Source organism: Yinghuangia sp. YIM S09857, from assembly GCF_051388915.1.
In the GTDB taxonomy this organism is placed as follows: Bacteria; Actinomycetota; Actinomycetes; order Streptomycetales; family Streptomycetaceae; genus Yinghuangia.
Genome location: NZ_JBPKBH010000020.1, coordinates 102,743 through 151,665, shown reverse-complemented (window position 1 = coordinate 151,665; position 48,923 = coordinate 102,743). Strand labels below are relative to the sequence as shown.

Here is a 48,923-nt window from a genome sequence, read left to right as displayed (position 1 = left end):
CCCCCCCCCCCCCCCCCCCCCCCCCCCCCGGCCCGTGACTCCGACGTCAGGCCACGTTCGTGGCACACGCCGTCGGACAGGAGCTACCGCAGTTGTCGTCGGTGACGTTGACCAGGCCTGCCGGATCGACCACCTCGATCAGCCTGATATCTAGCGGGGCGAACTCGCCCTCGGCGTCTTCGGTCTGAACGGGCGCATGCACGGCGCGCTCGACGATCTCGGTTGGGGGCATGGCAGTCCTCTTCACTTTCGACTCGGCCCGGCCTCGCAGAAGGGAGAGCCACCTGTACTCGGCGACAGGTCCGACCGGACGACACCGCATCGGGCGTGCATCAACGGTGGCGAATCTGAGGAGCTGAACTCCACGTTTTTCCAAGGGTTTCCACGACTTCAACCGTTCGGCGAGGTCTCGGCATGCTCCAAGGCCGCGAGAGCCTGCGCGATCAGTCGACGGGCCGTGGTGCCATACACGGCGGCGCGGCTGAACATGTCGAACGCGCGTACGTAGTCACGGACTTCGGACGGTGCCGTGACCCGCACCTGAGCCGTCAGCAGTTCGACCAGCACTACGGCGTCATCGAACAACTCGAAGGTCGTATCCATGGGGTATTCGCGTTCGACGTCGGTTGCCGGAATGACGCCGACCGATACAGCGGGCAGCGCGGCGACGTCGACGAGGCGACGCAGTTGCTCCCGCAACACTCCCACGCCACCGACACGGTGGTAGAGGGCAGCCTCCTCGATCACGAAGCCGAACGTCTTTCCGCGCCGACAAATGATCTTGGAGCGCTCCACGCGGGCCGCCGCGGACGCATCCGCATCATCAGGAGCGCCGTGGAATCGGCCATAGGCCACCATGAGGGCGTGTGCATAGTTGTACGTCTGGACGAAGCCGGGCAGGACGTCCGAGGAGTAGACCTTGAAGACCCGGGTGCGCCCGTAGAGCCGCTGAGGCTCGGTCTGGAGTCGCAGCATGCCGGAGCGCGTTTGCGTTCTCCACAGCGCGTACATCGACTCGACCTCGGTGGCCTGGGCGATCAGGTCGCGGGCCAGCTCCGGGACCCCGCACACTCGGCACCAGGCGTTGATGTCAGCCGGGCTTGGCGGAGTCTGTGCGTTGAGCAGGCGGGAGGACTTCGAGGGGTACCAGCCCGCCTGCTCGGCAACGCGCGAGGCGTTGAGGCCGGCCTCGGTCATGATCTGCCGTAGGCGCCCCGCAAGAGCCTCGCGGGCCTGTTGGGCGCTGCTGGACGGTGATTGGGCCATGTCGGGAGTTAGATCCGGAACTCCCCGTGCGGGGTGGCCCTGGCCCATGCGGTATCGAAAGCCATGAGCACCTGACGGACCACGGAGGGGTCTTCGACCGTGACGTCCTCGTCTTCGAGATACGTGCCGTTGCCGTCGAACATGAGGAACACCACCGCGCGCTCGTCGAACACCCACAGGTCGTTCGCCGGCACGACCAGATCGAGTGCATCGCGTCGCCCGAGCCAGCGAACGTCTTCCCCAGACCTGATTGTTGCCGCCGTGCCGGCATGCTCGAAGCGGATGTACTCGCTCGCCGGTGTCGACACCAGGCGCAGCCTGCGCACTTGGGTGCCTCGCGCGACCACAGCTGCCATCTCGTCATGGAAGGGCAGCCACCGCTGGCCGCACTCTTCAGGGGTCAACTTCCCGGCCTGCCATGCCGCGAATGTGTCGTCCTCGCCGCCGCCGGCGTAGTGGTCCCGCATCTCCAAGTGGGCGGCCCTGCGGCAGGACGACAGCAGCTCATCCCAATCCGGCACGCTGTTCGGCAAGCTCGCACGCCTCCCTGATCAGACCCGCCATCCTGGCGGGCACCTTCACGACAGTTTCCGATCCCGGTATCGGGCCGGTCGCCAGGCACGCGGCGATCTCCTCCGGGCTTGGGTTCCAGCCCTGCACCAGGATGTCGCCGGCTTCGTCCACCCAAGCGCTTGGGCAGCTCTTGGTGCCTGAATCCGGATCCTTGCCGATGAATGTAAGCGACATGACTCCCCCGATCTGCTTCGCGTTCCAAACATTTCCATGCTCGGCGCCAGCCGTTGGCGCCGTGTGCCACAGTCAATCCCGATGCGGCGTCTGCCGGAACAGTCGTCGCTGCCCTGATTCGTTTAACTCGTATACGGGGGCGGCCCGTGGCGCAGCAGGGGCGCAACGACCGACTGTTCGACGCGATTGCCTCGGCCGGTTTGACCTATGACCAGGTCGCCCGCGCCGTCCGCGAGGTCGCGGCGGAGAATGGCCAGGTGCTGCGGACGAACAGGTCCGCGGTGCATCACTGGGTCCGCGGGGTGACGCCTTCGCCTTCGGTGATCGCCTATCTGGTGGAAGCCCTCACGCGAAGCTTGCGCCGCCCCGTCAGCCGTGATGACCTCGGACTGCCGGGCGAACACGACGATCTCGGCCTCGCGGTCGGTCCCGACCCGATCGAGACCATCGTCCAGTTGGGGAGTTCGGACTTGAATCGCCGTCGTTTCCTCACCACGGCCGTCTTCTCCGCCGCCGCGTCCGCACTGCCCCTCGATCAGGCCCACGCCATCGGCGAACGGACCGCCACCGCCACGAGCGGGGGCATCGTCGGGCGCGGGGACGTGCAAGCCGTCCGGGACATAACGCGCATGTTCATGGACATCGACGAACGCCACGGCGGCCAGCACGGGCGCGCCGCGCTGGTGCAGTACCTGGTCTCGGACGTGTCCGCCCTGTGCCGGGGACGATTCAGCACCGACGAGGACCGCCGCCAGATGCTGTCGACCGCGGCCGTCGCCGTGCACCTCGCGGGCTGGAAGGCGTACGACGCGGGCGAACAAGGACTTGCGCAGCGCTACTACCACCAGGCGTACACCCTGGCCGCCGAGTCCGAAGTCGTCGGGCACGACGGGTTCGTCCTGCGAACCCTAAGCCAGCAGGGCATGAAGCTGGACGCGCCCACCCAATCCCTTGCACTCGCCGAGTCCGCGCTCGACCGTGCCCGCGGACGCGTCGACCCCATGACCGAGGCACTGTTCACCGTCACCCGAGCCCACGCACTTGCCGTCACCGGTCAGCGCAGCGACGCGGCACGCGAACTGAGCCGTGCCCACGCCTTGGCCGACAAGGTGCCCGAGACCGAACCGCCGTTCTGGGCAACCTCCTGGGGGCCGGCACACGCCCTGATCCACTCCCGGACCGCGAAGATCCTCGCCCACCTGCGAGACCACGCCAACGCCGCCGACTCCTACGTCCGCGCCGCCGCGCTCCGCCCAGCCGGGTACACCCGCATTTTCGCAATCGACCTCGACGGCCAAGCCCGCATGCAGCTCGCCGTCGGCCAGATCGACGACGCATGCCTCACCTGGGAGCGGTCCTTCGACGCGATGGCTGGCGTGACCTCCGCGCGGCTACAGGATGCGGTTACCGACGCTGGCAGGGCGGTACGGCCCTACACAGCACGCAGCCAGGCGGCGTGCCGACTCGAAGAACGGGTCGCTGCTTTCGCGTCAGCGTGAGTCGGGCCCGTCGCCCTTTCGCTCGTCCGAGACCGGCCTGGCCTGCATCGCGGGTACCGCGCCGCGGCCCCACCGTCCGCGTGGGTTGGCGAGAGGCACAGGCGACACGGTGCCGAGCGTAGTCGACTGCGCGCAGCGAACCCCCGCCACGGCGGACATCGGAACGGTGGCAGCCACGCGCATCCACTTGAGTCTGGAGCAGGGCCGCATGGCGGCGAGTGCGACATTGCCGTCGTACACGATGCAGGCGAGTTGATCGCGGCGGTTGCGACTGCGCCGAACGCTTTCAGACGGGTGACGATGTGCCCGGCCTCGTTGTGGCAGCGGCCGTGGGCGAGTTCCTACAGCTCGGGTAGATGTAGCAGTTCACGAAGGCGCCGAGCCGCGGACGGCACTCGCGTGGCCTTCCTCGCGTACCGCTCAGACGACTGGGCCTTGTTCACCTTTGACCTGAAACGGCCCGGCGCCATCCCGGTCAAACTCGGCGACATGCCCTCCTTCCTCGACGCTACCCCGCACATCGTCGCCTGGGAGTAGGCGCGGCCCCGATCTCCGCCGCGCGCTTTTCCGCTCGCGATCTACCAGGGGCCGGACGGGGCACCGTCCGGTTCCAGGCCGTACCGCACGATCTCCGCTGCGGGACATGTGGCCGTGGCTATAACGCGGGCGAGGTTCTCCAGTTCTCCCACGCCGCTGTCCACGGCCTGCCGGTACCAGTGCCTGGCGCCGTTCAGGTCTCCGGCTCTTTCTCGCATACGAGCCAGATCCTCGGCGACACCAGGAGCGTCTTCACTATCGACGAGTTGCGAGTAGAGGCGTTCGGCCGCATCAAGGTCCCCGGCCTCTTCTTTGACGAGGGCTAGCAGCCTTGGCGCTTCGGGATCGCCAGCATCGACCCCGTGCTGGGCCAGTCGCTCCGCTTCTTCAAGGTCGCCGCTCTTGATACGCATTTCGGTCAGGAATCCACGCGACCTGGCATCGCCAGCGTCAATGGCCCGCTGGTATAGGCGTTCCGCCTGAACCGGGTCTCCGGTGACTTCCTTCACCCAGCCCAACCAGCCAAGTCCGTAGGGGTCGTGGTCGGCGAGGTACTGGTACAACCGTTCCGCGCCCTCGTAGTCGCCGGCCTGATTCCGCAGGTCGGCGAGCGTCCCGATGGGCTCGTAGTGCCGGGCGTCGATCGCTTGCCGGTACAGCCGTTCGGCCCCTTCGCCGTCTCCTGCCTCCTCGCGCAACCGGGCCAAGGAGACCAGGGCGCCGAGTTCCTCGGCGTCGGCTGCCTGCCGGTACAGGCGTTCGGCGCGGTCGCGGTCGCCCGCCTTCTCCCGTAGTTCGGCCAAGAGTTGGAGCGAGCGGGTGTCACCCGCGTCGGCGGCTTCCCGGGCAAGACGTTCGGCTTCCTCCGGTGCACCGGCTTCCGCACGCATCCGCGCCAAGGCCCCGAGCGCGGCTCGGGTTCCTGTGCGCGCGGCCTCGCGGCAGAGCTCCTCGGCTCCCTCGTGGTCTCCTTCCTCCTTCCGCAATAGGGCCAAGGGCTCCCAGACATCGGGGTCACCAGCCTCGTGCGCCTGGAGGTATAGGCTGATGGCCTTGTCACGGTCCTGGCGTAGTCGTGTGGCGTAGTGCCGCGTGTCGGCCAGGTCGGCGACCAGCGTGGCGTCTCCGGCCTCGAACGCCTGCTGAGCGAGGTGCTCCGCGCGCTCGGATTGCCCGGTCTGGTCCCACATGTGCATCAGGTTCATCAGCGCAAGATCGAAGCCGGCGTCGGAGGCCCGCCAAAGTAGTTGTGCTGCCAGGTGGTAGCGGCCGCGCATGCGCGCCCGGTCCAGTTCCACATCGAACGCGGCGCCGTGGCCGAGGCGGTGGTGGCCGAGCTCGTGGGCGGCGGTGTGCCGCTGGGTGACGATGTTCAGCCGCGCGTTGAGCAGCACCGAGGGCTCCTCCGCAGCCCGGCCGGGCTGATAGACCCCAAACAGGGTGGGCATCGGACGGGCCAGGACATCGACGCCGGCGCGGGTGAGCGCGGCGTGGACGTGCACGTACCCGGCGCGGTCCACGCCCAGGTCGCGATGGGCCTGGACGGACGCGATCGCGGCAACCTTGTGGGCGACGTCCCAGTTCACCGCGCCGCCCCCGGGTCAGAGGCGGGCCCGGAGTCGGGTGCGGGCGCCGGCGGGGCGTCTGTGCCGGTGCCGGTGCGGCGGAACGCCAGGTACTCGGCGTACCGGGCCAGTTCGATCCGGTCGCCCTCGGTGAGCGTGGCGAGCGCGCGCGGCAGGCCGGCGAGGACGTACTCGCCGGGGTCGGCATCCTCCTCCTCGGCGAGGAAGTACGCGACAGGGCGCCGGTACAGGCGCGCGAACTTCTTCAGCTCGAGACTGTCCACGCGCCGTGCGCCGCGCTCAATGTCACTGATAGCGGTCCGCGGGATGCCGGTGCCGTCCGCGACGAACTGCTGGGACATGCCCAGGTAGTCGCGCATCGACCTCAGCCGACCTCCGAGCCGTTCCAGTTCCGGGTCACGGGGGCGGTCCTGGTCGCGGGAGCGTTCGGCGCGGGACGGGGTCATGGTAGTGCCCTTTCGTGGATCGCCTCCAGGACGGTGCGGGCGAACGAGCGTACCGACCGGGTTGAGGAAGCTGCCTGCGCATCGGCCGGGATCGTGACGCCGTAGCGCTCCTCGACGCGGGTGAGGATCTCCACGATGAGGACCGAGTCGACGGGGAGTTCACGCCCCGCCTCCTCGAGACTCTGGCGGACCTCGCCGACAGGCCGGTCCTCGAGTTCCGCGAGGAACTCCACGACCACCGTGACGATGTCGTCTTCGTTCGGACCCTTGGTGTTCAGCAGAATCCCCGATCGCCTGAAATCCCGACAGCAGTGTCCTACTGTACTACATTGGTCGGGGATTCCGACAGGGGTGTTCTACGATCCGACAGGAGTGCGCGTGGATTTCAAACGCTTCCAGCAGGCGGCCACCAAGACGCTGCAGCCCACCGCCCCGGGTGCGGACCCGGTCCTGGTGCCGCTGCTCGGCCTCGCCGGCGAGACGGGGTCGCTGGCCACGGTGTACAAGAAGCGCCTTCGGGACGGGCCGGGGTTCGAGGTGGGCAAGCACCAACTGCGCGAGGAACTCGGCGACGTGCTGTGGTATCTGGCCGCGCTCGCCGAGACCCTGGACCTGGACCTGGAGGACATCGCCGCGGCCAGTCTCGCCAAGGCCAACGACCGGTGGCGCGCCACCCCCGACGACCAGCTCCACCCCTTCGACCGGAACTTCCCCGAACACGAGCAGCTGCCGCGACGGACCACCTTGCACTTCACCCAGATCCCCGACGATGCCGGGCGCGTGCGGGTGCGCCTGGCCCGCGACGACGGAACCCCGGCCGGCGACCCCCTCACCAGCGCGTCGCGGGTCGAGGACGGGTACCGCTTCCACGACGCCTTCCACCTCGCCTACGCCGCGGTGCTCGGCTGGTCCCCGGTCACCCGGTTCCTCCTCGGATGCAAGCGCCGCAGCCATTCCGAGGTCGACGAAGCAGAGGACGGAGGGCGCGCCATCGCCATCGAGGAGGGCATCTCGGCAATGGTGTTCGCCTATGCGGCCCGGCACAGCTACCTCGACGGAATCAACCACGTCGACCACGAACTCCTCGCCACCATCGGGCAGATGACCGCGCACCTGGAGGTCAGCGTGTGCCGCGCCGCCGACTGGGAGGCGGCCATCATCGTCGGCTACACCGCATGGCGCGGGCTGTGCGCGGCTGGCGGCGGCTCCATTCGCCTCGACCTGGACGGCCGCACGCTGACCCTGCTGCCCTAGCAGCGGCCCTGGGCCGCGGCCCGCCCCGGACCCGTCGCGCGGGCGACGAGGATCACCCATCACCCTCTGCCCGGGAGTGGGGTAGGCGCGTTCGGCCGCCCCGCAGGCCGCATGGGCGTGTGTCGGGGCGGAGCGCCGTGGGGTCGAACGTGCCGAGGCCCACACGGACGGATCCGTGTGGGCCTCGGCACGAGCGGTTCCTACGTCGCGGCGGGCGGCGCCGCGGCCGTCTTCCTCGGCCGCCCGACGCTGCGCCGGGCGATCAGGCCGAGGTCGGTGAACGTGGCGTCGCTGTCGAGCGCCGCGAGAACGGGTGCTCCTTGGCGATGTGCCGCAGGNTCCCCCCCACGAGCGGTTCCTACGTCGCGGCGGGCGGCGCCGCGGCCGTCTTCCTCGGCCGCCCGACGCTGCGCCGGGCGATCAGGCCGAGGTCGGTGAACGTGGCGTCGCTGTCGAGCGCCGCGAGAACGGGTGCTCCTTGGCGATGTGCCGCAGGACGGTCTTGATCGCGAGCTCGTAGTTCGAGCGGGTCGCGCCCGAGGCGCCGGCCCGCCAGCACAGCGCGGGCTCGTCGGGGCGTCGGCAAGAGCGTCCTAATGAACGCGACCGCATCGGCGCTGGTGCGCCAAGGCAAGGGCCCGGTTGCTGTGATCGTCGGCCAGATCCGCGAGAGCCTGAGCAACACCGAACGGATGCGGGACGCGGACGACGAACTCCTCCGGCACCAGCAGGCGGCCGAGCAGCTACGCCAGGACGACGATCTCGTGCGCCAGACCGCAGCTGAGTTGGCCGATGCCCATTCGGCTTTGAAGATCGTGCCGTTGGTGTCCGGCTACCGGTTGGCCGAACGGGCCCTGACGCAGGGACGAACCGAGGAGCGACGAAGCCCCTCAAAGTTCCGGCGCCTGTGTCGTTTCCGGGTCGGGATTCCTCCGTTAAGGGTGACGGTTTCGTTCGGCCCTGACGGGCCGCCTCACCCTCGCGGAGGCCGTGGTGCGCGACAACGCCGAGCACAGTGAACTCCCCTCCCCCGCCCACGACTCCCCCGACAGGCCCCACCCGGGTGCCGTGTTGTTGCTGACGCCGGCGCAGGCCGCGGCGCGGTTGCAGGTGCGGGAGTCGTGGCTGCGGGCGAAGGTGTCCGCGCGGGTGGTCCCGTGCACCTTCGTGGGGCGGCATCTGCGGTTCTCCGAGCAGGACCTGGCCGACATCGTCGCCGCCGGACGCACCGAACCGCGACGCGGCCGCCGCAACCGCCGCGCGCCGTAGGCCGGGCTCCGGCCGCTCCGACCGGCCGGAACTCCGGTGCCGGGTCCCGGACTTGCCAGTGGGTGCCGAGTGGAGCGTCCATCGACGGCGACCGGCCCCCACCGGCGGTGTGTTGTCGCGGTGTCGGGGCGACCCCGAGTTTCCCTGGGAGGGGATCTTTCCTATGGCTTGGTCCGAGAAGCACGGCAGCACCTGGCGGGTGCGCTACCTCAAGGACGACGGCACGCTCGGCTCGGAGAACGGCTACCCGGACAAGGACGCCGCCGACGACCGCGCGGACGAGATCAACACCGAGCAACGCCAGGGCACCTTCGCCGACCCCGCGCTCGGCCGCACTCCGGTGCGGGACTGGGTGGACACCTGGCGCGAGACCCTCGACGTCGGCGAGGAGACCCGCAGCATGTACGAGAGCATCCTGCGCAACCACCTCCTGCCCCGCTGGGGCGACACGGAGTTGGCGGCGATCACTCGCTCGGCGGTGCGGATCTGGCGGAACGGCCTCGGCGCGACGTACGCGCCGACGACGGTCACGCACATCACCAAGCTGCTGTCGATGATCCTGGCCGATGCCGTCGACGAAGGACTCATCACCGCCAACCCCGCCACCGGCAGGCGCCGGGGGCGGAGGGCGCGGGTCAAGAGGCCCGCGCCGGTGTGGGCGGAACCCCGCGAAGTCCTCGCCGTCGCCGAGCGGATCCGGGAACTGGCCGGCTCGAACGCCTACGTCATGGTGCTCACCGCCGCCTACACCGGGATGCGGTGGGGCGAGACCACCGGCCTGCGATGGACCAACATCAACGTCGTCCGCGGGACGATCACCGTTCACCCGGAGGCAGGGTCGCTGCACGAGATCAACGGACGGTGCTTCCTCGGCCCGCCGAAGACCGCGGAGTCGGCCCGGGAGATCGCGATCCCGCCGTTCCTGGTCGCGCTGCTGGAGGCCGAACGCCAGCACACCGCCAACGGGTTGACCACCACCAGCCCGGACGGAACGGAACAGGTCGTGGACGGGGTGGTGTTCACCAGCCCGGACGGAGGGTGGTGGCGGCGGTCCACGTTCTCGCGGCGGTACTGGCGGCCCTCGGTGAACGGCGACCCCCGCCGCGGCTGGGGGCCGCTCAAGCCGGGGCTGACGTTCCACGGGCTGCGGCACTCGCACAACACCTGGATGATCGACGACGGGATCGTGGACGTGGCCAGGGCCCGGCGGCTCGGCCACCACGTCCCCGACAAGCTTCAGGACGTCTACGGACACGTCAGCGAGCGGCTGGTGCGGCGGATTGTGAAGAACATGGAGAAGCGCTGGCAGCGGACCTGGGAGCACGCCCATCCCGAGACCCCCGCTATTGGCAGCGCACGCCCGGGCAAGCTGTCAGCGGACACCACGAAGACGGGCAAGACGAAGGGGAAGAAGAAGGACAGGGACAAGGCCGATCGGAAGAAGGAACCCCGGGCGGAGGCCGGCGCCGGGCGTCCGCTTGGCCCGGCGTCAAGGGGTCATCTCCGTTCGACCGGGTACGACGCGGCTTGACGCGGTAGTGGGAGGAACGCCCCTCCCATCCGGCTCCCAGAACGCCGTCAGGGGCATGATCGCGAATCGCGATCATGCCCCTGACCTGCATAAACACCGTCGGGACGACAGGATTTGAACCTGCGACCCCTTGACCCCCAGTCAAGTGCGCTACCAAGCTGCGCCACGTCCCGGTGCTCGGTGGTCGAGCACGGAAACCATACCGCATTTGTGGGGGGACTCCGCCACTTGGTTGTTGGGTGGGGCGGGCGGGGGAACGGGGCGGGAGGGCGTGCCGGGTTCGGGCCGGGGGTTGGGGGCGTTGGTAGGCTCGCGGGGCCTGGACGACGTGCCTGCGGGGAGTGTTGTGAGCGATCAGCCGAAATGGGCCTGGTGGGTCGTGGGAATCGTGATCCCTGTGGTGGGGATTGTGGTCTCCGTTCAATTGGCCACGAACTCGGATTCGGATGACAAGGCGCAGGTGACCAATACGGCGCCGCCGCCGGTCTCGTCCACGGGTGGTAACCCCGCGGCGAATCCGCCTGCCGATCCTCCGGCGTCGGCGTCCGCTTCGGTGCCGGCGGCGGGTGGGGGGCCTGCCAAGGTGTTTGCGGGGCCGGTGCGGATCACGTTGAAGGAAGGCGCCTCGAACGTCGATCTCGACACCGCTTCGCCGACGCCGCAGCCTTCGGAGAAGGGGGCGGACGCATGGGTGGGCTTCAACCTCCCCGACCTGGCGATCAGCTCGACGAGTTCGGGGGACGTCATGGCTGTCGCTTCGCCGGATGGCGCTGAGCCGAGTCGCGATGATTGCAACCAGGCGATCGCCAAGCGCGGTTCGCATACGAGCGGCGAGCTTGCCCAGGGAATGCGTATCTGCCTTCAGACGGACGAGGGTCGGACGGCGTATTTGCGTATTACGAGTGTGCCGACGCGCGATGGGGTCACGTTCGAGGCCACGGTCTGGGAGTGAGGTCGGGAGGGCGAGTAACTCTCCGCGGCGCGGCGGACCTGGCGTTCGGATTCTGTTGGAATTGGGGGCCGCGGTAGCCCCCTGTTCCCCTGCCCGCGACCCGTCGTCGTGGCGGGACGCGGGTGCGAGCGGTGGTTGGGTCGTGTCTGCCGGATCTTTGTGCCGCTCCCGGCCTGTGGTGCCGTGCGTCGCCCGCCGGGCCTGGCGGCCCTCCCAGGCGCAGGCCCGAAGCTCGTACTCGGTCGCACTCGCAAGGGCCTGCAACGCCGCGCGGCGCGATGTCCAGGGGCCGTGAGCGGTGCAAAGATCCGGCGGACACGCGGCCTAGTCGACCTCCGCCGGGGCCTGGGCGAACTGGGATTCGTAGAGGCGGGCGTAGGCGCCGTGGGCGGCCAGGAGGGTTTCGTGGTCGCCCTGTTCGACGATGCGGCCTGATTCCATGACGAGGATGGTGTCCGCGTCGCGGATGGTGGACAGGCGGTGGGCGATCACGAAGGCGGTACGGCCGTCCCGGAGCCGGGCCATGGCGCGCTGGATGAGGACCTCGGTGCGAGTGTCGACCGAGCTGGTGGCCTCGTCCAGGACCAGGATGGTGGGCTGGGAGAGGAACGCCCGGGCGATGGTGATGAGCTGCTTCTCGCCCGCGCTGATGCCGGTGCCCTCGTCGTCGACGACCGTGTCGTAGCCGTCCGGGAGCGTGCGGATGAAGCGGTCGGCGTGGGCGGCCTTGGCGGCGGCGACGATTTCGTCGCGGGACGCGGCGGTCGTGCCGTACGCGATGTTGTCCGCGATGGTGCCGCCGAACAGCCAGGTGTCCTGGAGGACCATGCCGACCGCGCCGCGCAGTTCGTCGCGGGACATGCCGGCGGTGTCGACGCCGTCGAGGGTGATGCGGCCCGAGGTGACCTCGTAGAAGCGCATCAGCAGGTTGACCAGGGTGGTCTTGCCCGCGCCGGTGGGGCCCACGATGGCGACTGTACGGCCGGGCTCGACGGCGAGGGACAGGTCGGTGATGAGCGGTTTGGCGGGGGTGTAGGAGAAGGCGACGTTCTCGAAGGCGACGCGGCCGCGGAGTTCGGCGGGGCGGGCCGGGACGGCGGGGTCGGGGGTCTGCTCGTCCGCGTCCAGGAGCTCGAAGACGCGTTCGGCGGAGGCGACGCCCGACTGGATGAGGTTGGCCATGCTGGCCGCCTGCGTGAGCGGCTGGCTGAACTGGCGGCTGTACTGGACGAACGCCTGGACGTCGCCGATCGACAGCGCCCCGGACGAGACGCGCAGCCCGCCGATGACCGCGACCAGCACGTAGTTCAGGTTGCCGATGAACATCATCGCGGGCTGCATCAGCCCGGAGACGAACTGGGCGCGGTACGAGGCGTTGTAGAGCTTGTCGTTCTCGGTACGGAAGATCTCCGCCGACTCCTCCTGGCGACCGAAGACCTTGACCAGGCTGTGGCCGGTGTACATCTCCTCGATGTGCGCGTTGAGCTTGCCGGTGGTCTTCCACTGCTGGATGAACTGCGGCTGCGCCTTCTTGCCGATGCGTGCGGCCACGATGACCGAGATCGGCACGGTGATCAGCGCGACCAGCGCCAGCAGCCAGGAGATCCAGAACATCATGCCGAGCACGCCGACGATGGTGAGCAGCGAGAAGAGCAGTTGGCTCATGGTCTGCTGGAGCGTCTGGCCGAGGTTGTCGATGTCGTTGGTGACCCGGCTCAGCACCTCGCCGCGCGGCTGGCGGTCGAAGTATGCGAGCGGCAGTCGCGCGAGCTTGTCCTCGACCTGGGTGCGCAGCCGCTTGATGGCGCGCTGGAGCACGCGGTTGGCGATGCGCGACTGGATGATGCTGAGCACGCCCGAGCCGAGGGACACGAGAGCGGCCCAGCCGAGGATGACGCCGACCGAACCGAAGTCGACACCGTTCGGCCCGAAGGCACCGGAGAAGATCTCGTCCGTCGCCTCGCCCAGGATCTTCGGGCTGATCACGGAGAGACCGACGGCCAGGACGGCGAGGACGACGACGGCGTACGCCCAGCGCTTCTCCGGTTCCAGCAGCTTCAGGAGTCGCAGGCCGGACGCCTTGAAGTGCAGCGACTTCTCGGCGGGTTGCCCGCCCATGAAGCGGCCGGGCCCGGCCATGGGCTGCGGTCCGCGGCGCGGGGCACTGCCCTCGGAGTCGGCCCCGGAATGGGCCCCGGAATCGGCCACGGAGTCGGCAGTGGAGTCGTCAACGGAAACGGGAGTGGAAGCGCCACTAGTACCGGCACCGGCACCGGCACCGGCACCACCCGAAGCAGCATCAAGAGCGGGAGCGGCACCCGAGTCCGAACCCACGGCCGAGTCCGCGTCCCCCACCCCCTCCCGCGAAGCCGGTGCCGCGCCGTTGTGTTCCGACGTCGTCACGCCGCCTCCTCCTCGGTGAGCTGCGACAGCACGATCTCGCGGTACGTCGGGTTCGACGCCATCAGCTCCGCATGCGTCCCGTCCCCGACCACCTCGCCCTCGTCGAGCACGATGATCCGGTCCGCGTCGCGGATGGTGTTGACCCGCTGCGCCACGATGACCACCGTGGCGTGCGCGATCTCGCGCCCGAGCGCCGCGCGCAGCCGGGCGTCGGTCGCGTAGTCGAGGGCCGAGAACGAGTCGTCGAACAAATAGACCTCGGGTTTGCGGACGAGAGCCCGCGCGATCGCGAGCCGCTGCCGCTGCCCGCCCGACACGTTGGTGCCGCCCTGCGAGATCGGCGCGTCCAGCCCCTCCGGCATCTCCTCGACGAACGGCCGCGCCTGCGCGACGTCGAGCGCGTGCCACAGGTCCTCGTCGGTGGCGTCGGGGTTGCCGTACCGCAGATTGCTGGCGATCGTGCCGGAGAACAGGTACGGCTTCTGCGGCACCAGCGCGACGATGCGCGCCAGCAGCGCGGGGTCGAGCGTACGCACGTCCACGCCGTCCACCAGGACGGCCCCCTCGGTGACGTCCGACAGCCTCGGCAGCAGGCTGAGCAGCGTCGTCTTGCCGCTGCCCGTGGAGCCGATGACCGCGGTGGTCTCCCCCGGCCGCGCCGAGAAGCCGATGCCCCGCAGCACCGGCGCCTCCGCGCCCGGGTAGCGGAAGCCGACGTCGCGGAGCTCGACATAGCCGTGCCGCTCGACCGAGCGCACCGGCGCGACGGGCGGGACGACGGTGGAGTCGGTGTCGAGCACTTCCTGGATGCGCTCGGCGCACACCTCGGCGCGCGGCACCATCATGAACATGAAGGTGGCCATCATGACCGACATCAGGATCTGCATCAGGTAGCTGAGGAACGCGGTGAGCGCGCCGATTTGCATGTCGCCGTCGTCGATGCGGTGTGCGCCGAACCACATGACGGCCACCGACGACAGGTTCACCACGGTCATGACCAGCGGGAACATCAGCGCCATGATGCGGCCGACGCGCCAGGACACGTCGGTCAGCTCCTCGTTGGCCGCCTCGAACCGCTGCCGCTCGTGCTCGTCCTTGACGAACGCGCGGATCACGCGCAGGCCGGTGATCTGCTCGCGCAGCACCCGGTTGACCGTGTCGAGGTCGTCCTGCATCTTGCGGAACAGCGGGCGCAGCCGGGACACGATGACGCCGACGATGATGCCGAGGGCCGGGACGATCGCCACCAGCAGCAACGACATCGGCACGTCCTGGTTGAGCGCCAGGATGATGCCGCCCACGCACATGATGGGCGCGGACACCATGAGGGTGAACGTCATGAGCACCAGCATCTGGACCTGCTGGATGTCGTTCGTCGTCCGCGTGATGAGGGACGCCGCACCGAACTGCCCCACCTCGCGCGCCGAGAACGACTGCACGCGGTCGAACACGGCGGCACGCACATCGCGGCCGAGGGCCATGGCGGTCCGGGCGCCGAAGTACACGGCGCCGATCGAGCAGATGATCTGGAGCACCGAGACGCCGAGCATGACGCCGCCGGTCTTCCAGATGTAGCCGTTGTCCCCGCGGACCACGCCCTTGTCGATGATGTCGGCGTTGAGGGTCGGCAGGTAGAGCGTCGCGGAGGTCTGGACAAGCTGGAGCAGGACGAGCAGTCCTATGGCCCCGCGATAGGGCCTCAGATGGGCCCGGACGAGTTTGATCAGCACGCGGTCTCTCTCACACCCAGCGGATCTCGGCGGTCACCTGGCCTGGACCGTCCAGGCGAATCCGCGACCCGCGCGGGAAAAGTGGCACGCTGAAGCGCCCCGGCGCGCGGGCGGCTTACATGTAATCACCATGCAGCCGGTGAAGTCCCGTGGTTTTCGGCTCGGGCGGGAATCCCGACCGAGCTTTTGCCAAAGCCGACCGACGGGCCGCACGCGCCGGACCGGGGCCGGACGCGCGGATCTGGCCGGACGCGCCGGACCGGGGCCGTACGGGCCCGAGGCGCTGGACGCCCCGGACCGCGCGGCCCTCAGAACGTGACGACCGCCCGCGCCAGCCGTCCCGCCCGGACGTCCTCGATCGCCCCGTTGATCCCTTCGAGCGGAACGGTCGCGCTGATCAGCTTCGCGAGGTCGATCCGCCCGGCCGCCGCCAGGTCGATCAGGCGCGGCAGGTCGCGCGCCGGGAGCCCGCCGCCGCCCGCGCAGCCCTTGAGCGTGCGGTTGAAGAAGAGCTGCTGCGGCAGGAGGCTGATCGGCTCGTTCGGCGGGCTGCCGACCATCACGGTGGTGCCGCCGTCCCGCGTGGCCGCGAAGGCCTTGGCCAGGACGCCCGGTACCCCGGTCGCGTCGAAGGCGAAGTCGACGCCGCCGTCCACGATCTTGCCGACCTGTTCGGGCAGGTCGTCGCCGGACAGCAGCGTGTCGGTGGCACCGAAGGCCGCCGCAATGGGCAGTTTGTCCGGATTCACATCGGCGGCCACGATCCGCGCCGCCCCCGCGAGCACCGCGCCCTGGAGCACGTTGAGCCCCACCCCGCCGGCACCCACCACCAGCACGCTCGACCCCGGCGGCACCTGCGCCGTGTTGAGCACCGCCCCGACGCCGGTGATCACGCCGCAGGCCAGCAGGCAGGCCTGGTCGAGCGGCAGCGCGTCCGGCACCCGGACCAGGACCTCCTCGTTCACCACCGCGAACTCCGCGAACGACCCGATGCCGATGAACGGGTACGCCTCCCGCCCGTCCACCCGCAGCCGGGTCGTCCCGTCGCGCATCTGACCCAGCTGGGCCAGCCGGATCGGGCTGCGGCACCCGCTGTACGCCCCGCGCCGGCACGGCTCGCAGCGCCCGCAGTTCCCGGTCATCGCGATGATCACCCGGTCGCCGGGCGCCGCCATCGTCACTCCCGCCCCCACGCGCTCGACGACCCCCGCGCTCTCGTGCCCGAGGATCGCCGGAAGCCGCCGCGCGACCGGGCTCTTGCCGTCGATGGCCTTGAGGTCCGAGCCGCAGATGCCGGACGCGGCCACGCGCACCAGCACCTCGCCGGGCCCCGGCTCGGCGATCTCGACGTCGTCACGGACGGCGAGCGGCGCGTGGAATTCGGTCAGGACGGCGGCGCGCATACACAACTCCTCGGGTACGGCGGGCGGTTCGGTCCGGACGGTGGCACTCCGGCAGTGCCCGGGGGCCTCGTCGCATTGCCGGGCGACGAGGCCCCGCGGTTCAGAGCGCGGTCTCGGGCGCGGTCTCGGTCTCGGGCGCGGTCTCGGTCTCGGGCGCCCGCCCGGTCGCGTGCCCGGTCGCGGGCGCGCGCAGGCGCTGCACGGCGGCGATCGCGACGGCGGCCTGGTCGAGGTCGCGGAACGCCGGTACGCCCGCCCGCGCGCACGCGGCCAGCACCTCCTCGGCGTCGGCCGCGGGCGCGCAGTCGAGGTTGCGCGGCACCAGGCTCAGCCGCACGCCCCCGGGCCGGGACAGCCCGCGCAGCCCCTCGACCAGCGCGAGCAGCGGGGCGACGCCGGTGTCCGCGTAGCCGTAGTAGGACTGGACGTTGACGTGCAGGAGCGCGTCGGCGAAGTCCGTGGCGGCGAGCACCGGGTCGAGGACCTTGGCGAACGAGTCGGTGCCGGTCGCGGGGCCGAGCGGGATCTCGACCGGGTTGACGAGCGAGGTCCCGGCGCCGTAGCCGCGCTCGCGCAGGGCGCCCACCGCATCGGGCGGCAGCGGGCGTACGGCCAGCCCGGCGCGGTCACAGGCGTCGGTCGCGAGGACGGAGGCGCCGCCGCCGGGGCCGATGACCAGGACGCCTGATGCGGGCGACGCCCGTGGCGTCGGGGCGACCGTTCCGGACGCCGCGGCCCCCGGCGCGCCCGTGTCCGCCGCGGTCGGCCCGGGCGCTCGCGCTGTGCGTGATCCCGAGGTTCGCAAATCAGGCTTATCGGTTGATTCTGATTCCCTCGGCTCCGTTCGCGACGGTCCCGCCCCCATGTACCGCTGCATCATCGCCAGCACCGCAAGGAAGTCCTCCAGCGTCTGCACCACGCTCAGGCCCGACGCCGCGCTCAGCGCCTGCCACATGCGCGCGTCGCCCGCGAGCGCGCCGGTGTGCGATGCGACGGCCCGCGCGCCCTGCCTGCTGAGGCCGCCCGCCAGGACGACGACCGGCTTGCCGTGCGCGCCCGCGCGCAGGACGGCGCGCGCCAATCGTTCACCACCGCCGGTGCCTTCCAGGTACATGCCGATCACCTCGGTCGCCGGATCGTCGACGAAGTGTTCGACCAGTTCCGCGGCCCCCACATCGATCGCGTTGCCGATCGTCACAAGCCCGGAGAAGCGCAGGCCCCGGCGCGTGCCCGCCGCGACGATGTCCCCGGCCAGGCCGCCGCTCTGTGACACGACGCCGACGCCGCCGGGCTCGGCCGACACGCCGAGCTGGAACGTCTGGCGGCCGGACGGGGCGTACACACCCAGGCAGTTCGGTCCGAGCAGGCGTACCCCCGCGCGCCGGGCGGCGGCCAGCAGCGCGTCCTCCAGGTCACCGGCGCCGGCCTCCCCGAAGCCGCCGCTGACGACGTGCACGAACCGGGCGTGTCCGGCGGACGCGTCCACCAGCGCCGGAGTGGCCGCGGCGGGGACGGCGACCAGCAGGTAGTCGGCGCCGCCCGGGATGTCCGCGACCGAGGGGGCCGCCGGGACGCCGTCGATCGACGCGGCGGTCGGGTGCACCGCGTACAGCCCGTCCGTCCAGCCGAACGCCCGGTACGCGGCCAGGAACCGGTTTCCGAACGTGGTCTTGGCCGTGGACGCGCCCGCGACCGCGACCGTGCGCGGCGCGAACAACGGCGCGAAGTCGGTACGTTCCCGCGCGCCGGATGCACTGTGCTCACTCGATTCGGTGAGTGCCCCGCCCGGCCCCGACGTGTCGCGCTGTTCGCCGCCCGATTCGGACTCGGCCGGTTCAGCCGACTCGTGTGAGCGGGAGGGCTCCCCGGCCCCCTCACCCGCCCGCCGCCGCAAGATCAACCGAGCGTCGACCGCGACGGCCCCCTCCGCCGTCGCGATCACCGGGTTGCACTCGAACTCGTCCGGCTCGAACCCCGGGTACGCCGCGGCGACCGCGGCCGGCAGCCCGTCCCCGTCCAGCGCGTCGACGAGCGAGGCCAGTGCATCCAGGTCGACCGGCTCGGCCCCGCGCGCCCCGCGCAGCGCCGCGGAGCCCGGCATGGCGGCGAGCATCTCCGCACCGAGCGACCCGCCCGGGAACCGTCCCGGCACAGAGCCCGACCGCTCGCCCGTTCGCCCGCCCGGCCACTGGCCCGCCCGCTCGCCCGTTCGCCCGCCCGACCCCGCACCCGAACGCGTGCCCGACCGACCGCCCGACCGGGCGAGCCGCACGACCGCCTGGTCCAGCGTCTCGGCCAGAGTTCCCCCGAGTCCGAGCAGCATGGCGTCTCCAAACGGGCCTCGCACGCGGCCGACGATCACCTCGACGCCCGCGGCCTGCTGTTCCTCGACGAGCCAGCCGTCCGGGACCACACCGTGGCCGGCCAGCCGCACCGCCATCGCCCGTGCTTCCGCCGCCACCGACGCGGCGTCGAGGCCGAGCCGCACTGCGCCCATATCGGTCTTGTGCACCAGCCCCGGCCCGTAGGCCTTGAGGACCAACGTGTCGCCCAGCTCCGCCGCGGCCTTCGCGACCGCGTCGGGGCCCTCGGCGTACGGAACCGCGGTGCCACGCGGCACCCGTACGCCCAACTCCGCGAGCAGCCGCTTGACTTCGTGTTCGGGGACGAGAATGCGCGAGTCCTCCGCGCCCGCGCTTTCCGGAGCATTCCCCGGGACACGCTCCCCGACAACGTGTCGCCCCGCCGAATCGGCGGCGCTCACGCCCCCGCCGCCCGCCGGTACGCCGCGCGGGCCACCACCGCCATCGCCTGAGCCTCCGTCAGGACCGGCTCCAGCAGTGCCGCGTCGACCTTCGCCGCCAGATCCACGCCGCCCGCCTTGGTGAGCATCTCGGGAAGTCGCGTACGCAGCCGCCCGAATGCCCACGCGAGCATGTCCCCGCCGGCGGTCACGTCGAACGGCACGACGTTGTTGACCACTTCGCCGTCCGGTCCCGGCCGGTGGTTGTAGTGGTAGTGCGGTTCGCCGTCGAACAGGTCGAAGCGCAGGTACTCGTGGCCGTCCTCGGCGTCGAACACGTGCACCGAGACGCCTTCGTCGGCGAAGCCGCCGACCGGCGACTTCTCCTCCAACTCGGCCAACTGCCCGGCGTCTCCTGCGTACGCCGCGCGCAGGTCGTCGGGGGTGACGTCGCGGTACTCGACGCCGATGCGGAGCGCGCCCGCGTCCAACACGCGGGTGTTCTCCGCGATCGGCGGCTGCGGCGGGATGCCGTACACCGTCCCGACGGTCGGGCCGGTCTCGAACGTGTCGCTCACGGTGTGCCTCCCGGCGGGTTCGGTGTGTCGGTTCGCGGCGCGGCGACGCGCGTGAACACCTCCAAAGCCGTGCCGCCCAGCAGCCGTTCCCGCGTGTCCTCCCGGAGATCGAGTTCGGCGATCTGGGCAAGTGCCTTGCCGTGCGCGACGGTTGGGAAGTTCGTGCCGAACATGACCTTGCGGCGCCCGGGTCCGGCGAGGAACTGGTGCACCGACGCGTGCCAGTGCCGGGGCGGGTACGCGCCGGTCCCCAGGTACACGTTGGGGAACTTCATGGCCATCGACACCGCCTCGTCCACCCACGGCCAGCCGGTGTGCGACAGCACGAACCGCACGCTCGGGAAGTACAGCGCGGGACGGTCGATCCCGATCGGATGGCCGCACTCGCTCGCCATCAGCCCGCCCGAGGTCCCGGCCTGCATGGCGACCGGGATGTCGAGGTCGGCGCACATGGCGTACCAGGGGTAGTAGTCGGCGTGGTCGAAGCGCCGGTCCCAGCTGTGCGTGTGCAGGTACAGCCCCGCCACGGTCGGGTCGTCCGTGATGCGCGCCCGCGCGTCGGCGACCCCCGCCATGCCGCGGGACGGGTCGACCACCAACAGGGCGGCGAAGCGTCCGGGGTGACGCTTGGTCAGCTCCGCGTACTCGTCCCATCGCATGGCGTAGTGGTCGTAGTCGCGCGGGTCCACGGCCGCATGCGCGGACAGGTCGCCGGTCGGCAGCAGGACGGCGGCCACACCGTGCGCGTCCATCCGGGCCACCATCGTGTCGGCGTCGCAGAACGCCTCGTCCGGGCCGCGCCGCACGCGCACGTTGATGCCGGTGGCGGCGATCGCCTCGTCCCAGAGCGCCTGGCGGTCGGGGAAGAAGGCGTTGCACAGGTAGTCGACGACCACGGGGGACCCGGCGGACACAGGGGACACCAGGGATGCGGAGGACGCCGGGGATGCGGAGGACGCCGGGGATGCGGAGGACGCCGGGGATCGGTCAGCGCTCATCGCGGAACCTCTTGAGCTTGGGCGAGACGTCGACCCCGGTCCACCCGTCCAGTGCGCCGGGAGCCGCGATCTCGGCGCGGATGCGGACGCCGAAGCGCTCGCGCAGGGCGTGTTCGACGCTATCGGCAAGATCCGGACGCGCCTCCGGGTCCCCCTCGGACACCACGTGCACGACCATCTCGTCCCTGTTGCCCTCGCGTACCGCGCGCACGAAGTAGTCGGGTGCGGTGCCCGGCACCGCGGTGGCGACCTCGCCGACGACCTCCGGCCACAGATTGACGCCGCGCAGCTTCACCATGTTGTCGCCGCGCCCGGCGAAGGGCCCGATCTTGCGCAACCACGATCCGCACGCGCACCGGTGACGCGGCATCAGGTGCGAGAGGTCCATGATGTTGTAGCGGAACTGCGCGCTCCCGGTCTTGTACAGCTCGGTGACGACCAGCGCCCCGGTCTCGCCGTCCGGCAGCCGCTCGCCGGTCTCCGGGTCGACGACCTGCACGACGAACGCGTCCTCGAACACGTGGAGTCCGTCCCGCGCCTCGCACTCGACGGCCACGGTCTGGACCTCGTGGAAACCGTACGTGGCGAAGCACGGCAACCCGAACGTCTCCTCCAGCAACGCCGTGTCGCCGATGTTGGGAATCGCCTTGAGCGCCAGGTCCTTTCGCGGGTCGAGCCCCATCTCGCGCACGACCTCGGCGAGCCGAAGCACGTAGTCGCCGGTCGTCATGATGGCCGTCGCCCCGTATTCCAGGGCCAGTTCGACCTGCTTGCGGCTCGACGTCACGTTGCCGGTCGAGGCCGTGATGACCACGCAGTTGAGCCACTGGTAGGCCGCCTCGTCGAAGGAGAAGGCACCGTTGTGGGTGCCGTACGACCACGAGTTGACCACCACGCCGCCGGGCCGCACGCCCTGCATGTAGAGCTGGCGGGCCTCCAGGATGCCGCCGACCGCGCGGTCCCAGGCGGTGTAGAAGGTCGGACGGGACGCTCCCGTGGTCCCACCCGACATGTAGAGCCGCATGGGCTCGCGTACCGCGTCGCCGGGCACCACGCCCTGGTAGTCGCCGTACGGCGGCGCCGCCTCAATGCTGCGCCGGATGTCGTCCACCGTGTACGCCGGGGCCCGCCACAGGTCGTCCAGCGTGCGCAGGTCGCCCGGAGCGAACCCGGCCTCGTCCCAGCGCCTGCGGTGGAAGGGGATCCGGTAGGCCTGGTCCGCGCGGTGCCGCAGCCGGGCGAGTTGCACGCGCTCGATCTCCTCGGCGGAGGCGAGGTACGCGCCCTCGAAGTACTCGGGCGGCGGCGGGTACCGCCGCGCCGCCTCCTCGAAGTCGACCGCCTGGTGCGCCCGCCGGATCCCCTGAGACACCGTCAGACTCCGTACACTCGGGCCGCGTTCCCCGACAGGATGCGCTCGGCGTCGGACTCGTCCAGGCCGCGCGTCAGTTCGTCGGCGATCTTGCGGGTGTCGGGCCACAGGCACACGCTGTGCGGGTAGTCCGTGGAGAACATCGCCGCGGCGGCCAGGTACGGGTACCGGCCGGACCTCACCAGGTCGAAGCCGACGCGGTCGTCCAGCACCGTGACGAAGACCTGCTCCCCCAGCACCCGGCTGGGCGGGCTGCTCACCTGGAGGGTGCCCATCGAGTGCTGGTTCTCGAACTGCTCGTCCATGGTCTGCGCCCAGAACGGCAGCCAGCCGAAGTTCACTTCGCCCACCACGAGGCGCAGCCCGGGGTGCCGCTCGAAGACGCCGGCGAGCGTCATGTACGTCAACTGCCGTGTGGACGAGAAGAACCGGTGCACGGTCCCGGCCGCGCTGAAGTTGTTGTTCGCGACGTTGTCCCAGTCCGTCTCCTGCGGCCTGCCGCCGAAGGTGCGGTGGTACGTCAGCGGCAGCCCGTTCCGCTCCGCCGCGGTCCACAGCTCTTCGTAGTACGGGTCGTGGTACGGGCGTTCCGGATTACCGGGCAGGAACGCCGCCTTGGCGCCGGCCGCGAGCACCCGGTCCAGCTCGGCCGTCGCCGCCGCCATCCCGTCGTCCACCGGCAGCATCGGCAGGCCGACGATGCGGGACGGGTCGGCGGCCTGGAACTCGTCGAGGATCCAGTCGTTGTACGCGAGCATGCAGGCCTGTGCCAGGGCCCGGTCCGCCGCCTGGTAGGTGAAGATCGCGTTCGCCGGGTAGACCACCGAGACGTCCACGCCGTCCAGGTCCATGTCCGCGACGTGCGCGGTCCCGTCGTAGTTGCCGGGCAGGATGTCCTCGAACCGCAGCCCGGAGGCGACGTGTTCGTCCTTGGTGCGACCGGCCATCGCCTCGACGCCGTACGTGCGCTTGGGCGGCTTCCCGTCGAAGCTCCACCCGTCGCCGCCGTCCGGGCCGCGCATCAGGCGCGGCGCACGGTCCCGGAACTCCGCGGGGACGCGGTCGAATACGTGCGGTGGCTCGTTGACGTGGCAGTCGGCGGAGATGATGCGCGGGGTGGTCGACGGGGCCATCAGTGGTCACTCGCCTCGGTGAACGAAGTGGGCAGGTAGCCGTCCGGGAACCGGTAGAACTCCACCGGGTTGTCCCAGAGGATCTTGCGCTTGCTGTCGTCCGACAGGATCTCCGGGCCCTGGCCCAGGAACTCCGAGGTGGTGTGCGGGAATTTGGAGTCCGGGTGCGGGAAGTCGCTCTCGAAGAGGATCCGGTCGTCCCCCATCCACCGCACGACGTCGGAGACGAACGGGTCCTCGCACTCGGTCGAGATCCACCCGTTGCGCCGGAAGTAGTCGGTCGCGCTCATGGTCAGCTCGGGGAACTCCCGTTCCCCGGCCATCTCCAACTGCTCGTCGATGCGGTGCAGCCAGCTCGGCAGCCAGCCGCACCCGGCCTCCAGGTAGGCGACGCGCAGCCGCGGGAACCGCTCGAAGACGCCGTGCGCGATCATCGACGTGATGACGCCCATCGTCTCGAACGGGTGCACCACGGTGTGCCATTCGGTGAACGTCCGGTAGCGGTCGTGCCCGAAGGACTGGCCCTTGAGACCCATGAACTCGTGCGTGCCGAACGCGACTCCGAGGTCCTGGAGCAACTCCCAGAGCGGATCGTAGTAGCGGTCGCCGAGCGTCCGGCCGTCGAACAGGTTGGGCCGGGCCCAGAAGCACCGTGTCCCCAAGTGCTCGTGGGCGTAAGCCACTTCCTCGACCGCCCGGCCGATGTCGACCAGCGGCACCGGCCCGGACACGTGCACGCGGTTGCCCGACGTCTCGCGCATCTCCTGGCCCCAGCGGTTGTACGCGCGGGCCATCGCGGCCTGCAACTCCGGGTCCACACCGTCGAACCACATGTCGTACTCGGGACCGTAGATCACCGCGAGGTCGATGCCGTCCCGGGCCAGCGCGCTCGCCACGCGGTCGCCGGTGAAGCCGTTGACCAGCAGGTCGTCGCCGTAGATGCGGCGCATGTCGTCGGTGGTCCAGTTGATGGCCTCCTGGAAGCGGCCGTAGACGATGGTGTCGTGCTGCGTCCAGCGCCCGTCGACGGTGACGGGGTTGTACGTGTCGAACTCCGGGAATGGCTGCCGCCGTCCGAAGCGGTCGCCGTGCTTCTTGTCGAGGAACCGCGTCCACAGGTCCCGCGGATAGATCACGTGGGCGTCCGCGTCGAAGACCTTGTATCCGTTGCGCATCGCGAGACCTGCCTTGTGGTGGGGGTGTGGCCCGGGTCGGCGGGGGTGCCGCGGAGGGCGTGCCGCGAGGTACGCCCGCATCCTGCCCAGCGTCGCTGAATTAATCAAGCAGTTGACTGAATAATGCTCCAGCGGAGGAGGGCTGCGGGGGGCTCTCCCAGCAGGTCGGAGAACCCGACGCGGACCGGCGCACCGATCTCCAGCGCCGGGTCGTCGGGCGGTCCGTCGTACGCTCCCGGCAGCACCAGGTCGGGCTGCTCGTCCATGCGCACGCTGAGCACGACGTACGGCGCGGGCACGCCGGGCAGGAAGCTGTGGTGGTTGACGATCCAACTGGTGATCACGCCGCGCCCGGACGCCGGGAACCAGCCCCATCCGAACGAGCCGCAGTCGTTGCACATCGCGCGCGCCGGCCACCGCCAGGTGGCGCACTCGCCGCAGCGCTGGAAGACCAGTTCGTGCCGGGCCAGCGCGGCCCACCAGGCCGCCGAGTCCCGGTCGACCGCCGGATGCGGCGGTCTGGACGGCTCGGTCATGCGGGTTCCTCTCGCCGCAGGATGAGCGCCGAGCAGGTGCCACCCACATAGCCGGGCTGACCCGTCGTCAGCGCGACGGTGGCGCCCGGGACTTGCCGGTCCCCGGCCTCGCCGCGCAACTGACTGGCCGCCTCGGCGACGTGGTTGAGGCCGTGCACGTACCCCTCGGAGAGGTGCCCGCCGTGGGTGTTGACCGGCAGACGTCCCTTCAGGCCCGCGTGGCCGTCGGCGTAGAAGCCGCCGGTCTCGCCGCGCGGGACCAGGCCGTAGTCCTCAAGTTGCAGGGGCACCAGGAAGGTGAACGCGTCGTACAGCTCGGCGATGTCGATGTCGTCGGGGCCGATGCCGGCCGCCGCGTAGAGCCGCGGGGCCAGGTCGGCCGCCGCGCTGACGGTCGGGTCGGCCCGGCCGTTGGAGAAGAGTGTGTGCCCGCCGCCGGTCGCGGCGCCCGCGATGAGCACCGGCGGCTTGGCCAGCGCTCGGGCCCGTTCGGCGCTGGTGACGACGACGGCAACGGCGGCGTCGGTCTCCAGGCAGCAGTCGTAGAGCCGCAGCGGCTCGGCGATGGGGCGGGCCGCGAGGTAGTCGTCCATGGTGAGCGAGCGGCGCATCATCGCGCGCGGGCTCAGCAGCGCGTGCTCGCGCTGGGTGACCGCCACCCGGCCGAGGTCCTCGGACGTCGCCCCGCGCGCGTGCATCCAGGCGCGGGCGAGCATCGCGTACTGCTGCGGCGGCGTGGCGTAGCCGTAGGGCAACTGGTACTGGAACTCCAGCGCGTCGGGCGCGGCACGGCCGGTCCCGCCCATCCGGAACTCCGAACGCGCGTTCACGGCACGCCAGCACACCACCGTCTCGGCCATGCCCGAGGCCACGGCCGTCGCGGCGTGCGCGACGACCTGGTGCGAGGTGCCGCCGCCGCCGAACATGTCGAGGTGGTAGCGCAGGTCCTTGACCCCCAGCGCCTGCGCGACGAGCACCGCCTGCACCGAGTCCCCGACCCGGTGGCAGGCCACCCCGTCGACGTCGGAGAGCCCGAGCCCGGCGTCGTCCAGGGCCGCGGTGACCGCGCGCAGGGCCAGCGTCAGCGTGCTGACGCCGGAGTTTCTGGAGTACTCGGTCCACCCGACCCCGGCTATCGCCGTGCGGTCGCGCAGGCCGCTGCGGAGGCGCGTCATGGTTCGGCAGCCAACCGCAGACGATCGACACAATCAAGTCAAACGACTGTGTGAATCATGGGGAGGTCGGGGATCGGGGAGGCCGGAGATCGGGGAGGGCAGCGGCGGGGATCGGAGGACAGGGGGTGTGCTACGGGGCCGCGACCGCCGCCAGGGTTTCGCGGAGGTAGCGCCAGGCGTCCTCGGTGTCGCGTGTACCGGTGTGGGGCGCCCGGAAGGTGGCGACGAATTCGGCGGTGTCGGCGAGGAGCCAGCGCAGGCGGTAGAACGCCAGGGCGGCAGGGTCGACCACGCGGCGCGCAACCCGCTCGTAGCGGTCGAGGTCGTCCTGCGTGCGGACGACATGCCACAGGTCGCGCTCGGGCACCGCGAGGCCGACGGTGTCCCAGTCGACCAGGTACGGGCGGTCCGCCGCATCGCGCATCAGGTTGCCCGGGTGCGGTTCGCCGTGCGTGACGACGAGCCGCGCGTCCGACAGTCGCGCGGCGTGCTCCAACCGCTCGGCCCCCTGGTCGAGTTCGACGAGGCGGCGGCGCAACGGCCTGGCGTACCGACCGAGCAGCGTGTGGGCGGCTTCGGCGCGGGGGCCGGTGTTCCGGGGCTCGCCGCGGGTCGCGACGTCGGCCAGTGCGGACTCCAGGTCGGCGCGGGAGGGAAGTCGTACGGCGGCCACCGGGGTTGACGCCGGAGGCTCCGCGCGGTGCAGGCGGGCGAGGAGGTCGATGACCAAGCCCCGCTGGGCCGCGTCGGGTTCGTCGCCGAAGTCGCCGGACTTCGCGGCCACGTGCGGGAAGACGCTGAGCGCGTACCGGTCGCCGAGGCGCAGCACCGTCTCCCCGGTGCCGGACGCACGCAGCGGCGGTACGGCGAACTCCAGTCCCCCGGCATCCGGATCGGCCAGCGTGGCGGCGGTGTCCATCGCGCGCCGGAGCCCGTCGAAGGCCGCGTCCGGGTCGGGGCCGCAGTGCGCCTTCTCGGCGAGGTCGGCAACGGTGGCGAACCACCGCCTCCCGTCGGCGCCTTCGACCGTCCAGTGGTGGTCGCCGAAGCCGACGGGAGCGTACGCCGACACGGCGGGCTCGATCCCCCACGCCGCGAGCGCGGTGTGCAGGCGGGTGTCGTCCAGGTCCGCGGGTCGTTCCTTCATCCTCCGAATCTACGATCCTGGTCGGGCGGATGGCGAAGACCTTTCCGGCGGTGGAAGCCGGGTGGCCCCGTTCGGTGCGGCAGACGCGTCGCCCGGTCGCCCGTTCAGCCCAGCAGTTCGATCATCACCGACTTCTCGCGCGTGTTCTCCAGCACCGAGTCGTGCCCGTAGCCGCTGTCCCCCATACCCGCGAACGGCAGACCGCCGCCCAGGCGGCGGTAGGTGTTGACCCAGATGAAGCCCGCGTGCAGGGCCGCGGTGAGACGGTGGGCGCGGGCGAGGTCCTGCGTCCAGATGCCGGCGGCGAGGCCGTAGGTCGTGTCGTTGGCGATCCGCACCGCCTCCGCCTCGTCCTCGAAGGGGATGACGACGGCGACCGGTCCGAAGATCTCCTCGCGGCAGACGCGCAGGTTGTTGTCGGCCGCGCGGAAGAGGGTCGGTTCGACGAAGTAGCCCTCGGCGTACGGGGATCCGTCCTCGAACAGGGCCGCGCCGTGACGTCCGCCGAAGACCGGGGCCGCGCCCTCGGCGACGGCCAGGTCCAAGTAGCCGGTGACGCGGGCGTATTGCTCGGCCGACACGATGGGACCCATCGTGGTGGCCGGGTCGAGGGCGTCGCCGAGCACGACGTCGGCGACGGCCGCGCGCATCCGGTCGAGGAACTCGTCCAGGATCGACGCCTGGACGAGGATGCGGGTGCCCGCGTAGCAGACCTGTCCCGCGTTGCCGGTGTAGACGGCGGTGGTGGTGACCCCGACCGCGGCGGCGTCGAGGTCGGCGTCCGCGAACACGATGTTCGGTGATTTGCCGCCGAGTTCGAGCGCGAGCGGCTTGAGGTGGTCGGCGGAGGCGCGCGTGATCGCCTGCCCCGTCTCGGTGGAGCCGGTCAGGCTGATGCGGTCGACGCCCGCGTGCCGCACGAGCGGGTCGCCGACCTCCTCTCCGAGGCCCGAGACGATGTTGAGGACACCGGGCGGCAGGACGTCCGCGATCAGCTCGGCCAACCGTAGCGACGACGCGGACGCCTGCTCGGCGGGCTTGACGATCGCAGTGTTGCCGGCGGCGAGCGCGGCGCCGGCCTTGGCGGTGAGGGTCGGGAGCGGGGCGTTCCACGGGATGACGCCCAGGACGACGCCGTACGGCTCCCGGCGGGTCAGGCCGACGGTGGTCGGGCCGATCTGCGTGCTCATGCCCCGGACCGCCGCGTCGCACTCCCCCGCGAAGGCGCTCCACATGTACGCCACGCCCGGCAGGTCGCCGCCGCGCACGTCGCGGATGATGCGGCCGTTGTCGCGGGCCTCGGTCTCGGCCAGCTCGGCGGAGTTCTGGGCGACGACGCGGGCAACCTCGCGTAGGTACATGGCGCGGCGTGCCGGCGGCAGCGCGGACCAGGCGGGGTACGCGCGGCGCGCGGCGGCGACGGCGGCCTCGGCGTCCTCCCCGGTCGAGCGGGGAACGCGGGCCCAGACCCGGCCGGTGGAAGGTTCGACCGAGTCGATGCGGCGGCCTCCGGCGGCCGGGAGGACCTTGCCGTCGATCAGGTTGCCGAACTCGCGCACGGCTCCGGGCACGCGGTCGCCCGCGTTGCCGGTGGTGCCGTCGGTGCTGCCGTCGGTCGTGCCGTGCTTCGTCGCCATCGAGCGGTACCTCGCCGTCCGTAGTGCGTCCGTAGTCCGTCCGTCGCATACGCGTGGTCCGTGCGTCGCTTTCGCGCAGTCCTTGAGCGGTCCTCGCGCATTCCTTGAGCAGTCGTTGAGCGGTCGGTGCGCAGTCCGTGTGTCGTTCGTCCCGCGGGCCCGTTCGTGTGCCGCCACTGCTCCGCCACACGGCCGCGGCGGAGGGCGCTCGGACACCTGCCCCCGGCCCGCACCTCGGTTCTAGCGCGCCGGGGATGCCGGTTCAAGGCCGCCGCAGGGCATTATTCAAACAGTCGATTGATTTATCTGCGAGCTCGGGCGGGATCCCCCGCAATGTGGGCCTTGTCTGTTGGATGCATACATGCAAGCATCCGGCCCATGCCCGCCGACCGGCCGCCCGAGGACCCAGGCCGCTTCCCGGAGGACTCCGCGGAGGCGATGGTCAGCGCGTTCATCACGCTGGTCACCGACGTGGACCGGACGCCCGCGTACCGGGCCCGGATGGAGGGCTCGGCCGGACGCCCGCTGCCGCGCTCGGCGATCTCGATCCTGTTCGTGCTGCACCGGCACGGCCCCCTGGGGGTGAAGGAGATCGCGGACCGGCTGGGCGTCGAGCAGTCCACCGCTAGCCGCCAGATCCGACCACTGGAGGACCAGGGCCTGGTGGTGCGCGAGGGCGATCCGCGCGACGGCCGGGCCGTTCTGCTGCACCTGAGCGAAGAGGGCCGCGAGACACGCGAGTTGATCCGCCAGGTGTGGCTGCGCGACATCGCCACCGTCTGGGCCGACTGGGATCCGGGCGACCGCGAGCAACTGGGAGCGCTGCTGACGCGGTTCCGGGACTCGTACCAACGGCTGCGCGACGCGCGCGGCGAGAGGTGAATCGGAGGTCGTATGCACATCGCCTACACCCCGGAGCAGGAGCAGCTCCGCCGCGAACTGCGCGCGTACTTCGCCGGGATCATGACGCCCGAGATGCGCGCCGAGGCCGCGTCCGAGGGCGAGGCCATGGACCGGGACAGCGCGTACTGCAAGGTGATCCGGCGCATGGGCCAGGACGGCTGGCTCGGCATCGGGTGGCCCAAGGAGTACGGCGGGCAGGCGCTCACCAACATCGAGCAGCTCATCTTCCACGACGAGGCGATGGGGGCGGGGGCCTCCATCCCGCTGCTCACCCTCAACAGCGTGGGCCCGGCCATCATGGAGTTCGGGTCGGACGAGCAGAAGGCCTTCTTCCTGCCCAAAATCCTCGCCGGCGAACTGCACTTCGCGATCGGCTACAGCGAGCCGGGGGCGGGGACGGACCTCGCGGCGCTGCGCACCAGCGCGGTGCGCGAGGGCGACGAGTGGGTCATCAACGGGCAGAAGATGTGGACTTCGCTCGCGAGCGTGGCCGACTACATCTGGCTCGCGGTCCGCACCGATCCCGAACAACCGCGCCACAAGGGCCTGTCGGTGTTCTGCGTGCCGACCGACACGCCGGGCTTCTCGTGGAGCCCGGTGCCGACGCTGACCGGGCAGACGACGACGGCGACGACGTACGACAACGTCCGCGTGCCGCACTCCGCGCTGGTCGGCGCGCCGGGCGACGGCTGGAAGCTGATCACCGGCCAGCTCAACCACGAGCGGGTGGCGCTGTGTTCGGCGTACGGCCTGCAACTGCTGGTGAACCAGACGCACCGTTGGGCGCGTGAGGTCGAACTGCCGGACGGTACGCGGCTGATCGACCGCGAGGTGGTCCGGCTCAACCTGGGGCGGCTGCACGCGCGGACCGAGTACCTGAAGCTGCTGAACTGGAAGGCGGCATGGGGGGCCGACCACGGGGCGAAGTTCGGTCCGGCGCAGGCGTCCACGACGAAGGTGTTCGGGACCGAGCTGTACGTCGAGGCGTACCGGATGCTGATGGACATCCTGGGCGAGGAGGCGTACCTCACCGGCGCCGCGGCGGAGGACGACCTCGGCGGCCAGATCCGCGCACGCGTCGAACGCATGTACCGCATCTGCCTGATGCTCACCTTCGGCGGCGGCACGAACGAGATCCAGCGCGACATGATCGCGATGCTCGGCCTCGGCATGCCGCGCCCGCCCCGCTGATCCTCTTCCCTTGACTACCGCCTGGAGTTCCGCACCATGACCGACGAACAGTCCGCTCCCCCGGTCCTCGTAGAGCGCGACGGCCACATCATCGTCATCACCCTCAACCGCCCGCAGGCGCGCAACGCGCTGACCAGCGAGATGATGGCGATCCTCGAAGACACCTGGGACCTGGTCAACGAGGACCCGGACATCCGCGTCGCGATCCTCACGGGCGCGGGCGGCGCGTTCTGCGCCGGGGCGGACCTGAAGAACATGAGCAAGAGCGCGCCCGGCGACGCCTTCAAGGGCGACGGCGACGGGACCAAGCTCGCCCTCGACATGTCCGTCATGAAGTGGATCCTCAAGGGCTTCACCCTCAAGAAGCCGCTCATCGCGGCCGTCGAGGGCCCGGCGATCGCGGGCGGCACCGAGATCCTCCAGTCCACCGACATCCGCGTGGCCGGCGAGTCGGCGCGCTTCGGCGTCTCCGAGGTCAAGTGGGGCCTGTTCCCGCTGGGCGGCTCCGCCGTCCGCCTCCGCCGCCAAATCCCGTACACCGCGGCCGCCGACATCCTCCTGACCGGCCGTCACTTCTACGCCCCCGAGGCGAAGGAACTGGGCCTGATCTCGCACCTGGTGCCGGACGGCACGGCCCTCGACAAGGCCAAGGAGATCGCCAACACCATCGCCGCGAACGGCCCGTTGGCGGTCCAGGCCGTGCTGCGCGTCCTCCGCGAAACCGACGAACTCCCCGAGGACGAGGCCTTCAAGATCGAGTCCGAGATCGGCATGCGGGTGTTCCTCTCCGAGGACTCCCGCATCGGCCCCCGCGCCTTCGCCGAGAAGAAGACCCCGGAGTTCAAGGGCCGCTGACGCCCCGTCAGCCCAGGGAACACCCCCGACCCGTCGCATGTTGAGAGTGTCACGGGCCGTCCACGCGAATCCGCTCCGTGGGCGGCCCGTCGCCATTCCGCAACTCCGGCTCGACGGCGGATTCGCTTCAGGAGGCGGGAAGGCCGAGGTGCAGGTGGGAGGGGAAGGCGGCTTCGGAGGCGGACTCGACGGCGATTTCGAGGGCGCGGCGGGCCAGTGGGGAGTGGGTGCGTCCGGCACGCCAGTGGAGGTAGATCTCGCGGGGTGGGATTCGGGGGCGCAACTCGTGGACGGTGAGCCGGTGGTCGGCGAGGACGTCGCCGCCGAGGACGGCCAGCCAGGGCAGGACCGCGGAGCCCATTCCGGCGCGAACCATCGACAGGAGGGTGTCGTTGACCGCGCTCCGGAACACCACCTGCGGGCGGGCGCCGTGCCGGGAGATGGCCTGTTCGACGCGGGGCTGGTCGCAGGTCAGCGGCCAGGCGACCATGGCGGCACCGTCGAACCGTTCGAGCGGGACAGGACCGTCGGGGAAGGTCCCGGCGGCGGCCACGAGCAGGTACGGGTCGTCCAGCAGCTTGAGGTGTTCCAGGCCGCCGTCGAGCCGGGCGTCGAGGCGGCCGTCGTAGAACAGCAGGTCGAGGTGGCCGATCCGGGGCTGGTCCGGTTCCTCCTCGGACAGCCGGATGTCGCAGCCGGGGTGTTCGTCGCGGAGGCGGCGTACGAGTGAGGGCAGGATCACGTTGGACACGCTCTGGAACGTGCCGATGTCGACGCGGCCGCCCCCGGCGTTGAAGCGGTCCACGGCATCGGCGAACGCACGTGCCTTCGCGAGGAGTTCGCGGCCCTGGTCGAGGACCACGCGGCCGAGCGGGGTGAGCTGTACCGGCTTGGGGCCGCCGGGGCGGTCGAACACGCGTCCGCCCACCGCCCGCTCCAGAGCGGCGATCTGCTGGCTCACCGTCGACTGCGTGTACCCCAGGCGGGCCGCGGCCCGGCCGAAGGAGCCCTCCTCGACTATGGCGACCATGGCCGCCAGATGACGCAGCTCAACGTCGGTCACGAGCTTCAACATAGCGACATCCATGGGGAGAAGCGATTGATCCGATCGGGAATCATCGTTTTTCACGATGGGTGGGAGGGCTTTAGCGTTTCCGGCATGACCTCACGTCAAGTGCACGGTGAGCAAGGGTTCCGGCGCGACAGCGCGGAAGCCCCCGCCGGGGCGTGCGTACGAAGGCGCAAACGTTACGCGGAAGGAGACCTCTCGTGAACCGCCTGCGATCCGCTTTGTGGCTGCCGCTGTTCGACGACCTGGCCGACCCCCTGGCGGTGGCGCGCCTGGCCGGCGAGGCGGAGGAGGCGGGCTGGGACGGCTTCTTCGTCTGGGACCACGTGCGATGGCGTGAGCCGGTTCGCCTCGTCGCCGACCCGTGGATCACCCTCGCGGCGGTCGCCACGGCCACCGAACGGCTGCGCATCGGCCCCATGGTGACGACGCCGGCCCGGCGGCGACCGGTGAAACTCGCGCGGGAGACGGCAACGCTGGACCGCTTGAGCGGCGGGCGCCTCACGCTCGGAGTGGGCCTGGGCAGCGACCGCTTCGGCAACGAACTGTCCAAGACGGGCGAGGAGTTGGACGCCCGACGCCGGGCCGCCATGCTGGACGAGTCGCTGGAGATCCTGACCGCCGCGTGGTCGGGCGAGCCGGTGCGGCATCACGGCGAGCACTACACCGTGGACGACGTCAGCTTCCTCCCCCGGCCGGTGCAAGAGCCGGGAATTCCGGTGTGGGCGGCGGGACTGCCCGGCAACGTCAAGCCGATCAGGCGGGCAGCCCGACTCGACGGCTACGTCCCGGCGAACTTGACGAGCGCGTCTCAACTGGCCGAGGTTGTCGGACTGTTGACGGAGCTTCGGGGCGGCGAGATGTCCGCGTACGACATCGCCGTCGGACTGACGCCGGACGTCGACCCCCGGCCGTACGTGGAAGCGGGTGCCACCTGGTGGCTGGCCGCGTTCGACCCTGGCGCCGGCATCGACGCCGTCCGCGGAGTGCTCCGCGACGGACCGGTACGGTGACGGCCGCGATGCCCTTCGACTACGACGGCGAACTCGTCTGCTATCAGCGGCGCTTGCATTCGGTCCTCGACATCGGTCCCGACGACCTCGTCCTGGACGTCGGATGCGGCACCGGCCAAGCCACCCGCGAAGCAGCCCGCGTTGCCTCACGAGGCAGCGCCCTCGGCGTCGACGTCTCGGCCCCGATGCTGGAACGCGCCCGTCGGCAAGCCGAGATCGAGGGCGTAGGCAACGTGGAGTTCCTCCAGGCCGACGCTCAGTCGCACCCATTTCCGGCCGAGCATTTCACCGTGGCGTTGAGCCGGTTCGGCACGATGTTCTTCGCGGACCCGATGGTCGCCTTCACCAACATCGGGCGAGCACTGCGCCCTGGGGCGCCATTCGTCCAATTGGTATGGCAAGCCCGCGAACACCAGGAGTGGAGCACGGCGATCCGTGCGGCGCTGTCCAGCGGTGACGACCGAACGCCGTCGGCCGACGCAGCCTTCTCGCTCGCCGATCCGAAGACGACGGCCGACGTGCTGACCTCGGCCGGCTTCACAACCATCGAGGTCACCGACCTGCACGAGCCCGTCCACTACGGCGCGACCGCGGCCGAAGCCCGCGAATCCGTGCTCCAGTTGCTGATGGCGGCGGAGTTGCTATCGGACAAGGACACGGCAGTACGCAGGAGCGCCATGACCCGCTTGGACGCAACACTCGCCGCTCACGACACCGACAACGGAGTCTGGTTCGACTCCCGAGCCTGGCTGGTCACCGCCCGCCGAGGGTAAGGGAATTGGCGCCAGGCATAGGGCGCAACAGTGAGCTGCGGCCCGGGCACGCGCTAAAAGTCCCGCACGTGGACCAGCCCAAGCCATCTCCGTAGCCTCGACGCATGTCGCTGCACCGGCGCCAGGGCGGCTGCTCTCACGCCAACCCTCGCGTCGGCTGATCGCAATGGCTTGGTTCGTCATCTCGACGCATTTCTTGGGCGCGGTGTCCGAGTGGCTGCTCGTGTGCCAACGCCCCTCCTGTTTCACTCACTTCTCCCTCAGCCCGCGCGCAGCACCTCCATCAGTGCCAACGACCGCTCTGGACTGGCGCTCGCCCCCACTACCTACTATCCAAACAATCGCGCATGACGGCGAGTTCGTGTAAGTGCATGCATGGCCAAGGCAGCACGGCGATTGGCGCGGATGCCAAGAGCCGGGCTGACGAGGGCGGTTGGCGGCGGTTCCGCCAGGCCGCCGTCTGCCTGAACGTCAGGGCCGACGGACGAGTGCGGCCGTAGGCGGTCATGTCGTCCATCCGGATTCGGCGTAGACGACTCCGGCTGCGATCGCGGCGAGGGCGCCGGCGGTGTAGGGGACGGTGTTGGGGGGCAGGGCATCCTGCGGCCACCAACCCAGTTCGGTGCAGCGGTCCGGCTCGCAGTTCTCGGCGCGCCCGGCATAGCCCTCGACACCGAAGAACAGCTGGATCCGCGCGTGGCCGTCGTCCGGGTCGCGCTGGTGCAGTGCGTGCAGGAGCCGGAGCGCATCGGGGTTGACGGCAATACCCAGTTCCTCGCGGGCCTCGCGCGTCGCGCACTGCTGCGCCGATTCCTCCTCCAGGTGACCTGCGGGAACATGCCACTGTCCTGCACCGAACGCGGACGTTGCCGGGCGCAGGCCCAACAGGACCCGGCCGCGGCGGTCGCGGATGACGAGGTGGACTCCGACAACGATCCGATGGCGCATGTGCCGCTCCTCCCGTGATGTCGAACATCCGTTCCAACGACGGCGGGTTCGGCGGGTTACGGCGGGGTGCGAGGTTTCGGCGGTAGCGAGTCAGGCGAGGAGGTCGAGGGTTGCTCGCATTGCTTCCTCGGGCAGGTTGGGGTTCCCACCCGCACGTAGGGCCAGCCCCCGGGTGCCGAAGAACTCGATCAGCCGGTCGACGGACAGGCGAGGATCTTGGGCCATGGCCGCCCGCACTCCGAAATCCCGGTCGTGGCTGAGGGCTTCGATCAGCTCGGCAGAAGCTTCCGGATCACAGGCGGCCAACTCGCGGGCGGTCGGGGAAGGATCGTCGGCCAAGCGCCTCAGTCCGCGCGCCTTGAAGGCCGGGGCCCGCCGCAGTGCCCATCGGTCCCGGTAATCGGGGTCGGTGGCAAACTCCAGGAGTACGTCCATCGGCGCTGCGGGGTGGTGTCGGCACAAGGCCAGTCGCACCTCGCGATCGCCGTCGGCGCCAGCACCGCCACGTCGTCGGCGGACAGTGTCGGGCTCCTTGCAGCGCCGCGTCTCAGAAGCACATGTCCTGAATTCGCGCACTGGCTCATGACGGTCGGAGATCCCAAATTGTTCTCGATCCAGGGCACCGGGAGGTCCGACAACCAGTTATCAAGACCCGGCCCGAAGTCAACAGCCAAGCGCTGTTCGTCGGTGAGGTCCTGGCGTACCGAAACTGCCAGGCGAACAGTGACGTCGTCATCGCGCCCCAGGCGCGCAACGGCGACCGGGTGCAGGGTCGGGTTCTGTGCGGCGGCGCGCTTGGTCCGGCTGTCGCCGGTGTTGACGAGTTGCGCGGATACTTCGGCGTCGAGGACGCAGTGCGTCGCGACGTCGAGCTCGCCGACGCCGGCGCGCAGCAGCGCCCTCGCCGCACCGCTCTCGCTTTTGTCCCTCATGAGGAGAGCCGCGAGCCGAACTTCCCGGTCGTCATCGGCGATGAGAGCGTCGCGTGCGGCGGGGTCGAGGACGTCCCAGTAGCGTCGGCAGACATTCTCTCGGGTGAGGGCGTCGTCGTCGCCGACGAGTGCTTCGGCGAGCAGCGGCGGCAGGTCGGGGCTGCATGCGATCTGGCTGCGGACGCGGGCGTCCTCGTCCCGCGCCAAGCGTTCCAGCAATGCGGTCGGCGCGGGTCGGTGCTCTACGGCGGCCCGTGACGCGCCTTCCGCCAACGTGAGCCGGACTCCGAAGTGCGGGTCCTTCTCCAGGCGTTCCCGGTCCTGCCACCGCATCTGGAGGTTGCCTGCGAAGGCCATGCGGACCGAGGAATCCTTGTGGGTCACCAGCGCATTGATCACGCCGACTGGCGCCGCCGGTCTCCCGGAGACCGCCAGGGCGAGCCAGCGCGGTCCGGACAGCATGCGGAGCAGAACATCCTCCGGCGCGGCGGGATTGATCGCCACGGCGCGGAGTTGCTCGTGGACCAGTTCTGACATTCGGACTCACGTTTCGTCGGGCACAGGATTGAACGCCACCAGGTTCGGTTTCAGACGGCGGCGATGACCGTACCGGAGGCATCAAGTCGGTGTGCACCGCACGCGCAGGGCACGGAGGCCGGGGCCTCGCCGCCTCTCTAGGCACAGGTGAGGCACTGGGTTGGAGGTGGGACGGGCGACCGGCCTTGCGGTGGGATGGGGGTGTCTGGGCCAGGCGTTCAGTTGCTTTCGTGTCGGACCGAAACGCGAAGGATGCCGCATGTACGACGTCATCGTTGTCGGTGCCCGCTGTGCGGGGTCGCCGACCGCCATGCTCCTTGCGAGGCGAGGGCACCGGGTTCTCGTGCTCGACCGTGCCACGTTCCCCAGTGACACGGTTTCGACCCACTACATCCACCAGAACGGCCTTGCGCGGCTGCGGGATTGGGGGTTGCTGGACGAGCTGAGGGCCACCGACGCCACGCCGATCCGGGTGGCGCATTTTGCCTATCGGGACATCGCGATGAGTGGTTTTGCGGAGCCGGTGGACGGCATTGACACCACGTACGCGCCGCGGCGGGCGGTGTTGGACGAGATCCTGGTGAACGCCGCGCGCCGGGCCGGGGCGGAGGTTGTCGAGGGGTTCGGGGTGTCGGACCTGGTCTTTTCCGAAGGACGGGTGGTGGGCGTACGGGGTCATGAACCGGGCGGTCTTGCACGGGAGTTCCGTGCCGCGATCGTGATCGGGGCGGACGGGTGCCGCTCGGTGGTGGCGAAGGCGACCGAGGCCCAGGCGTACAAGGTGGTCCCGGCCACCGGGGTCAACTACTACGCGTACCACAGCGGCCTGGACTGGGCGTTGGAGCACCGGGTCGGCTTCAACGGGATCTGGTGCGGGGGTTGGCCCACCAACCACGGGCTGACCGTGCTCGCGGTGATCTGCCCGAAGGCGCGGTTCAAGGAGTTCCGGCGGGACGTGCCGGGCAACTTCCAGGCGACGTTCGACGAGGTCCATCCGGAACTCGGTGCGCAGTTGCGCGAACAGGGAGAACGCGAGGGCGACTTCGTGGCCATGCCGCACGCCGACAACTACTACCGCCACCCGTGGGGGCCGGGTTGGGCGCTGGTCGGTGACGCCGGGTACCACAAGGACCCGTACCCGGGTTTCGGCATCACGGACGCCTTCATGCACGGCGAGATCCTGGCCGAACGCCTCCATCAAGCCCTGTCCGGGGAACGGTCGATGGACAGCGCACTCGCCGAGTACCACAAGCTGCGGGACGAAACGAGCGTCCGCAACTATGAGTTCACCACCAAGCTGAGTGCGTTCGGAGAGCTGTCCCCGCGCCTCAACGCGGTGTTCGGTGCGATTCAGCGCAGTCCTGAGTGGACGACGAAGCTGTTCGGGCTGTTCGCCGGAGGCGTCGAGCATCACGAGATCTTTTCGCGCGAGGCCATGGAGCGGCTGTACGACGACACGGGCGTCCCGGCGGCGGACCGCGTGTACGCCTAGCGCCGCCCCCGCCGCGACGCCGCGACGCCCCGCCGCTCGGCCGCTCGGCCGCTCGGCCGCTCGGCCGGCCCGACGCTCCGTCGCCACAAGACGTCCCCGACAGGCGGTCATGGCGTATTGATATCGACGGTCCGACCGCAGGCATCCGGCGACGGCACTCCTCGAACCGCCCAAGGTCCGGACCCGTTCAGGGGTGTAAATAGTTAACTGAGTCCATTAACCTCCGGGCCATGCTCACACCACGGGAGTTGTTGACCACCACCCGTTCCGTGCGGCTCAGGCTGGACCTGGAGCGGCCGGTCGCGCGGGAGACCGTCGAGGAGTGCCTGCGCGTCGGGTTGCAGGCGCCCAACGGGTCGAACCTCCAGCTCTGGAACTGGGTGCTCGTGGACGACCCGGCGATCAGGGCGCGGATGGCGGAGATCTACCGCGCCTCGATCGACGACCAGCAGCGCATGTCCGCCGAGGCCGCGGCCGCCGGTCGGCCGTCGCGGTACCCGAAGACACCGCAGCAGGAGCGGATCTCACGGTCCGTCATGCACCTGCGCGACCACCTCCACGAGGTGCCCGTCCTGGTGGTGCCCACCATCGCGGGGCGCATGGACGGGGTCTCCGTCTTCGAACAGGCCAGCCTGTGGGGCTCCGTGCTGCCCGCCGTCTGGAACTTCATGCTCGCGCTCCGCGCCGAGGGCATGGGCAGCGCCTGGACGACGATCCACCTGCACCGCGAGCGCGAGATGGCCGACCTGCTCGGCATTCCGTACGAACGCGCCACCCAGGCCGGGCTTTTCCCGGTCGCCTGGACGCTCGGCACCGACTTCCGCCCGGCCGACCGCTCCGGCGCCGAGCGCGCGATCCGGTGGAACCACTGGTAGTCGACGATCCGGTCCGGCAGTCACCACGGAGGGAATCCAGCATGCCCAACTACTCGGACACCGAACTGCGCAACATCGCGTCCGTCAACAAGATGTTCGAGGCACCGCGCGACTTCGACCGCGCCACGCTGTTCGCCGACGACGCCGTGTGGTGGAACGGCCTGCCGATGGTCGGGCGCGGCGGGGAGACCGAGCACCGCGGCATCGAGGAGATCCGCGCCATCCTGCGCGGCTCCGGCGGGCAGGGCGGGGCGCGCACCACGGAGACCGGGGTCGACCCGTACGACAAGTCCACGTTCCGCTTCGAGGACGTCGTCGTGCTCGCCGACGGGGACTGGGCGATGCGGCAGCACACGATGCACTCGACCACACTCGGCGGGCAGGCGTACACGAACGTCTACTGCTTCGTGTACCGCTTCAACGACGCCGGGCTCATCCAGTACCTCACCGAGCACTGGAACACCTGGCACGCGGAGCGCGTCCTGTTCGGCAACTACCGCGTCGAGCCCGCACACCCCGGAACCTGACCGAACGGGCGGCGCGGGCTCGTCGTAGGGTCGGGTGCCGTGACCGGATCATCCTCCCCGCGCCTCGACGAGACCGCGAGCGCCTACGACGCCGTGGCCGAGCTGTACGCCGACCTCACCCGCGGCTACCTGGACGGCTTCCCGCTCGACCGCGCCATGCTCGCGGCCTTCGCCGACTCGGTGAGCTCGGGCAGAGCCGGCCGCTCGGGCGACCCGGCGGGCGACCTTACGGGCGTCCCGGACTACCCCCGCGAAGCCGACCACCCCCGCGACGCCAACCGGTCCGTCGCCGAACTCGGCTGCGGCCCCGGATACCTGACGGCCCATCTGCGGGACCTCGGGCTGGACGCGTTCGGCATCGACCTCTCCCCCGCCATGATCGGCCTCGCCCGCGCGGAGTACCCCGGTGTGCGGTTCGAGGTCGGGTCGATGGACGCCCTTGATCTCGCCGACGCCTCACTGGCCGGGGTCGTGTCGTGGTACTCGGTGATCCACGCCGAGCCATCCGAACTTCCCCGATACTTCGCTGAGTTCGGACGGGTGGTGGCCCCCGGCGGACATCTGCTCCTCGGCTTCTTCGAGTCGGAGGGCGAGCCGGTCACGCCGTTCGACCACAAGGTGACGACGGCCTACCGGTGGCCCGTCGACGCTCTCGCCGGACTGGCGACCGAGGCCGGATTCACCGAGATCGGCCGCATGCTGCGCGAACCCGGCGACGAAGAGCGTTTCCGCCGCGGGCACTTGCTCATGCGCAAGGGCAACTGAGCGGCCCCGGGAGGCGATCCCGTGATCCGACGCCACTCCGACCTGCTGCGCGACCTGGCGACCCGGCTCCCGGTCGAGGACGCCGTGGGCCTGCTCGCACGCCTGCCCGCCGCGGAGCGGCACCGGGCCCTGGCCGGCGGGCTCCCGGACTGGGGCGAGCTGCGCGAGGCCGTCGTCCGCTGGGTCGCCGCGCACGGCGACGCCGCCAGTCAACTCGCGGCGATCGGCGCCGTCCCGCAATACCGTTTCTCCCGCCGCGACTTCGTGGTGGCCCTCGCGGACGCGGCCGACCCGGGCGTACGCACCGCCGTCTACCTCCACCCGGAGGCCGACCCCGTGCTTCGCCGCCGCATGCTCACCGACGGGCCGTACGCGCATTCCGTCCCGGACACCCTCCGCAAGACGCTGCTGGCCACCCGCTCCCGGCACCTGCTCGGCCCCGCACGCGACGCCGCCGACCCGGCCATCGCCCGCCGCGCCGCCGGGTTCGTCCGCGGGCCGCGGTTCCAGCCGCCGCCCCGGACGCCGAAAGCCGTGCACGCGTGGCTGACCATGGCCGTCCCGCAGCGCAACGATGCCGGGAAGAGGGCCGGCCTGCCACCCCGGCTCGGCCCCCGCGCCCGTCGCGTACGCGCACGGCTGGCCGCATCGGCGCTGGAACTGTGGACGGCGGCGGACTGGCAGGAGCTGGCGGCCCTGCACCGCGAGCGGCCTCTCGACGCGATGACGACGAGCCGCCTGGCCGGGCACCCGGCATGTCCGGCGCACGCCGCCCTCGAACTACTGCGGTACGCCCCACCGGCGGGCTTCTTCGAGATCGCCACCCACGCGATCGTGTCGGGCACGCTCACCTGGGACGACCTGCGGAGGCACGCGGTGCCCGCCGACGCCGTGCTCCGCACTTTCGCCGCGCAGTCGCTCACCGCGGACCGGAGAGCGGTTCTCGGCACGACCGAGACCACGAAGCACCTTGTCGAGCAGGTACGTTCCCGCGTCGGCGACGACCCGCGCCGCTGGTGGGCCCTCCTGGTGCTGCTGCGCCGCGAGTTCACCGGAACGATCGGCGAACTCCTCGATGCAGCCGTGGCTTTGGCTGCGCAACCCGACAACGTCGCATGCCCCGCGGCGACCGAACCGGCAGGCTCCCCCTGGACGTTCCTGCTCTCGCTCGCGGCCCCCGAGAGCGCCGTCGCGCTGGTGCCCGCGATCGCCGAGATACTCTCGACCTCGGCGGCCGCCACCGACGGCGAGCCCGAGACACCGGCCGCCGAAATGCTGCGCACCTGGGCCCTGCAACCCATGCCCGCCGGAGTCGTCGACGGCTTCTTCGCGACCGCGAGCGTCTGCCAGTTGGTGACGCTGGCGCAACGCTTCGCCCGCTTGGGCGCGCTGACGGACCGTCTGCTCCGACTGGACGAACCGGCCGTCAACGCGGCGCTCCTGACGAGCCACCACCTCCCCGCGCACATCCGGCGCCGCGTCCTGTCCGGGACGAGCTTCGCCACCGGCCGCCCCGGAAGCCTGGCCCTGGACAGCTCGCTCACCGACACGACCCGGCCGCTCCCCGGGTGGCACGACAGCAATATCCGCGTGCTCACGCACAACGTGACGACGATCGCGGAGGCGCTGCGCGCCCGCAGGAACCTGCGCGTCGCGTACCAACTCGCCGGATGCCGCCGCCTGGTGGAACTCGGGCATCTCGAACTGGCCGCATCCTTCACGGCCCGCACGGAGCGGGCGCACGGCGCGCTGCCACACCCCGCGCTCGCCGAGGCCCTGCGCCGCCCGCTGGCCGTCGGCGACCGCGGCGCCGCGCTCGACGCCCTCCGAACCCTGGCGGACAACCTCTTCCGCCGATTCCTCACCCTCCCGGACCCCGAAGAGTTGGAGGCGTTCCTGGAGGTCGAGGACGCCCCGGACTGGGCGGTGGTGGCCGAAGAGATGCGCGTACGGCCGCTGTCCCCGGACATCCTCGCCGTGCTGGCCGAGCACGGCCACGACATCCCCGACGACCTCGCCCGCCTCCTGCTCACCACCGCCCCCGACCGCTGCGCGCCGCACCTCGCCCACCGCTCGACCGAACTCGCCCGGCTCGCACTGGACATCACCCCGCTGTCGCAGGAGAACAGCGGTCGACGCTTCCCGGCGCCGTGGCTCGCACCGTGCCTGGAGAAGGGCGTGCTGAGCGCGGCGGAGGTGGTGGCCCGCGGCCGACCCGCCGGGAGCGTTCTGCGCGCGTTCCCCGCCCAGGTCAACCCGCACCTGCGGGCGGACATGGACGCCGCCATCCGGGACCTGATGGCCCGCCACGGACCGTTCACCGTCGACGCGTTGCAGGTCGTCGCGGTGCTCGCCGAGGATTTCGCCGGCACGTTCGCCGAGCTGCTGGACACCGCGATCGCCGCAACTGCGTCTTGAGGGTTCGCGGGGTGTGTGCTTACCTGCCCGAGGTTCCGCAATGATCGACTTGCACCCGGCGTCGCGATCGAGTCCTTCGGCGCGCCCGTGCGCCGGGCTTCCCGAGGAGCGAGGCATGGCCACCCCGACGAAGGAACAACTCCTGCACTGGGCCGAACAGTTCGTCGCGCTGTGGAACGCCGGCGACAAGGACGCCTGGGTCGCCAACTGGCGGGCCGTCGCCCCCGGCGACTTCCGCATGCTCGACCCGGTGGGCACGCCGGAGAAGCACGGGTTCGACACGTGCGCCCTGGAGGGCTGGGACCTGTTCCAGTCGGCCGTACGCCTGCGCCACCACCCCGGCACGGTCTACGTGTGCGCCAACGAGGTCGCGTGGGTCATGGAGAACCACTTCTCGGTGCACGGGGTCGAGCGGATGAGCATGAGCGTCGAAACGTATCGCTTTGAACCCGACGGGTCGGTCGTGATCCGGAATTACTACCGCCTGCCGGAGGCGTCCGACGGCGAGATGGCGGAGATCTTCGAGACCTACCAGCCGACGCACCAGCCGGGGAGCTGAGCTCGCCGCCGATCTGCGGCAGGATGGCGCGATGCGGGCCGGGACATCCGCCGGCCCGCGAGCGAGTACGCGCGCCGCCGGGGTCGTGCGGGGAGGGCCGGGCATGTCGATGGCCGGGAAGACCGGAGTACCGGTGAACACCTCGCGACGGCGCACCGCCGCGCTCGCGGGCGCGGCGGCAGCTGTCCTGCTGCTCGCGTCGTGCAGCGACAGCGGCAAGGACAACGGCCAGGACAGCGGCGCCCGGCCGGGCAACACGGCACCGGTCGCGGAAGGCCCCGCGACAGGCAACCCGCCGACACCCGCCGGGACGCCCCCACCGTTCGGCAGCGACCTGAAGGACTACTGGTCGGGCCGCGCCAATCTCTCGGTCTTCCTCTGCACCCGCACCGACCCCCCGCAGGGCGGCTGTTCGGGCGGGGCCGTCACCGAGGGGCAGAGCGCGGAGATCCAGCGGGTGCTCACGAACGCGCCCGGTGTGGCGTCCGTCTCCTACGAGAGCAAGGACAACGCCTACCGGCACTTCCGCGAGATGAACAAGGACTCGGCCCTCGCCGCCAACCTCACCCCGGACCAGTTCCCCGACTCGTTCCGCGTCCGGCTCACCGACCCCGCGCAGTACGCCGCCGTGGAAGCCCTCGTCCAGGAGACCCCCGGCGTGCAGGACGTCAGGCCGATCGCCTGACGGGCCACCGCGTCGAACAACCGACCTCGGCTCAGACCGCGGCAGGGCGTCGGCCCCCGAGCGGCACCACCAGCGGGACTCCCGCCACCGGGCATTCGATGACCTTGGACTTGAGCCCGAAGACGTCCTCGACGAGTTCCGCCGTCACGACCTCGGTCGGCGGCCCCGCGGCCACCACCGCGCCGTCGCGCATGGCGATGAGGTGGTCGGCGTACCGGCACGCGTGGTTGAGCTCGTGCAGGACCATGACGACCGTGCGCGCGTCGCTGCGGCCGAGGTCGGCGACCAGTTCCAGGACGTCGACCTGGTAGGCGAGGTCGAGGTACGTGGTCGGCTCGTCCAGCAGCAGGACGGGCGCGTTCTGCGCGAGTGCCATCGCGATCCACACGCGCTGCCGCTGGCCGCCGGACAGTTCCTCGATCCGGCGTTCGGCGAGCGCGGCGGTCCCGGTGGCTTCGAGTGCGGCGTCCACGACGGCGTCGTCGTCCCTCGACCACTGGCGCCACCAGCGCTGGTGCGGGGTACGCCCGCGCGCGGCCAGGTCGCGCACGGTGATGCCGTCCGGCGCGGTGGGGGTCTGCGGCAACAGGCCCAGTTTGAGGGCGAATTCGCGTGCCGAGAGGGTGGAGACGTCGGTTCCGTCGAGGTGGACGGCGCCGGTCTGCGGCTTGAGCAGCCGGGCCAGCGCCCGCAGCGCCGTCGACTTCCCGCACGCGTTCGGGCCGACGAGGGCGGTGACCTTGCCCGCCGGGATCTCCAGGTCGAGGCCGGTGGAGACGGTGCGGGAGCCGTACGCGAGGGTGAGTTCGCGCGCGGACAGCGAGAGCGACCGCACGTCCGGCACACCGGCTTCGCCGCTCGACGGGCGCGGCACGGTGCCCGAGGAGCCGGTGTCCTTGCGCACACCGATGCCGCCGCCGTCGGGCACCGTACGCTCGGTTGCGGTCTCTGACGCCATGTCAGCCTCCCTTCCCCACCCGGTTGGTCCGGGCGAGCAGCCACATCAGGTACGGGGCGCCGACCGCGCCGGTGACGACGCCGACCGGGAGTTCGGTCGGCGAGAACAGCGTGCGGCCGACCAGGTCGGCGGTGAGGATCAGCACCGCGCCGGTGAGCGCGCTTGCCACCAGCGGGATTTCCGCGCGTCCGGTGAGCCGCCGGGCCACCTGGGGCGCGCCGAGCGCGACGAAGCCGATCAGCCCGGCCGACGCGCAGGCCATCGCGGCGAGACAGGTCGCGAGGACCAGCAGCACGATCCGCGCTCCCCCGATGCCGATGCCGAGCCCGCGGGCGGTGTCGTCGTCGAATTGCAGGAGCTGGTACGCCCGTCCGAGCGCCAGGACCGGCGGCACCAGGATCAGCAGCCCGAGTCCGACCCACTTGACGTGCGTGTAGTCGCGCCCGTTGAGGCTGCCGGTGAGCCACACCATCGCGCGCGACGCCTGGTCGATGTCGGCCTTGGCGAGCATCCACCGGTTGAGCGCGATGAGCGCGCCCTGCATCGCGAGGCCGACCAGCACGAAGCGGTAGCCGGTGATCGCACCGCCGCGGTAGGCGAACACGTAGATGGCCGTCGCGGTGGCCAGCGCCCCGCACAGCGCGCCGAACGGGACGCCGCCGTACGATCCGGCCCCGGCCGCCGTGACGCCGCCGAACAGGATGCTGGCGATGGCGCCGGTGCCCGCGCCCGCCGAGATGCCGATCAGGTCGGGGCTCGCCAGCGGGTTGCGGGTGACGGCCTGGAAGACCGCGCCCGCGAGGCCGAAGGCGACGCCGACCAGGACGCCGGTGAGGGCGCGCGGCAGGCGGAGTTCGCGTACCACCAGGGTGCTGTCGCCGGAGCCGTAGCCGAACAGCGCGCCGAGGACCTGGTCGACGGACAGGTTGCTGTACGTGCCCAGGCACAGGGACAGCACCATGACGGCGAAGCCGAGCACGACCAGTCCGCCGTTGGCGGCCAGCACGCGCGGTCGCAGCAGGACCCCCACCGGGCCCGCGGAGAGTTTCACTTGGTGCGCTCCTTCAGGCGGCCGCTCTTGACGAGGGCGACGAGGAAGGGCGCGCCGATGAACGCCGTCACGACGCCGACCTCCAGTTCGGCCGGGCGCGCGACCAGGCGTCCGATGACGTCGGCGGTCAGCACGAGGGTGGCGCCGGCCAGTCCCGAGCACGGGATGAGCCAGCGGGCGTCCGGGCCGACGAGGCCGCGCACGATGTGCGGGATGACCAGGCCGACGAAGGTGATCGGTCCGGCGGCGGCGACCGCGGCGCCGGTGAGGAGGATCACGGCGAGGGCGCCGAGGGCGCGGGTGCGGCGTACCGGGGTGCCCAGGCTGCTCGCGAGGTCGTCGCCGAGGGCCAGGGCGTTGAGGCGGCCGGCGAGGAACAGCGCGAGGCCGAGACCCGCGACGACGAACGGGCCGATCTGCCAGCCGAGGTCGTCGTCGCGCCCGGCGAGCGAGCCGACCGCCCAGCTCCGGTACTGGTCGAGGGTGTTGACGTCGAGCAGCACGAGCGCGTTGGTGAAGGCCTCCAGCAGCGCGGTGACCGCGGCGCCCGCGAGGGCCAGTTTGGCCGGTGTGGCGCCGCCGTAGCCGGTTCCGCCGACGACGTACGCCAGGCCGCCCGCGACCGCGCCCATCAGGAACGCGAACCAGATGTACTGGTACGACGCGGTCCAGCCGAACAGCCCGATCGCCCCCGCCACGCCGAACGCGCCGCCCGCGCTGATGCCGATGAGCCCGGGGTCGCCCAGCGGGTTGCGGGTGATCTCCTGCGCGATCGCGCCCGCGACGCCCAGGGCGAGGCCGACGAGGAGGCCGAGGACGGTGCGCGGCATGCGCAGGTCGAGGACGACGACGGCGTCGCCCTCGCGGCTGCCGCCGAGCGCCGCGAAGACGTCGGAGAGCGGGACGTTCTTGGTGCCGATCGCCAGGGAGGCGAAGGCCGCCACGACGAGCGCGCCGAAGAGCACCGCGGTGGCCACCGCGTTGCGGCGTGGGCTGCGACGCGGGAGGGGCGGTCGGGCGGCGGGAGCGGGCGGTGCGGATCCGGCCTTGAGCATTGCGGGCACGGCTAGGAAGGTAAGCCATGCCTTATACCGACGTACACCCCCCCTTGTTGTCGGTATTTAGGCAAGGCTAACTTTCTTCCTCGAAGGAGACGTTAGGTAGCCCTTACCTGACGCCCCGGTTGGAATCCTGCCCCCTGCACCTGGAGATCCCCCCATGAGTACCGAATCCCGACGCTGGCGCTCCAGAGTCGCCGCGGCCGCCGTGGCCGCCGCACTCGCGGTCGGACTGGCCGCCTGCGGCGACGACACGAAGGACGACTCCGCGTCCACGGGCGCGTCGGCATCGGCCGGGACCGGCGGTCAGGCGGCGGGGGGCGCCGACACGAACGCCGGATTCCCGCGCACGATCACGCACGACAAGGGCACCACGGAGATCAAGGAGAAGCCGAAGCGCATCGTCGCGCTCGACAACAGCCTGGTCGAGGCGGTCGTGGCGCTGGACCGGCCGCTGGTCGGCGGCATCGGGTCGTACCGCGACCAGAAGGGCTTCCCCGCGTACCTCGGCGACGCCGTCAAGGACACCAAGGACGTCGGGCCGCTCGACAGCCCCAACCTCGAACAGATCCTGGCCCTGAAGCCGGACGTGATCATCTCGGCGACCGTGCGCCACGAGGCGTTCTACGACCAGCTCGCCAAGATCGCGCCCACCGTGTTCGTCAAGACCACCGGGCCGACCTGGAAGGACAACATCAAGCTCGTCGGCCAGGCGCTCGGCGAGGAGCAGAAGGCGACCGAGAAGCTCACCGCGTACGAGACCCGCGCCAAGAAGATCGGCGACGCGGTCAACGCCAAGGCCGGCAACCCGACGGTCTCGGTGGTCCGCTTCCTGGACGGCCCGACGCGCATCTACCTGCCGAAGACGTTCAGTGGCATCGTGCTCGCCGACATGGGCATCGCGCGTCCGGAGAACCAGCGCGACCCGGAGAAGTTCAGCATCGAGATCAGCGAGGAGCAGATCGGCCTCGCGGACGCCGACTACATCTTCGTGACGTCGTTCTCCGGCGGTGAGGACCGCAAGGCCAGGTTCCTCGCCAACCCGCTGTGGCAGCGCCTCAAGGGCGTCGTCAACCAGCACGTGTACGAGGTCGCCGACGAGATGTGGATGACCTCTGTCTCGCTCCAGGGGGCACACGTCATCCTGGACGACCTGGCCAAGAACTTCGGGGTCGACGCCGCGAAGTAGCCCGACGT

At 70.8% G+C, this 48,923-nt stretch carries 46 protein-coding genes and 1 tRNA gene; 19 read left to right on the top strand and 28 right to left on the bottom strand.

Annotated features, from left to right (window positions below):
* Positions 1-46: 46 nt before the first annotated feature.
* The 4 genes from ACRX5S_RS32470 to ACRX5S_RS32455 all read right to left on the bottom strand — a co-directional run bounded on the left by ACRX5S_RS32470 (position 47) and on the right by ACRX5S_RS32455 (position 2,013).
* Positions 47-232 (bottom strand): FxLD family lanthipeptide, encoded by a 186-nt coding sequence (locus tag ACRX5S_RS32470; protein WP_436776761.1) that lies wholly within the window; start codon positions 230-232, stop codon positions 47-49.
* Positions 233-390: 158 nt separating this feature from the next.
* Positions 391-1,266, bottom strand: coding sequence for a helix-turn-helix domain-containing protein (locus tag ACRX5S_RS32465; RefSeq protein WP_436776760.1), 876 nt, complete (start codon positions 1,264-1,266; stop codon positions 391-393).
* An 8-nt stretch (positions 1,267-1,274) separates the two neighbouring features.
* Positions 1,275-1,799, bottom strand: coding sequence for a DUF6879 family protein (locus ACRX5S_RS32460; protein WP_436776759.1), 525 nt, complete (start codon positions 1,797-1,799; stop codon positions 1,275-1,277).
* On the bottom strand, positions 1,771-2,013 hold the full coding sequence (locus ACRX5S_RS32455; protein WP_436776758.1) for a hypothetical protein: 243 nt from the start codon (positions 2,011-2,013) through the stop codon (positions 1,771-1,773). The genes ACRX5S_RS32460 and ACRX5S_RS32455 overlap by 29 nt, the downstream gene beginning before the upstream one ends.
* Positions 2,014-2,066: 53 nt before the next feature.
* On the opposite strand from ACRX5S_RS32455, the gene ACRX5S_RS32450 reads away from it, so the two are divergent.
* Positions 2,067-3,512: a hypothetical protein gene (locus tag ACRX5S_RS32450; protein WP_436776757.1), complete on the top strand. Its 1,446-nt coding sequence runs from the start codon at positions 2,067-2,069 to the stop codon at positions 3,510-3,512.
* 578 nt (positions 3,513-4,090) lie between these two features.
* On the opposite strand, the gene ACRX5S_RS32445 is transcribed toward ACRX5S_RS32450, so the two are convergent.
* From ACRX5S_RS32445 to ACRX5S_RS32435, 3 genes are read right to left on the bottom strand one after another with little or no spacing between them, the layout of a single operon-like run.
* Positions 4,091-5,635, bottom strand: coding sequence for an ImmA/IrrE family metallo-endopeptidase (locus tag ACRX5S_RS32445; protein WP_436776756.1), 1,545 nt, complete (start codon positions 5,633-5,635; stop codon positions 4,091-4,093).
* Entirely contained in the window at positions 5,632-6,081 is a 450-nt protein-coding gene (locus ACRX5S_RS32440) for a helix-turn-helix domain-containing protein (protein ID WP_436776755.1), read from the bottom strand. The genes ACRX5S_RS32445 and ACRX5S_RS32440 overlap by 4 nt, the downstream gene beginning before the upstream one ends.
* Positions 6,078-6,314: an acyl carrier protein gene (locus ACRX5S_RS32435; protein ID WP_436776754.1), complete on the bottom strand. Its 237-nt coding sequence runs from the start codon at positions 6,312-6,314 to the stop codon at positions 6,078-6,080. Before ACRX5S_RS32435 ends, ACRX5S_RS32440 begins: the two co-directional genes overlap by 4 nt.
* A gap of 145 nt (positions 6,315-6,459) precedes the next feature.
* Here ACRX5S_RS32435 and ACRX5S_RS32430 point away from each other — a divergent pair, with 145 nt between their 5' ends.
* From ACRX5S_RS32430 to ACRX5S_RS32415, 4 genes are all read left to right on the top strand, one after another.
* A complete protein-coding gene (locus ACRX5S_RS32430) occupies positions 6,460-7,335 on the top strand; it encodes a nucleoside triphosphate pyrophosphohydrolase family protein (protein WP_436776753.1) in 876 nt (291 codons plus the stop codon).
* Between the two features lie 596 nt (positions 7,336-7,931).
* Positions 7,932-8,354, top strand: coding sequence for a hypothetical protein (locus ACRX5S_RS32425; RefSeq protein ID WP_436776752.1), 423 nt, complete (start codon positions 7,932-7,934; stop codon positions 8,352-8,354).
* Entirely contained in the window at positions 8,329-8,604 is a 276-nt protein-coding gene (locus tag ACRX5S_RS32420; RefSeq protein ID WP_436776751.1) for a helix-turn-helix domain-containing protein, read from the top strand. Before ACRX5S_RS32425 ends, ACRX5S_RS32420 begins: the two co-directional genes overlap by 26 nt.
* A gap of 163 nt (positions 8,605-8,767) precedes the next feature.
* Complete coding sequence (locus ACRX5S_RS32415) at positions 8,768-10,135, top strand: tyrosine-type recombinase/integrase (RefSeq protein ID WP_436776750.1); 1,368 nt, start codon at positions 8,768-8,770, stop codon at positions 10,133-10,135.
* Between the two features lie 99 nt (positions 10,136-10,234).
* Here ACRX5S_RS32415 and ACRX5S_RS32410 read toward each other — a convergent pair.
* Positions 10,235-10,308, bottom strand: a tRNA-Pro gene (locus ACRX5S_RS32410).
* 173 nt (positions 10,309-10,481) lie between these two features.
* Between ACRX5S_RS32410 and ACRX5S_RS32405 the strand changes: the two genes are divergently transcribed.
* On the top strand, positions 10,482-11,087 hold the full coding sequence (locus ACRX5S_RS32405) for a hypothetical protein (RefSeq protein WP_436776749.1): 606 nt from the start codon (positions 10,482-10,484) through the stop codon (positions 11,085-11,087).
* A 324-nt stretch (positions 11,088-11,411) separates the two neighbouring features.
* Here ACRX5S_RS32405 and ACRX5S_RS32400 read toward each other — a convergent pair whose 3' ends face one another.
* From ACRX5S_RS32400 to ACRX5S_RS32340, 13 genes are all read right to left on the bottom strand, one after another.
* Positions 11,412-13,226, bottom strand: a complete 1,815-nt coding sequence (locus ACRX5S_RS32400) for an ABC transporter ATP-binding protein (RefSeq protein ID WP_436776748.1) — start codon at positions 13,224-13,226, stop codon at positions 11,412-11,414.
* A 260-nt stretch (positions 13,227-13,486) separates the two neighbouring features.
* A complete protein-coding gene (locus ACRX5S_RS32395) occupies positions 13,487-15,220 on the bottom strand; it encodes an ABC transporter ATP-binding protein (protein WP_436776747.1) in 1,734 nt (577 codons plus the stop codon).
* A gap of 308 nt (positions 15,221-15,528) precedes the next feature.
* Entirely contained in the window at positions 15,529-16,623 is a 1,095-nt protein-coding gene (locus tag ACRX5S_RS32390) for an alcohol dehydrogenase catalytic domain-containing protein (RefSeq protein WP_436776746.1), read from the bottom strand.
* Positions 16,624-16,723: 100 nt separating this feature from the next.
* Positions 16,724-19,387 carry an acetate--CoA ligase family protein gene (locus ACRX5S_RS32385; RefSeq protein WP_436776745.1) on the bottom strand — a complete coding sequence of 888 codons (2,664 nt, stop codon included), beginning with the start codon at positions 19,385-19,387 and terminating at the stop codon, positions 16,724-16,726.
* Positions 19,384-19,944 carry a DUF7700 domain-containing protein gene (locus ACRX5S_RS32380; protein ID WP_436776744.1) on the bottom strand — a complete coding sequence of 187 codons (561 nt, stop codon included), beginning with the start codon at positions 19,942-19,944 and terminating at the stop codon, positions 19,384-19,386. Before ACRX5S_RS32380 ends, ACRX5S_RS32385 begins: the two co-directional genes overlap by 4 nt.
* Positions 19,941-20,858 carry an amidohydrolase family protein gene (locus tag ACRX5S_RS32375; protein WP_436776743.1) on the bottom strand — a complete coding sequence of 306 codons (918 nt, stop codon included), beginning with the start codon at positions 20,856-20,858 and terminating at the stop codon, positions 19,941-19,943. The genes ACRX5S_RS32380 and ACRX5S_RS32375 overlap by 4 nt, the downstream gene beginning before the upstream one ends.
* A 73-nt stretch (positions 20,859-20,931) precedes the next feature.
* A complete protein-coding gene (locus ACRX5S_RS32370) occupies positions 20,932-22,314 on the bottom strand; it encodes a phenylacetate--CoA ligase family protein (RefSeq protein ID WP_436776742.1) in 1,383 nt (460 codons plus the stop codon).
* Positions 22,315-22,316: 2 nt separating this feature from the next.
* Positions 22,317-23,447 (bottom strand): amidohydrolase family protein, encoded by a 1,131-nt coding sequence (locus ACRX5S_RS32365; RefSeq protein WP_436776741.1) that lies wholly within the window; start codon positions 23,445-23,447, stop codon positions 22,317-22,319.
* Positions 23,447-24,622, bottom strand: coding sequence for an amidohydrolase family protein (locus tag ACRX5S_RS32360; protein WP_436776740.1), 1,176 nt, complete (start codon positions 24,620-24,622; stop codon positions 23,447-23,449). The genes ACRX5S_RS32365 and ACRX5S_RS32360 overlap by 1 nt, the downstream gene beginning before the upstream one ends.
* Positions 24,623-24,726: 104 nt before the next feature.
* The gene (locus tag ACRX5S_RS32355) at positions 24,727-25,158 is read right to left on the bottom strand and encodes a Zn-ribbon domain-containing OB-fold protein (RefSeq protein WP_436776739.1); all 432 of its coding nucleotides are present in this window, start codon (positions 25,156-25,158) and stop codon (positions 24,727-24,729) included.
* A complete protein-coding gene (locus ACRX5S_RS32350) occupies positions 25,155-26,333 on the bottom strand; it encodes a thiolase C-terminal domain-containing protein (protein ID WP_436776738.1) in 1,179 nt (392 codons plus the stop codon). Before ACRX5S_RS32350 ends, ACRX5S_RS32355 begins: the two co-directional genes overlap by 4 nt.
* A gap of 130 nt (positions 26,334-26,463) precedes the next feature.
* Entirely contained in the window at positions 26,464-27,480 is a 1,017-nt protein-coding gene (locus tag ACRX5S_RS32345; protein WP_436776737.1) for a phosphotransferase, read from the bottom strand.
* Between the two features lie 104 nt (positions 27,481-27,584).
* On the bottom strand, positions 27,585-29,117 hold the full coding sequence (locus tag ACRX5S_RS32340) for an aldehyde dehydrogenase family protein (protein ID WP_436776736.1): 1,533 nt from the start codon (positions 29,115-29,117) through the stop codon (positions 27,585-27,587).
* 378 nt (positions 29,118-29,495) lie between these two features.
* On the opposite strand from ACRX5S_RS32340, the gene ACRX5S_RS32335 reads away from it, so the two are divergent.
* From ACRX5S_RS32335 to ACRX5S_RS32325, 3 genes are read left to right on the top strand one after another with little or no spacing between them, the layout of a single operon-like run.
* A complete protein-coding gene (locus ACRX5S_RS32335; protein WP_436776735.1) occupies positions 29,496-29,999 on the top strand; it encodes a MarR family winged helix-turn-helix transcriptional regulator in 504 nt (167 codons plus the stop codon).
* A gap of 12 nt (positions 30,000-30,011) precedes the next feature.
* On the top strand, positions 30,012-31,211 hold the full coding sequence (locus ACRX5S_RS32330) for an acyl-CoA dehydrogenase family protein (RefSeq protein WP_436776734.1): 1,200 nt from the start codon (positions 30,012-30,014) through the stop codon (positions 31,209-31,211).
* Positions 31,212-31,247: 36 nt separating this feature from the next.
* Positions 31,248-32,066, top strand: a complete 819-nt coding sequence (locus ACRX5S_RS32325) for a crotonase/enoyl-CoA hydratase family protein (RefSeq protein WP_436776733.1) — start codon at positions 31,248-31,250, stop codon at positions 32,064-32,066.
* Between the two features lie 127 nt (positions 32,067-32,193).
* Here the strand turns inward: ACRX5S_RS32325 and ACRX5S_RS32320 are convergent, their stop codons facing one another.
* Positions 32,194-33,129: a LysR family transcriptional regulator gene (locus ACRX5S_RS32320; protein WP_436776732.1), complete on the bottom strand. Its 936-nt coding sequence runs from the start codon at positions 33,127-33,129 to the stop codon at positions 32,194-32,196.
* A gap of 206 nt (positions 33,130-33,335) precedes the next feature.
* On the opposite strand from ACRX5S_RS32320, the gene ACRX5S_RS32315 reads away from it, so the two are divergent.
* Complete coding sequence (locus ACRX5S_RS32315; RefSeq protein ID WP_436776731.1) at positions 33,336-34,148, top strand: LLM class flavin-dependent oxidoreductase; 813 nt, start codon at positions 33,336-33,338, stop codon at positions 34,146-34,148.
* The gene (locus ACRX5S_RS32310; RefSeq protein WP_436776730.1) at positions 34,145-34,921 is read left to right on the top strand and encodes a class I SAM-dependent methyltransferase; all 777 of its coding nucleotides are present in this window, start codon (positions 34,145-34,147) and stop codon (positions 34,919-34,921) included. The genes ACRX5S_RS32315 and ACRX5S_RS32310 overlap by 4 nt, the downstream gene beginning before the upstream one ends.
* Before the next feature lie 504 nt (positions 34,922-35,425).
* On the opposite strand, the gene ACRX5S_RS32305 is transcribed toward ACRX5S_RS32310, so the two are convergent.
* The 3 genes from ACRX5S_RS32305 to ACRX5S_RS32295 form a co-directional block, all read right to left on the bottom strand.
* A complete protein-coding gene (locus ACRX5S_RS32305) occupies positions 35,426-35,869 on the bottom strand; it encodes an NUDIX domain-containing protein (protein WP_436776729.1) in 444 nt (147 codons plus the stop codon).
* Positions 35,870-35,959: 90 nt separating this feature from the next.
* Positions 35,960-36,208, bottom strand: coding sequence for a hypothetical protein (locus tag ACRX5S_RS32300; protein WP_436776728.1), 249 nt, complete (start codon positions 36,206-36,208; stop codon positions 35,960-35,962).
* Positions 36,209-36,213: 5 nt separating this feature from the next.
* Positions 36,214-37,338, bottom strand: a complete 1,125-nt coding sequence (locus ACRX5S_RS32295; RefSeq protein ID WP_436776727.1) for a HEAT repeat domain-containing protein — start codon at positions 37,336-37,338, stop codon at positions 36,214-36,216.
* Positions 37,339-37,597: 259 nt separating this feature from the next.
* Here ACRX5S_RS32295 and ACRX5S_RS32290 point away from each other — a divergent pair, with 259 nt between their 5' ends.
* From ACRX5S_RS32290 to ACRX5S_RS32260, 7 genes are all read left to right on the top strand, one after another.
* The gene (locus ACRX5S_RS32290) at positions 37,598-38,830 is read left to right on the top strand and encodes an NAD(P)/FAD-dependent oxidoreductase (RefSeq protein WP_436776726.1); all 1,233 of its coding nucleotides are present in this window, start codon (positions 37,598-37,600) and stop codon (positions 38,828-38,830) included.
* Positions 38,831-39,060: 230 nt separating this feature from the next.
* A complete protein-coding gene (locus ACRX5S_RS32285; RefSeq protein WP_436776725.1) occupies positions 39,061-39,705 on the top strand; it encodes a nitroreductase family protein in 645 nt (214 codons plus the stop codon).
* A 41-nt stretch (positions 39,706-39,746) separates the two neighbouring features.
* Positions 39,747-40,232, top strand: coding sequence for a nuclear transport factor 2 family protein (locus tag ACRX5S_RS32280; protein WP_436776724.1), 486 nt, complete (start codon positions 39,747-39,749; stop codon positions 40,230-40,232).
* 39 nt (positions 40,233-40,271) lie between these two features.
* The gene (locus tag ACRX5S_RS32275; protein WP_436776723.1) at positions 40,272-40,997 is read left to right on the top strand and encodes a class I SAM-dependent methyltransferase; all 726 of its coding nucleotides are present in this window, start codon (positions 40,272-40,274) and stop codon (positions 40,995-40,997) included.
* Positions 40,998-41,018: 21 nt separating this feature from the next.
* The gene (locus tag ACRX5S_RS32270) at positions 41,019-43,415 is read left to right on the top strand and encodes a hypothetical protein (RefSeq protein ID WP_436776722.1); all 2,397 of its coding nucleotides are present in this window, start codon (positions 41,019-41,021) and stop codon (positions 43,413-43,415) included.
* Positions 43,416-43,530: 115 nt separating this feature from the next.
* Entirely contained in the window at positions 43,531-43,974 is a 444-nt protein-coding gene (locus ACRX5S_RS32265) for a nuclear transport factor 2 family protein (RefSeq protein WP_436776721.1), read from the top strand.
* A 103-nt stretch (positions 43,975-44,077) separates the two neighbouring features.
* Positions 44,078-44,659 carry a permease-like cell division protein FtsX gene (locus tag ACRX5S_RS32260; protein WP_436776720.1) on the top strand — a complete coding sequence of 194 codons (582 nt, stop codon included), beginning with the start codon at positions 44,078-44,080 and terminating at the stop codon, positions 44,657-44,659.
* A 31-nt stretch (positions 44,660-44,690) separates the two neighbouring features.
* On the opposite strand, the gene ACRX5S_RS32255 is transcribed toward ACRX5S_RS32260, so the two are convergent.
* The 3 genes from ACRX5S_RS32255 to ACRX5S_RS32245 are packed head-to-tail and all read right to left on the bottom strand — an operon-like array spanning position 44,691 to position 47,723.
* Positions 44,691-45,617 (bottom strand): ABC transporter ATP-binding protein, encoded by a 927-nt coding sequence (locus ACRX5S_RS32255; RefSeq protein WP_436776719.1) that lies wholly within the window; start codon positions 45,615-45,617, stop codon positions 44,691-44,693.
* A 1-nt stretch (position 45,618) separates the two neighbouring features.
* Positions 45,619-46,668: a FecCD family ABC transporter permease gene (locus ACRX5S_RS32250; RefSeq protein ID WP_436776718.1), complete on the bottom strand. Its 1,050-nt coding sequence runs from the start codon at positions 46,666-46,668 to the stop codon at positions 45,619-45,621.
* A complete protein-coding gene (locus ACRX5S_RS32245; RefSeq protein WP_436776787.1) occupies positions 46,665-47,723 on the bottom strand; it encodes a FecCD family ABC transporter permease in 1,059 nt (352 codons plus the stop codon). Before ACRX5S_RS32245 ends, ACRX5S_RS32250 begins: the two co-directional genes overlap by 4 nt.
* Positions 47,724-47,886: 163 nt before the next feature.
* Here ACRX5S_RS32245 and ACRX5S_RS32240 point away from each other — a divergent pair, with 163 nt between their 5' ends.
* Positions 47,887-48,915, top strand: coding sequence for an ABC transporter substrate-binding protein (locus tag ACRX5S_RS32240; protein WP_436776717.1), 1,029 nt, complete (start codon positions 47,887-47,889; stop codon positions 48,913-48,915).
* Positions 48,916-48,923 lie beyond the last annotated feature (8 nt).

Excerpts from the sequence above, each read along its gene's own strand:
- ACRX5S_RS32470 (WP_436776761.1), bottom strand. The coding sequence starts at position 232 with ATGCCCCCAACCGAGATCGTCGAGCGCGCCGTGCATGCGCCCGTTCAG.
- ACRX5S_RS32465 (WP_436776760.1), bottom strand. The coding sequence starts at position 1,266 with ATGGCCCAATCACCGTCCAGCAGCGCCCAACAGGCCCGCGAGGCTCTT.
- ACRX5S_RS32455 (WP_436776758.1), bottom strand. The coding sequence starts at position 2,013 with ATGTCGCTTACATTCATCGGCAAGGATCCGGATTCAGGCACCAAGAGC.
- ACRX5S_RS32440 (WP_436776755.1), bottom strand. The coding sequence starts at position 6,081 with ATGACCCCGTCCCGCGCCGAACGCTCCCGCGACCAGGACCGCCCCCGT.
- ACRX5S_RS32425 (WP_436776752.1), top strand. The coding sequence starts at position 7,932 with ATGAACGCGACCGCATCGGCGCTGGTGCGCCAAGGCAAGGGCCCGGTT.
- ACRX5S_RS32415 (WP_436776750.1), top strand. The coding sequence starts at position 8,768 with ATGGCTTGGTCCGAGAAGCACGGCAGCACCTGGCGGGTGCGCTACCTC.
- ACRX5S_RS32400 (WP_436776748.1), bottom strand. The coding sequence starts at position 13,226 with ATGGCCGGGCCCGGCCGCTTCATGGGCGGGCAACCCGCCGAGAAGTCG.
- ACRX5S_RS32390 (WP_436776746.1), bottom strand. The coding sequence starts at position 16,623 with ATGCGCGCCGCCGTCCTGACCGAATTCCACGCGCCGCTCGCCGTCCGT.
- ACRX5S_RS32365 (WP_436776741.1), bottom strand. The coding sequence starts at position 23,447 with ATGGCCCCGTCGACCACCCCGCGCATCATCTCCGCCGACTGCCACGTC.
- ACRX5S_RS32360 (WP_436776740.1), bottom strand. The coding sequence starts at position 24,622 with ATGCGCAACGGATACAAGGTCTTCGACGCGGACGCCCACGTGATCTAT.
- ACRX5S_RS32355 (WP_436776739.1), bottom strand. The coding sequence starts at position 25,158 with ATGACCGAGCCGTCCAGACCGCCGCATCCGGCGGTCGACCGGGACTCG.
- ACRX5S_RS32350 (WP_436776738.1), bottom strand. The coding sequence starts at position 26,333 with ATGACGCGCCTCCGCAGCGGCCTGCGCGACCGCACGGCGATAGCCGGG.
- ACRX5S_RS32345 (WP_436776737.1), bottom strand. The coding sequence starts at position 27,480 with ATGAAGGAACGACCCGCGGACCTGGACGACACCCGCCTGCACACCGCG.
- ACRX5S_RS32340 (WP_436776736.1), bottom strand. The coding sequence starts at position 29,117 with ATGGCGACGAAGCACGGCACGACCGACGGCAGCACCGACGGCACCACC.
- ACRX5S_RS32335 (WP_436776735.1), top strand. The coding sequence starts at position 29,496 with ATGCCCGCCGACCGGCCGCCCGAGGACCCAGGCCGCTTCCCGGAGGAC.
- ACRX5S_RS32330 (WP_436776734.1), top strand. The coding sequence starts at position 30,012 with ATGCACATCGCCTACACCCCGGAGCAGGAGCAGCTCCGCCGCGAACTG.
- ACRX5S_RS32325 (WP_436776733.1), top strand. The coding sequence starts at position 31,248 with ATGACCGACGAACAGTCCGCTCCCCCGGTCCTCGTAGAGCGCGACGGC.
- ACRX5S_RS32305 (WP_436776729.1), bottom strand. The coding sequence starts at position 35,869 with ATGCGCCATCGGATCGTTGTCGGAGTCCACCTCGTCATCCGCGACCGC.
- ACRX5S_RS32295 (WP_436776727.1), bottom strand. The coding sequence starts at position 37,338 with ATGTCAGAACTGGTCCACGAGCAACTCCGCGCCGTGGCGATCAATCCC.
- ACRX5S_RS32290 (WP_436776726.1), top strand. The coding sequence starts at position 37,598 with ATGTACGACGTCATCGTTGTCGGTGCCCGCTGTGCGGGGTCGCCGACC.
- ACRX5S_RS32285 (WP_436776725.1), top strand. The coding sequence starts at position 39,061 with ATGCTCACACCACGGGAGTTGTTGACCACCACCCGTTCCGTGCGGCTC.
- ACRX5S_RS32280 (WP_436776724.1), top strand. The coding sequence starts at position 39,747 with ATGCCCAACTACTCGGACACCGAACTGCGCAACATCGCGTCCGTCAAC.
- ACRX5S_RS32265 (WP_436776721.1), top strand. The coding sequence starts at position 43,531 with ATGGCCACCCCGACGAAGGAACAACTCCTGCACTGGGCCGAACAGTTC.
- ACRX5S_RS32260 (WP_436776720.1), top strand. The coding sequence starts at position 44,078 with ATGTCGATGGCCGGGAAGACCGGAGTACCGGTGAACACCTCGCGACGG.
- ACRX5S_RS32255 (WP_436776719.1), bottom strand. The coding sequence starts at position 45,617 with ATGGCGTCAGAGACCGCAACCGAGCGTACGGTGCCCGACGGCGGCGGC.
- ACRX5S_RS32245 (WP_436776787.1), bottom strand. The coding sequence starts at position 47,723 with ATGCTCAAGGCCGGATCCGCACCGCCCGCTCCCGCCGCCCGACCGCCC.
- ACRX5S_RS32240 (WP_436776717.1), top strand. The coding sequence starts at position 47,887 with ATGAGTACCGAATCCCGACGCTGGCGCTCCAGAGTCGCCGCGGCCGCC.